The organism is Bacillus sp. AFS017336 (genome assembly GCF_002555445.1).
GTDB lineage: Bacteria > Bacillota > Bacilli > Bacillales > Bacillaceae_G > Gottfriedia.
The window spans coordinates 1-41,379 of sequence record NZ_NUCO01000154.1; the positions used below are offsets into that span (position 1 = coordinate 1).

Annotated in this window: 46 protein-coding genes, 1 pseudogene and 2 riboswitches; of the genes and pseudogenes, 12 read left to right on the forward strand and 35 right to left on the reverse strand. The window is 32.6% G+C overall.

The features are described 5' to 3' along the window. From CN601_RS25675 to CN601_RS25705, 7 genes and pseudogenes are all read right to left on the reverse strand, one after another. Positions 1-89 (reverse strand): annotated as a pseudogene (locus CN601_RS25675) (SpoVR family protein); the annotation flags it as partial. Positions 90-362: 273 nt separating this feature from the next. Further along, a complete protein-coding gene (glnA, locus tag CN601_RS25680; RefSeq protein ID WP_098121786.1) occupies positions 363-1,697 on the reverse strand; it encodes a type I glutamate--ammonia ligase in 1,335 nt (444 codons plus the stop codon). 115 nt (positions 1,698-1,812) lie between these two features. Then, positions 1,813-3,114 carry a glutamine synthetase family protein gene (locus CN601_RS25685; protein WP_098172775.1) on the reverse strand — a complete coding sequence of 434 codons (1,302 nt, stop codon included), beginning with the start codon at positions 3,112-3,114 and terminating at the stop codon, positions 1,813-1,815. A 57-nt stretch (positions 3,115-3,171) separates the two neighbouring features. After that, the gene (locus CN601_RS25690) at positions 3,172-3,573 is read right to left on the reverse strand and encodes a MerR family transcriptional regulator (RefSeq protein WP_098121784.1); all 402 of its coding nucleotides are present in this window, start codon (positions 3,571-3,573) and stop codon (positions 3,172-3,174) included. 986 nt (positions 3,574-4,559) lie between these two features. Further along, positions 4,560-5,609: an S-methyl-5-thioribose-1-phosphate isomerase gene (gene mtnA / locus CN601_RS25695; RefSeq protein WP_098172776.1), complete on the reverse strand. Its 1,050-nt coding sequence runs from the start codon at positions 5,607-5,609 to the stop codon at positions 4,560-4,562. A 3-nt stretch (positions 5,610-5,612) separates the two neighbouring features. Next, positions 5,613-6,782, reverse strand: a complete 1,170-nt coding sequence (mtnK, locus tag CN601_RS25700; protein WP_098121781.1) for an S-methyl-5-thioribose kinase — start codon at positions 6,780-6,782, stop codon at positions 5,613-5,615. Between the two features lie 80 nt (positions 6,783-6,862). Continuing rightward, positions 6,863-7,021, reverse strand: a riboswitch (SAM riboswitch). A 51-nt stretch (positions 7,022-7,072) separates the two neighbouring features. Next, entirely contained in the window at positions 7,073-7,867 is a 795-nt protein-coding gene (locus CN601_RS25705) for a carbon-nitrogen family hydrolase (RefSeq protein ID WP_098172800.1), read from the reverse strand. A gap of 143 nt (positions 7,868-8,010) precedes the next feature. On the opposite strand from CN601_RS25705, the gene CN601_RS25710 reads away from it, so the two are divergent. The 5 genes from CN601_RS25710 to CN601_RS25730 all read left to right on the forward strand — a co-directional run bounded on the left by CN601_RS25710 (position 8,011) and on the right by CN601_RS25730 (position 12,461). Continuing rightward, positions 8,011-9,198: a pyridoxal phosphate-dependent aminotransferase gene (locus CN601_RS25710; RefSeq protein ID WP_098172777.1), complete on the forward strand. Its 1,188-nt coding sequence runs from the start codon at positions 8,011-8,013 to the stop codon at positions 9,196-9,198. 57 nt (positions 9,199-9,255) lie between these two features. Beyond that, a riboswitch (SAM riboswitch) is annotated at positions 9,256-9,360 on the forward strand. Positions 9,361-9,424: 64 nt separating this feature from the next. Next, the gene (locus tag CN601_RS25715; RefSeq protein ID WP_098172778.1) at positions 9,425-10,645 is read left to right on the forward strand and encodes a 2,3-diketo-5-methylthiopentyl-1-phosphate enolase; all 1,221 of its coding nucleotides are present in this window, start codon (positions 9,425-9,427) and stop codon (positions 10,643-10,645) included. 7 nt (positions 10,646-10,652) lie between these two features. After that, positions 10,653-11,306 carry a 2-hydroxy-3-keto-5-methylthiopentenyl-1-phosphate phosphatase gene (locus CN601_RS25720; protein WP_098172779.1) on the forward strand — a complete coding sequence of 218 codons (654 nt, stop codon included), beginning with the start codon at positions 10,653-10,655 and terminating at the stop codon, positions 11,304-11,306. Continuing rightward, entirely contained in the window at positions 11,303-11,929 is a 627-nt protein-coding gene (locus tag CN601_RS25725; protein ID WP_098172780.1) for a methylthioribulose 1-phosphate dehydratase, read from the forward strand. Before CN601_RS25720 ends, CN601_RS25725 begins: the two co-directional genes overlap by 4 nt. 19 nt (positions 11,930-11,948) lie before the next feature. Continuing rightward, positions 11,949-12,461 (forward strand): cupin domain-containing protein, encoded by a 513-nt coding sequence (locus tag CN601_RS25730; protein ID WP_098172781.1) that lies wholly within the window; start codon positions 11,949-11,951, stop codon positions 12,459-12,461. A 49-nt stretch (positions 12,462-12,510) separates the two neighbouring features. Here the strand turns inward: CN601_RS25730 and CN601_RS25735 are convergent, their stop codons facing one another. Then, entirely contained in the window at positions 12,511-13,209 is a 699-nt protein-coding gene (locus CN601_RS25735; RefSeq protein ID WP_098172782.1) for a DUF421 domain-containing protein, read from the reverse strand. Positions 13,210-13,567: 358 nt separating this feature from the next. Here CN601_RS25735 and yjeM point away from each other — a divergent pair, with 358 nt between their 5' ends. Beyond that, positions 13,568-15,067, forward strand: coding sequence for a glutamate/gamma-aminobutyrate family transporter YjeM (yjeM, locus tag CN601_RS25740; protein WP_257131819.1), 1,500 nt, complete (start codon positions 13,568-13,570; stop codon positions 15,065-15,067). Positions 15,068-15,149: 82 nt separating this feature from the next. After that, the gene (locus CN601_RS27175) at positions 15,150-15,290 is read left to right on the forward strand and encodes a hypothetical protein (RefSeq protein ID WP_179865704.1); all 141 of its coding nucleotides are present in this window, start codon (positions 15,150-15,152) and stop codon (positions 15,288-15,290) included. A gap of 54 nt (positions 15,291-15,344) precedes the next feature. On the opposite strand, the gene CN601_RS25745 is transcribed toward CN601_RS27175, so the two are convergent. The 6 genes from CN601_RS25745 to CN601_RS25765 all read right to left on the reverse strand — a co-directional run bounded on the left by CN601_RS25745 (position 15,345) and on the right by CN601_RS25765 (position 19,291). Next, on the reverse strand, positions 15,345-15,524 hold the full coding sequence (locus CN601_RS25745; protein ID WP_098172783.1) for a hypothetical protein: 180 nt from the start codon (positions 15,522-15,524) through the stop codon (positions 15,345-15,347). A 304-nt stretch (positions 15,525-15,828) separates the two neighbouring features. After that, positions 15,829-16,341, reverse strand: coding sequence for a hypothetical protein (locus CN601_RS25750; protein ID WP_098121773.1), 513 nt, complete (start codon positions 16,339-16,341; stop codon positions 15,829-15,831). A 131-nt stretch (positions 16,342-16,472) separates the two neighbouring features. After that, the gene (locus CN601_RS25755; RefSeq protein ID WP_098121772.1) at positions 16,473-16,691 is read right to left on the reverse strand and encodes a hypothetical protein; all 219 of its coding nucleotides are present in this window, start codon (positions 16,689-16,691) and stop codon (positions 16,473-16,475) included. 485 nt (positions 16,692-17,176) lie between these two features. Continuing rightward, positions 17,177-17,353, reverse strand: a complete 177-nt coding sequence (locus tag CN601_RS27180) for a hypothetical protein (protein ID WP_179865705.1) — start codon at positions 17,351-17,353, stop codon at positions 17,177-17,179. A 107-nt stretch (positions 17,354-17,460) separates the two neighbouring features. Further along, on the reverse strand, positions 17,461-18,075 hold the full coding sequence (locus CN601_RS25760; protein WP_098172784.1) for a TetR/AcrR family transcriptional regulator: 615 nt from the start codon (positions 18,073-18,075) through the stop codon (positions 17,461-17,463). Beyond that, positions 18,029-19,291: an MFS transporter gene (locus tag CN601_RS25765; RefSeq protein ID WP_257131820.1), complete on the reverse strand. Its 1,263-nt coding sequence runs from the start codon at positions 19,289-19,291 to the stop codon at positions 18,029-18,031. Before CN601_RS25765 ends, CN601_RS25760 begins: the two co-directional genes overlap by 47 nt. 291 nt (positions 19,292-19,582) lie before the next feature. Here CN601_RS25765 and CN601_RS25770 point away from each other — a divergent pair, with 291 nt between their 5' ends. Continuing rightward, entirely contained in the window at positions 19,583-21,040 is a 1,458-nt protein-coding gene (locus tag CN601_RS25770; RefSeq protein WP_098172785.1) for a flavin monoamine oxidase family protein, read from the forward strand. Between the two features lie 467 nt (positions 21,041-21,507). Here CN601_RS25770 and CN601_RS25775 read toward each other — a convergent pair whose 3' ends face one another. The 5 genes from CN601_RS25775 to CN601_RS25795 all read right to left on the reverse strand — a co-directional run bounded on the left by CN601_RS25775 (position 21,508) and on the right by CN601_RS25795 (position 26,991). Next, entirely contained in the window at positions 21,508-22,782 is a 1,275-nt protein-coding gene (locus CN601_RS25775; RefSeq protein WP_257131821.1) for an ATP-binding protein, read from the reverse strand. Between the two features lie 512 nt (positions 22,783-23,294). Continuing rightward, positions 23,295-24,272, reverse strand: coding sequence for a VanW family protein (locus CN601_RS25780; RefSeq protein WP_098172786.1), 978 nt, complete (start codon positions 24,270-24,272; stop codon positions 23,295-23,297). A 114-nt stretch (positions 24,273-24,386) separates the two neighbouring features. Continuing rightward, positions 24,387-25,274, reverse strand: a complete 888-nt coding sequence (locus CN601_RS25785) for an aminoglycoside phosphotransferase family protein (protein ID WP_098172787.1) — start codon at positions 25,272-25,274, stop codon at positions 24,387-24,389. Between the two features lie 56 nt (positions 25,275-25,330). Beyond that, positions 25,331-25,780, reverse strand: coding sequence for a VOC family protein (locus CN601_RS25790; RefSeq protein ID WP_098172788.1), 450 nt, complete (start codon positions 25,778-25,780; stop codon positions 25,331-25,333). 26 nt (positions 25,781-25,806) lie between these two features. Continuing rightward, positions 25,807-26,991 (reverse strand): MalY/PatB family protein, encoded by a 1,185-nt coding sequence (locus tag CN601_RS25795; protein WP_098172789.1) that lies wholly within the window; start codon positions 26,989-26,991, stop codon positions 25,807-25,809. A gap of 398 nt (positions 26,992-27,389) precedes the next feature. Between CN601_RS25795 and CN601_RS25800 the strand changes: the two genes are divergently transcribed. Further along, positions 27,390-27,578 (forward strand): hypothetical protein, encoded by a 189-nt coding sequence (locus tag CN601_RS25800; protein WP_098172804.1) that lies wholly within the window; start codon positions 27,390-27,392, stop codon positions 27,576-27,578. 103 nt (positions 27,579-27,681) lie between these two features. On the opposite strand, the gene CN601_RS25805 is transcribed toward CN601_RS25800, so the two are convergent. After that, positions 27,682-28,308 (reverse strand): hypothetical protein, encoded by a 627-nt coding sequence (locus tag CN601_RS25805; protein WP_098172790.1) that lies wholly within the window; start codon positions 28,306-28,308, stop codon positions 27,682-27,684. 393 nt (positions 28,309-28,701) lie between these two features. Between CN601_RS25805 and CN601_RS25810 the strand changes: the two genes are divergently transcribed. Further along, positions 28,702-29,310, forward strand: coding sequence for an RraA family protein (locus tag CN601_RS25810; protein ID WP_098172791.1), 609 nt, complete (start codon positions 28,702-28,704; stop codon positions 29,308-29,310). A gap of 96 nt (positions 29,311-29,406) precedes the next feature. Here CN601_RS25810 and CN601_RS25815 read toward each other — a convergent pair whose 3' ends face one another. Further along, entirely contained in the window at positions 29,407-30,486 is a 1,080-nt protein-coding gene (locus CN601_RS25815; protein WP_098172792.1) for an NAD(P)H-dependent flavin oxidoreductase, read from the reverse strand. A 91-nt stretch (positions 30,487-30,577) separates the two neighbouring features. Beyond that, on the reverse strand, positions 30,578-31,525 hold the full coding sequence (locus CN601_RS25820) for a S8 family peptidase (RefSeq protein ID WP_098121762.1): 948 nt from the start codon (positions 31,523-31,525) through the stop codon (positions 30,578-30,580). Between the two features lie 288 nt (positions 31,526-31,813). Between CN601_RS25820 and CN601_RS27185 the strand changes: the two genes are divergently transcribed. Beyond that, complete coding sequence (locus CN601_RS27185) at positions 31,814-31,957, forward strand: hypothetical protein (protein ID WP_172445037.1); 144 nt, start codon at positions 31,814-31,816, stop codon at positions 31,955-31,957. Between the two features lie 142 nt (positions 31,958-32,099). On the opposite strand, the gene CN601_RS25825 is transcribed toward CN601_RS27185, so the two are convergent. The 10 genes from CN601_RS25825 to CN601_RS25865 form a co-directional block, all read right to left on the reverse strand. Then, positions 32,100-32,585 (reverse strand): cysteine hydrolase family protein, encoded by a 486-nt coding sequence (locus CN601_RS25825; RefSeq protein ID WP_098172793.1) that lies wholly within the window; start codon positions 32,583-32,585, stop codon positions 32,100-32,102. 244 nt (positions 32,586-32,829) lie between these two features. After that, positions 32,830-33,132: a hypothetical protein gene (locus CN601_RS25830; protein ID WP_098121760.1), complete on the reverse strand. Its 303-nt coding sequence runs from the start codon at positions 33,130-33,132 to the stop codon at positions 32,830-32,832. A gap of 57 nt (positions 33,133-33,189) precedes the next feature. Next, a complete protein-coding gene (locus CN601_RS25835; RefSeq protein ID WP_098172794.1) occupies positions 33,190-33,795 on the reverse strand; it encodes a hypothetical protein in 606 nt (201 codons plus the stop codon). Positions 33,796-34,048: 253 nt separating this feature from the next. Then, a complete protein-coding gene (locus CN601_RS25840; RefSeq protein WP_179865706.1) occupies positions 34,049-34,912 on the reverse strand; it encodes an alpha/beta fold hydrolase in 864 nt (287 codons plus the stop codon). Positions 34,913-35,025: 113 nt separating this feature from the next. Beyond that, entirely contained in the window at positions 35,026-35,280 is a 255-nt protein-coding gene (locus CN601_RS25845; RefSeq protein ID WP_098172796.1) for a hypothetical protein, read from the reverse strand. A 171-nt stretch (positions 35,281-35,451) separates the two neighbouring features. Further along, a complete protein-coding gene (locus CN601_RS25850; protein WP_069032402.1) occupies positions 35,452-35,652 on the reverse strand; it encodes a cold-shock protein in 201 nt (66 codons plus the stop codon). A gap of 98 nt (positions 35,653-35,750) precedes the next feature. Beyond that, the gene (locus CN601_RS25855; RefSeq protein ID WP_098121756.1) at positions 35,751-35,903 is read right to left on the reverse strand and encodes a DUF3934 family protein; all 153 of its coding nucleotides are present in this window, start codon (positions 35,901-35,903) and stop codon (positions 35,751-35,753) included. An 80-nt stretch (positions 35,904-35,983) separates the two neighbouring features. After that, on the reverse strand, positions 35,984-36,139 hold the full coding sequence (locus CN601_RS27190) for a hypothetical protein (protein ID WP_179865707.1): 156 nt from the start codon (positions 36,137-36,139) through the stop codon (positions 35,984-35,986). 142 nt (positions 36,140-36,281) lie between these two features. Next, a complete protein-coding gene (locus CN601_RS25860; RefSeq protein ID WP_098172797.1) occupies positions 36,282-36,761 on the reverse strand; it encodes a hypothetical protein in 480 nt (159 codons plus the stop codon). 104 nt (positions 36,762-36,865) lie between these two features. Next, complete coding sequence (locus CN601_RS25865; RefSeq protein ID WP_098121754.1) at positions 36,866-37,330, reverse strand: NUDIX hydrolase; 465 nt, start codon at positions 37,328-37,330, stop codon at positions 36,866-36,868. Positions 37,331-37,945: 615 nt separating this feature from the next. On the opposite strand from CN601_RS25865, the gene CN601_RS25870 reads away from it, so the two are divergent. Further along, positions 37,946-38,890 carry a BclA C-terminal domain-containing protein gene (locus CN601_RS25870; RefSeq protein ID WP_218923279.1) on the forward strand — a complete coding sequence of 315 codons (945 nt, stop codon included), beginning with the start codon at positions 37,946-37,948 and terminating at the stop codon, positions 38,888-38,890. Positions 38,891-39,415: 525 nt separating this feature from the next. Here CN601_RS25870 and CN601_RS25875 read toward each other — a convergent pair. The 3 genes from CN601_RS25875 to CN601_RS27195 all read right to left on the reverse strand — a co-directional run bounded on the left by CN601_RS25875 (position 39,416) and on the right by CN601_RS27195 (position 41,085). Beyond that, a complete protein-coding gene (locus CN601_RS25875) occupies positions 39,416-39,679 on the reverse strand; it encodes a hypothetical protein (RefSeq protein ID WP_098120691.1) in 264 nt (87 codons plus the stop codon). An 84-nt stretch (positions 39,680-39,763) separates the two neighbouring features. Further along, complete coding sequence (locus tag CN601_RS25880) at positions 39,764-40,828, reverse strand: DmpA family aminopeptidase (protein ID WP_098172799.1); 1,065 nt, start codon at positions 40,826-40,828, stop codon at positions 39,764-39,766. Between the two features lie 89 nt (positions 40,829-40,917). Continuing rightward, positions 40,918-41,085, reverse strand: a complete 168-nt coding sequence (locus tag CN601_RS27195) for a hypothetical protein (RefSeq protein WP_179865708.1) — start codon at positions 41,083-41,085, stop codon at positions 40,918-40,920. Positions 41,086-41,379: the final 294 nt, after the last annotated feature.

Sequence of the window (41,379 nt, forward strand, 5' to 3'; positions counted from 1 at the left end):
TATTCGATTGCTTCGTTTGAATCAAGGTTTAGTTCGCGCATGATGCGGATGTGCCAGTAACTTGCCCAGCCTTCATTCATAATCTTAGTTTAAAGACATAGCCAAAATTACGCCATTATTTCAGCATACCTTGTTACTTTCCATCTAATTCACGACTATAATTTTGATTACATTAAAGTACTTAAGCAATTTACTATACATTCACCTATCAATGAAGATTTTTCTATGAAGGCATTGTTCACTTTAATTTTTTAAAATTTTCCCGGGCATTTTTCGGGCATTTTTAAAAATTTATTTAATACAAGAAAACTGCTCATAAATAGAAAAACCCTCAACGCCTATAGCGTCAAGGGTTGATTTGATTAATACACTGACATGTATTGATCTCTCTCCCAAGGATGTACTTGGGTTCTAAAGATATCCCATTCGATTTCTTTTGCTTCAACAAAGTGTTCGAATAAGTGAGATCCTAAAGCACCTACGATAACTTCATCAGTTTTTAATAGCTCAAGAGCAGCTGCTAAAGTTGCTGGTAAGTCGATGATACCAACTTCTTCGCGCTCTTCTTTAGACATAACGTAGATGTTACGGTCTACTGGAGCTGGAGCTTCTAATTTGTTTTTGATTCCGTCTAAGCCTGCCGCTAATAATACTGATAATGCTAAGTATGGGTTTGCAGCTGGGTCAACTGAACGTACTTCTACACGTGTACTTAAACCACGAGATGCAGGAATACGAATTAGTGGACTACGGTTTCTTGCAGACCAAGCAACGTAACATGGAGCTTCGTAACCTGGTACTAAACGTTTGTACGAGTTTACAGTTGGGTTTGTTACAGCTGTAAAGTTTGGTGCGTGTTTTAAGATACCTGCGATAAAGTGACGAGCAGTTTCGCTTAAACCTAGTTCACCAGACTCTTCGTAAAATGCGTTTTTGCCATTTGTAAATAATGATAAGTTACAGTGCATACCAGATCCATTAACACCGAATAATGGTTTTGGCATGAACGTTGCGTGTAAACCGTGTTTACGTGCGATTGTTTTTACAACTAATTTAAATGTTTGAATGTCATCACAAGCTTTGATTGCGCCAGCATATTTGAAATCAATTTCATGTTGTCCTGGAGCTACTTCGTGGTGAGAAGCTTCGATTTCAAAGCCCATTTCTTCAAGTTCAAGAACGATATCACGACGGCAGTTTTCACCTAGGTCAGTTGGAGCTAAGTCGAAATAACCACCTTTATCGTTTAATTCAAGAGTTGGTTCGCCTTTTTCATCTAATTTAAATAAGAAGAATTCTGGCTCAGGTCCTAAGTTGAAATCCGTGAAGCCTAAAGCTTCCATTTCTTTTAACATACGTTTTAAGTTATTACGAGGATCTCCTTCAAATGGAGTACCGTCTGCATTGTAGATATCACAGATTAAACGAGCAACTTTTCCTTTTTCAGCAGTCCATGGGAATACTACCCAAGTGTCTAAATCAGGGAATAAGTACATATCTGATTCTTCGATACGAACGAATCCTTCGATTGATGAACCGTCAAACATCATTTTATTGTCTAAAGCTTTTTCAAGCTGACTTACTGGAATTTCAACGTTTTTGATAATTCCTAGTAAATCCGTAAATTGTAAACGTATGTACTTTACGTTTTGTTCTTTTGAAATACGGAAAATATCTTCTTTAGTAAACTTAGCCATTATAAAAGTTCCCCTTTCGTATGCAACAAACAAAATTAGTCTAACACACTTTAAAATAGAAAAGTAGAGAGTTTCTACTTCCACTTTTCTATTTTTTTATTTTAAATTTTAGTGATTAGCAGTTTAAATATGTTTCTTTTTCCCATTCTGATACACGCAGTCGATATGCATCCCATTCTTCTTTTTTGTTTTGAAGGAAGGAATAAAATACGTGTTTTCCTAATATTTGCTGTAAAAATTCACTGTTTTCTAATTCTGTAACTGCTTCAAGTAAGCTTCCAGGTAATGTTTCAATCCCTTCTGCTTTTCTTGTTACATCATCCATCTTATACAAGTTTTCACTGCGTTCAGATGGTGGAGTTAATTTTCTTTCAATTCCATCCAATCCTGCAGAAAGTAATACAGCTAAAGCTAAATATGGATTTGCAGATGGATCTGGATTTCGCACTTCGATTCGAGTACCTGCACCTCTTGCAGCTGGTATACGAATGGTACATGTTCGATTACTTTGTGACCAAGCTACATAGACTGGCGCTTCATAACCTGGAACTAAACGTTTATATGAATTAACAGTTGGATTTGTGACTGAAGCATTTGCTCGAGCGTGTGTTAATACACCTGCAATAAATTGTCGAGCTGTTTCAGATAATCCAATTGAATCATGTTGATCATAAAAGGCATTACCATTATCATTTCCTAGACTCATATGACAATGCATACCTGAGCCATTTTCACCGAAAATTGGTTTTGGCATAAATGTTGCAACTAAACCATGTTTTTCAGCAATTGTTTTAACTGTATATTTAAATAATTGAATATTATCAGCTGTTTGTAATCCTGGTGCGTATTTCCAATCGATCTCATGTTGACCGATTGCAACTTCGTGATGTAAAGCCTCAACTTCTAATCCTAATGCCTGAAGTGCTTTCGTAATTTCACGACGTATTGTAACTGTTTTATCTAGGGGAGCTACATCAAAATATCCACCGTTGTCATTTGGCACTAATTGATTTCCTTCTTTAGAAAATAAGAAGAATTCTGGTTCAGGGCCGACATTAAATGAAGTAAATCCTTTATCAGTTGCTTTTTCAATTGCTCGTTTCAGTACATTTCTTGGATCACCTTCAAACGGTGTCCCATCAGGGTAATGAACATCACAAATGAAAAGTCCAACTTTCTCTGTAACATCAACTTTCCAAGTATTCAAATCTGGAAAAAGCATCATGTCACTTGCTTCAATTTTCGTGAAGCCATTAATACTTGAGCCATCAAACATAGTTTCGTTTTTAAGTATTTTTTCAATTTGAGTAATCGGTAGTTCTAAATGTTTGAATACTCCTTCTATATCTGTAAAAAATAACTGTACAAACTCAAGACTATGCTTATCAACAGAATTTAAAATCGTTCCTTTATTCATTTATATTTCCCCCCATATAAATATAAAAGCTAGAAAAATCCGTTTTTAATCAATATCTTAATGAAAGAATCGAGACATATCTCCTTGGCGTAAAGAAGTTTTTCCTAATTTACCATTTTGATATAACTCTTGGCGAAGCATTTTTCGAAGCTGTTCATCTGATATTGATTTTTCAACTATAACTTGTTGCACGATAGTTTCTTTGGATTTTTCTGACGATTTTAAATGGAGTACTTCTTTAATTCCTGCTAAATTCAAGCCTTGTTCGATAAATGCTTTTATCTCTAATAATCGATCGACGTCGTTGAAAGAAAATAATCTACGATTACCTTCCGTGCGTGCCGGTCGAATTAAATCATGCTCTTCATAATATCGAATTTGTCTTGCAGATAATTCAGTTAACGAAATGACTATTCCAATTGGGAAAAGTGGCGTTGAGCGTCTTACTTGATCATTCATAGCAATGCTCCTTTCGTTCATCTATTAGTATTTTATTCCATGTCAGATAATCTGTCAATACGATGTTAGAAAATCTAACATGAAATTATTTGTTTTTTATTCTATGCAATATTTATTAAAATTCTACTATTTTTTCAAAAAAAAGAGGCCATCTTAGAGGTCTGCGTATCGACACATAGGCGGACTATTTTTAATACCAAAAAATTGTAGTTCTACATCTGTCTTACAGCTAAATGTGGGGTATTTTTGAAGTATTTTTCATTTAGATTTGAATGTATGATCCTCATTTATAGATTTTCAGTTGTTTTCTTCACTTTTTTAGTTCATTTAAGGAGAATTAGCGCAATTTATTAAATTTCAAATTTGTGTATCTACCTTTGAGCAATTATTCTTGTGAAATACCCTAACCGGTATAGGTATTATCCTATCTAATATGCGATTTCAGGGAATTTAATTGCAGTTTCACCAATTTTATTTGCTGTTTTGTTCATTTTAATTGCAGTTTCACTATTTTTATTTGCAGATTCTCTATTTTTATTTGCACTTCGACTTTTATTTGCGGTTCCTCATTACTTATTTGCACTTTTCACAGTTTTATTTGCACTCGACCTTTATTTGGGGTTCTTCATTACTTAGTTGCACTTTTCTCTGATATATTTGCAATTCGACCTTTATTTACGATTTCACATTAATTATTTACTCCTTGCACTGTTTTATTTGCACTTTCAACTCTAACTACGCTTATTTTAAATTTCCTATAAATATATAAATAAGGATGCCCTAAAAATGTTACACTTTTAAGGCATCCTTTTTCTATTAATATACAATTATGAGAATCGTTTAGTTAATGCAGAAATAGTACATCTAAATTCATAGGAATATACAAACTTCACATAAAAATATTCATCCGCTTTTACTAGTTTCTTCCTATATAAGTAATTTCGGAATAACTTTGTATTAAATCACTAGATAATGCTTTATTTATATTAAACTTCTTCCCAACCTTTGAATGTTTCTTTAAAATTGCTCGAAACAATTCCCTTTTCTGTAATAATTGCTGTTATTAGTTCATTAGGTGTTACATCAAATGCTGGGTTAAGAACATTAATTCCTTCAGGTGCAATTTGAACATTTCCGATATGTGTTACTTCTGTTCGGTCGCGTTGTTCGATGACAATTTCATTACCTGATTCGATTGATGTATCGATTGTTGATAATGGCGCAGCTACATAAAATGGAATTTGATAAAAGTTTGCTAATATCGCTAATTGTAATGTTCCAATTTTATTTGCAGTGTCACCATTTGCAGTAATACGATCAGCGCCAACAATGACTGCGTCCACTTTTTTATTTTGTAATAAGTAGCCGACCATATTATCAGTTAGTAATGTAACTGGGATACCGCTTTGGTTTAGCTCCCAAGATGTAAGTCTAGCACCTTGAAATACTGGTCTTGTTTCGGTTGCATACGCAGAAATTTCCCAGCCTTTTTCTTTTGCTAAGTGCAATGGCGCAAGTGCTGTACCATATCGACTTGTAGCAATACTACCTGCATTACAATGGGTCAAAACAGCCGCTCCATTATGCAATAATGTTAAAGCATTTTCACCAATTTCCTTGCAAGTCGCTTCATCTTCTACATGTAGTTTGATCGCTTCTTCCATAATGATTAACTTAGCTTCAGAAACTGTCTTTGCTTCTTTAATAGCTCTAATTAGTCTTTCAACCGCCCAAGCTAAATTTACTGCAGTAGGTCTTGCACTAATTAATTCGTCAGCTAATACTCTTGCTTGAGTATGAAACTCATCGATCTGTTCAGTCTGAATTTCTCGAACGCCTAAATATAGACCATAAGCTGCTGCTAAACCAATCGCTGGTGCTCCTCTTACTTGTAGCTTAACGATTGCTTCTCGTACATCAAGTAATGTAGTTGCATCAAAATAATATATTTCAGTTGGCAATTTAGTTTGGTCTAAAATTTTTAAACTCTCACCGTTCCATTGTAAAGATTCAGGTATTTGCTGTAATGTAGTCATCGATTATTTCTCCAATCCAATTAGTAAATTACCAATATTGCTAATATTAAATCTATTTTTAATACAAAATGCTCCGAATTTTAAGACTTTTTTCTTTACTTGAATTTTTTGATTTTCCTCAAGTGAGTCAATATCTTCAACATGAGCAAGACCGATACTTCTTCGGATTAATTCACATCCAATTACTCCAATTGCATCCACCCAATACCCCTCTAATTTTTCTTTAATTAGAGCCTGTTGGTTAAATGGTCTAACACTGTGTTCTTCCCATAATCGAATAAATGTTTCATTAAAAACTTTTTCAATGTTTAAAATGTGTTCAACAATTTCTTCTTTTTGCTCAGTTCGGCTGAAAAGTTGAAAAATTAAATTCGCTTGAATTTGACCTAAATCAAACCCAATTGGTCCTACAAACGCAAACTCTGGGTCAATAACTTTTGTTTCTGTTGCAGACACGAAAATGCTTCCTGTATGTAAATCTCCGTGTAATAACGCTTCTTTTTTTGATAAAAAGTCTAATTTTAACTTTGCTACCTCTATTTGCAGAGCTTCATCATTCCAAAGTTCTTGAATTACTTCTGTTAGCTCTTCTTCATAACTGTTTGTTTCACAGTTAAAGTATGGGTCAGTATAAACAAGATTTTCTGTTATATCACAAAGTTCTGGATTGTTAAATAGATACTCTAGCTCTTTTTTCTTAGCTGGAGTTGTTCCAAAATCAGAAGTGAAAAACAATGATTTTGCTAAAAATTCACCGATATGTTCTGCCAAAAACGGATAACTCTTTTTCTCAATTAAGCCTTTTCGTAAAATTTGCAAATGAGAAAGGTCTTCCATTACTGTTACAGCTTGCTCTTCATCATGTTCTAAAATTTCTGGTGAATGTAATGGAATTAAATCATTATATATTTTTGTTGCATTACTCTCGATTGTTGCTCTATTTAATGTCAGAGGCCAGCTTTCACCAACAACTTTTGCATAAGGTAGAGCTTGTTTTATGATTAAACCTTTTTCACTTCCTACTGGTGTAACTTTGAAAACTAAATTTAAATTTCCATCGCCGATCTCTACACTTTCACATAATTCATTTGTAAAATAACCTAATTTTTGTAAGTAAGTAACTGCAGTTGCCTCTGTTAAAGGTCTATATTCTTTTCTTTGAATGACAGTCATACAATTCATCCCCCTCGATTTTGACAAAATAAAAAGCCTCTTTTCCGAGACGAAAAGAGGCAATGTTAATTGGCTTTCGTCTCTTATCTACCAGAAAATTACTTTTCTGTTGGAATTAGCACCGTGCCTTACTGAGCAATTAAGCTCAGGCGTATTTATTACGCCCCATCTCACAATGGTATTACAGTCGGTTGCTGGGCATCATCGGGCCAAATCCCTCCGCCTACTCGAAATAAGAGTTCGCATATTTGATTTTATATTCGTATTTTAATTTAAAGAATTTTAGTTTGTCAATTACTTTTTTGTAATTTTTTATAGATTCCTTCTCTTCTATCTTCGAAGATTGGGATTGTACCGCGTATTTCATCGACTTTTTTAGGATCAATTTCGCCAAAAATGATTTCCTCATTCGGACTACCTTTTGAAATTACTTCTCCCCAAGGATCGATTATCATCGAGCCTCCTCCAAATGTATTCGCTAAATCCTTACCTACTCGATTACATGCTACGACATAGCATTGATTTTCAATTGCTCTTGCTTTTAATAAAGTTTCCCAATGATTCATTCGTTGAATTGGCCATTCTGCAACAAAAAATAAAACTTTTGCACCTTTCTGAGAATGAGCTCCGATCCATTCTGGGAAACGCAAATCATAACAAACAAAACCTGCGGCAGTTAAACCATTAATTTCAAAAAGTCCATCGGTCTCACCTGCTTGAAGATAGTGATGCTCGTTCATTAGCTGGAACAAATGAATTTTATCATACGTTTTAACGATTTCACCTGTTTTGCTTATAACAATTAAAGTATTGGTGACACCATTTTCTCGAGCAATTGGAAATGATCCACAAATTAGTGTTACATTATTTGATTTTGCTATTAACTGGAGTTCAGAAATGATTTCCTCTTGATCACCAATATGCAATCCAATTTCTTCCAAACAATAGCCTGTTGTCCATAACTCCGGTAATACGATTACCTCTACATTTTCTTTTACAGCCTCAATAATTTTAGATTTCATATTTTTAAAATTAGCTCTTGATTTGCCTAATATAACGTCAGATTGAATGCAAGCAATTTTCAACATAATTTATTCACCCTATTCTAAATTTTATAGACATTTTTAAATCGAGCATATATGATGGTGAAAGTTATTGCAACAGTCGTTCATGCAAATCATTCGATTACAAAACGATCTAATCTACTTAAATAAATTCTATTTTTGGAGTGATTAACTTGATTCATAATAAGCTATTAAACAATTTACCTAAACAATTTTTTGCTTCACTCGTTCAAAAAGTTAATGAGTCAATCAATAAAGGTCATGATGTGATAAATCTTGGTCAAGGAAATCCAGATCAACCAACACCAGACCATATTATAAAAGCATTGCAGCAATCTGTTGAAAATCCAACAACTCATCGTTATTCACCTTTTAGAGGGATGAGTACATTAAAAAAAGCTGTTGTAGATTTTTATAAACGCGAGTATGATGTTGACTTAGACCCAGAGGAAGAAGTAGCTATTTTATTTGGCGGAAAAGCTGGATTAGTAGAGTTACCACTTTGTTTATGTGACGAAGGAGATACGATTTTAGTTCCAGACCCAGGATACCCTGACTATTTATCTGGTATTTCTCTTTCTAAAACGGTACCTTATACGCTTCCGTTACTTGAGCAAAATCAATTTTTACCAGATTATAGCTTAATTCCTCAGGAAGTTTTAGATGCTAGTAAAATTTTATTTATTAATTATCCAAATAACCCTACTGGTGCAATCGCAACAGAAGAATTTTTTAAAGATACTGTGGAGTTAGCAAGAAATAATCATATTACAGTTTGCCATGATTTTGCATACGGTGCTTTTGGATTTGATGGCAAAAAACCATTAAGTTATCTTCAAACTCCTGGTGCAAAAGAGTGTGGTATTGAAATTTATACACTTTCTAAAACTTATAATATGGCTGGTTGGAGAATTGGGTTTGCAGTTGGTAATAAAGAGGTCATTTCAGCTATTAATCTATTACAGGACCATCTTTACGTTAGTATTTTCCCAGCTATTCAAGAGGCTGCCGCTGTTGCATTAACAGAATCTCAAGAAAGTGTGAAAAAATTGTTAGCACTTTATGAAGATCGCAGAAATGTCTTTATTAGCGGTTGTCATGAAATTGGTTGGGAAGTAACGGCCCCAGCAGGTTCCTTCTTTGCTTGGTTAAAAGTTCCTTCAGGATTTACTTCACAGGAATTTGCAGATTTATTACTTGAAAAGGCACATATTGCAGTTGCTCCTGGGAATGGTTTTGGCGAATTCGGTGAAGGTTATGTAAGAGTTGGTCTATTATCAGATACCGAAAGACTAAAGGAAGCGGTTACTAGATTAAAAGAAATCGAATTATTTTCAAAATTTAATGTTTGACATTTAGAATTGTTCATGAAATAATGCGATTATATCAAGAATTCAAAATTAAATATTAACTTATTCAGAGTAGGTGGAGGGACCGAGCCCGATGAAACCCGGCAACCGGCTAGTTAGCTAGCACGGTGCTAATTCTCGCAGCGTTTTGCTGACAGATAAGGTGTAGGTAAACCTCTCCTTAGCGAGAGGTTTTTTGTTTTTAATAAATACTTTCGGAGGTTATGAAATGAGTGGAATAATAGCAACTTACCAAGTTTACGATAAAAATCACAATTTAGAAAAAAAGGCAGAGTCAATCGCACTTGGTTTGACAGTTGGTTCTTGGACGACATTACCACAAAACGATCAAATTCAATTGCAAAAGCATAAAGGCAAGGTACTTTCTGTTCACGAAGTTGGGTGTGAAGAAAATGTCATTAACTTTTTAGGCTATAAACCGACAAAAGGAATTATTGAAATCTACTATCCTAGTTTAAATTTTTCAGCTGATATTCCAGCAATTTTAACAACTGTTTTCGGAAAACTTTCACTTGATGGCGAAATCAAACTAATTGATTTAAATTTTACGGATGATTTATTAAGACTGTTTCCAGGACCAAAATTTGGTATTAAAGGTATTCGAGAAAAATTGGACGTATATGATCGCCCTTTATTAATGAGCATTTTCAAATCAATCATTGGTAGAGATCTTCCATACATTTCGGAAGAATTAAAAAAACAAGCATTAGGTGGCGTCGATTTAATAAAAGATGACGAGATTCTTTTTGACACAATCACATCAATAACTGACCGTGTCACTCATGGGAAAAATATTTTGAATCAAGTCTACGAAAAAACGGGACACAAAACTTTATATGCGGTGAATTTAACTGGCCGTACATATGAGTTAAAAGAAAAAGCGTTACGTGCAGCTGAAGCTGGTGCTGATGTATTTTTATTAAATGTATTTTCTTATGGAATTGATGTACTTCAAGGTTTAGTTGAAGATCCTTCAATCAATGTTCCAATTATGGCTCACCCTGCTGTTTCAGGAGCTTTTACTGCATCGCCGATTTATGGTATTGATGCTGGCTTATTACTTGGTAAACTTTTACGTATTGCAGGTGCCGACTTTAGCTTATTCCCGTCACCATACGGTTCGGTTGCATTACAAAAAGAAACAGCATTAAAAATCGCTGAAAATTTAACAGAATCAAATGGATTAAAAGAAACATTCCCTGTTCCATCTGCGGGAATTCACCCAGCACTTGTACCTCAATTAATTCAAGATTTTGGAATTGAGCAAGTTATAAACGCTGGTGGTGGTATACACGGTCATCCAGATGGTCCGATTGGTGGAGGAAATGCATTTAGAGAAGCGATATCTGCTACTTTATCTGGTGTTGAATTAAAAGATTATGCACTTCCAAATACATCACTTGAGAAAGCATTACAACTTTGGGGGTAAATAAACAATGGCAATAAAGATTTTTTGTGATTTTGATGGAACTATTACAGAAGGAGACAATATCGTCAATTTAATTAAGCAATTTGCTCCTCCTTCAGTAAGCGAATTAACAAGCGAAGTATTAAATGGCAAAATATCGATTCGTGAAGGCGTCGAGAAAATGTTCGCTACAATCCCTTCAACGAAAAAACAAGCAATGACTGATTATGTAATCGATCGTACGGTCATTCGAGATGGTTTTAACGATTTTATTCAATTTGTAAACGAGCAACAAATTGAGTTAAAGGTTGTTAGTGGCGGCTTAGACTTTTTCGTTCATCCTATTTTAGCAGAGTACCTTCCACCTTCTGCTATTTTATGTAATCGTACTGACTTTACAGGTTCAACTGTAAAAATTCATTGGGATCATTCATGTGATGCATTGTGTTCGCATGACTGTGGAATGTGCAAGCCTTCTGTTAAGAGAAAATTTAGTGAATCAAATGATTTTATTATAGTCATTGGAGATTCAATTACTGACTTACAAATTGCAAAAGAAGCTAATTTGATTTTTGCAAGAGATTTCTTAAAGAATAAATGCGAGGAACTTTCCCTTCCGTATATTCCTTTTGAAAGCTTCTATGATATCCGAGCTTCACTAGAGAAGGAGGTTCTAGTATGAAAGACTTTTTCAAACATTATGATGAAATCCGCGAAGTAAAAAAAGTACTTGCTGACCGTGATTGGTTTTTAGGAACTAGTGGAAATTTATCAATTAAAGTAAATGACGAACCATTAAACTTCCTAGTTACAACTAGTGGTAAAGATAAAACAAAACATACGTATGACGATTTTTTACTTGTGAATGAATTCGATCAGTCTGTTTGGGATGATACAAAGAAACCTTCAGCTGAAGCAATTTTACATCGACTAATTTATCAAAATACGAATGCTAAATGTGTTCTTCATGTACACACTTTAGCAAATAACTTTATAACAAAAGATTTTCCATACCAAGATGAGTTATCTTTTTCAGGTATTGAAATTATAAAAGCATTAGGATTATGGGAAGAAGATGCAGAAATTACAATTCCAATTATTAAAAATCATGCACATATCCCTACCCTAGCAAATGAGTTTCTTCCACATATTAAAAACGATCATGGAGCAGTCCTAATTCATAATCACGGTATTACAGTGTGGGCAGAATCAGCATTTGAAGCGAAGAAGCATTTAGAAGCTTATGAGTTTCTATTCCAATACGCATTACAGGGTATACAAAAAAATTTATTTATTAAAAATTAATTAGTTGGAGGAATGAATTATGGCAACAATTTGGGTAGAAAAAAAAGATTATCATATTACAAGTGATGTAGAAGTAAAAGCCTATTTAGAGGAACAAGGGGTTATTTATGAAAATTGGAATATCGAGCAATTACATAGCTCATTAAAAGAAAAGTTTCTCTTATCAGATGATGAAAAAGCATCGATTCTTGAAACATTTAAAGCTGAAATCGATGATATTTCTTCAAGACGTGGCTATTTAGCAAATGATATTATTACGCTTTCAGAAGCAACACCAAATCTTGATGAGTTATTAAAAAACTTCAACCGTGAGCATCATCATACGGATGATGAAGTTCGTTTCATTGTTAGCGGCCATGGTTCTTTTATTATTGAAGGAACTGAAGGTTTCTTCCATGTTAAATTAAATCCCGGTGATCTAATTTCAGTACCACCAAATGTTCGTCACTATTTTACATTAGCAGATGACCGTAAAGTAGTAGCTGTTAGACTATTTGTGACGACTGAAGGATGGGTACCTATTTACGAATAATCGTATATAAAAATCAATTGACTCATATCCATTTTAGGATGTGAGTCAATTATTTTTCTACTTCATTTAATTGATCTTCCCGGTAATCAATATATAACGACCCATCTGTTTGTACTTCTACTAAAAATACATCTGAAATTGAGTGAATTCCTGCCCTTTCAAGCTGAGCATTTAACCATTTTTTATCTAAATTTAAATCTGATAGTGCATCTTCATTTACTTCCCCATCAGTAATCACAGCAGTTGAAGTTGGAAAAACCAATGTTTTTTTCCACGCTTTATTTTTTTTCGTTTTAACATCTTTTGTTTTCATAACCGATAGACTTCCATCAATTTCAAAAATTGCGTATTCTACATCTTTGAAAGAATAAATATTTTCACTTCGGAGCATCCCTTGAAATTGCTCAGTATCTAATTTAGCCTTTTTTAATGCGTTTTCCATTATTTTACCTTGTCTAATTAATATAATAGGTTCTCCAAGAATTAGTCGACGGGCAGATTTAGATTTTAAACTTATATACCCCATGATAATCGTCAGAACTGCCCAGCCAACTAAGCCAGTTATGCCATCCTCAATATCTAATGTTTTAGATGTCGTAAGTGATGCAGCAATATTTCCAATCGTAATAGCCGTAATAAATGTAAAAACATCTAATTGGCTAATTTCTTTCTTCCCCATTAATCTAGTTAAAATAAATAAAACAAAAAATGAGCACATAACTCTAAATAAAACTTCATTTAAGCTCATTTATTTCATCCTTTCTTTCAAACAAAGCAGTTTTAAGTACTTACTAATCAACTTAGCGTTTGAAAAATCGAAATAAACTATTCCTTAATATAGAAAAAATAATTTTTTCTAAACTTCGAGATACACCAATTGTATACAACTATTGAAAAGGAGTAGCTGTCATCTCCATTTTTCCAAATTATATCTTTACAAAAGTAAACAAATTTAGAATTGAAAGTTTTGTTTCTTCAATCTGATTCCATTTCTAATCACGCTAATCAATCAATTTATACTCTTCATTTTAGCGACTAATAATTTACCGATTATTGAAGAAAATATTTATATTCTTTCATAATCAATAAATTATTGAGGTGAGGTCTTGAGTAAAAAACTTTCGCTAGTCGGTTTAATATTAATGGTATTTACAACTGTATATGGCTTCGGTAATATACCAACTGCTTTTTATTTAATGGGATATAGTGCAATTCCATGGTATTTACTCTCAGCTATTACGTTTTTTATTCCATTTGCTTTTATGATGGCTGAGTTCGGAGCAGCTTACAAGCATTCTGAAGGTGGTATTTATACATGGATGGCTGATTCCGTTGGGCCAAAGTTTGCCTTTATTGGTACATTTATGTGGTTCTCATCCTATGTAACCTATATGGTAAGCGTTTCTTCAAAGGTTTGGATACCACTTTCAACGTTCATTTTTGGTAGAGACAAAACGCAATCACTTTCCTTATTTGGCCTTTCCTCTACACAATCAATCGGTTTATTAGCATTACTTTGGATGCTAGTTGTTACTTATTTTGCTTCAAAAGGAATTGAAAGTATTAGTAAAGTTACAACCATTGGTGGAATAACTGTATCCTCATTAAATATAGTTCTCTTAATCACAAGTATCATTATTTTTGTATTTAATGGAGGAAAATTTGCTCAACCTATTAAAACTTTTTCATCTGCATTCGCTCACTCGCCGAATCCAAATTATATATCCGGCCTTGCCATATTATCATTCGTAGTATTTGCCATTTTTGCGTACGGTGGCTTAGAAGCTATTGGAAGTTTAGTTGATCAAACAGAGAATGCCGAACGCAATTTTCCAAAAGGGATTACAATATCAGCAATTATTATTTCAGTTGGCTATTCATTAGGAATCTTTTTAGTTGGTATTTTTATAAACTGGTCGCATGATTTAAGCGCGAGCTCGACCAATCTAGGAAACATCACATATGTACTCATGTATAATTTAGGTTTAGAGCTTGGAAAAGCTTTTAATCTTTCGTCAGCTACATCAGATACTATAGGCACTTGGTTTGCAAGAATCACTGGTTTATCAATGTTCCTTGCCTACACTGGAGCATTTTTCACCTTAATATATGCACCATTAAAAACGATTATTAAAGGAACACCAAAATACTTATGGCCAACTAAATTTTCAGATACAAATGAAAAAGGTATACCAGTAAATGCCATGTGGATCCAATTTGCAATTGTTTCAATTATCATTATCCTTACTTCTTTTGGCGGCCAAGGCGCATCTTCATTTTTTAACAAATTGACTCTAATGACTAATGTTTCGATGACTTTACCTTATATATTTTTAGGAATTGCCTATCCAATGTTTAAAAAGAATGATCGAATCGACAAACCATTTCAAATATTAAAGTCAAATTCTACTGCTTTATTTGCTAGTATACTCGTCATATTAGTAGTTGGATTTGCTAACTTTTTTACAATCATCCAACCAGCTATTGAAGGTGATTTTAAATCGACAATATGGATGATAGCAGGTCCAATCTTCTTTTCAATATTGGCATTATTAATCCTTAGTCGCTCTAGGAAACAACACCAAAAAGAGAAGAAAATCGCTTAACAATTCTTTCCCACAATTTGTTAACATCACTTTTGAAAGTAAGTTAGAATTGTGGCACATACTAATTTTGGAGGTGATAATTATGGGTCACAATCAAAATCCACATGTAAAAAAGAAAAACAAAGATAAAGGGCAACCAACACCAGCTGCAATCAATTCTGAAGGCTATTTTGCCCCAAGCAAGTCAAATACTGAAGCTCTTAATGAAACTAAAAATCAATAAAAAAATGACCGTCAAATTATTTGGCGGTCTCTTTTATCAGAATGAGACAATACCTCATTCATATATAAGGAACTGTTCTCTTTCTTTTTCAGTTAAATCTTTAGGTTTAATTCCTTTTTCGTTACAGTAATCATACATTGCTTTAACTCGAACTATCGCTGCTTTCTTGACGTTCGGATTTACATAAACTCCATCTGGGAACACTTTTTCAAACTCATTTATTTCTTTTACCATTGCTTCACTCACCTTTTTTAAAGGGTATATCTAACCATAATGGATTTAAAGTCATAATAAAGTATTATCCCGGACGGACATATTCCGATATTCCAATATTATCAATTCACTTTCTTAGCTCTTTGCAAAATTATAGCATGGTACAAGAAACTTTTGGTAATCAAGTAGTGTCAATACTGTTAACTCTTGTGCACATTGAATACATTGGAATTATAATATTAACGAGCATTTGATCAAATAGAATGATAATTTAATTCGTATATTAAGTGCGCTAATTCCTTATAGAATTAATATTTTCTTTTAGTTATTTACTCATCGAATCTGCAGTTTTTACTAAATCTCTAATAGTAAATTGTTTACCTGTTTCCTCTGAAAAAAGAAGTGAAATTGAATGGTATAGCCCATCTTTCTTCCAACGAATCGTTTTTGTATTATCATCATCATCAACAATTAAAACTTTTGTACCATCTTTTAACTTTGTTGTTTTTAATGGTTGCTGATTTTTGGGGAAGGTGTACTTTTTATTATGATAAGTGATGACAAACATTGTGATCTCTTCTTCTTCATTTGAGTAATTAAAAGAAGTAGCATTAATAGCTCCATTTGCTTTATTTTTTAGCATATCCATTGTGACATCATTTGCTCTAAATGGTAACCTTTCTGGTACTACTAGTTCTTTTTGTACATCTTTAGGTAATTGATCTACCACATTTTTCACAGTTTTAGGATATTCTTTTTTTAATGATTCAACTGCATTATTACCATGCGAACAAGCTGTTATGAAAAGAATTGAGAATAAAAGAATTATTTTTTTCAATTCACTAAAAGCCTCCCTACTTTTCCAAATCTATCGTTTAATTTTTCTATTTAATATCTCTAAATATCGTCATTTTAACCTAAAAAAAGAAAAACTGCCTTTATTGTATAAGACAGTCTTTAATCTTATTCTTATAGTTCAACAATAACAATTTTCCCTTGTTGTACATATAATAATATTTCTGCATTTTCCGTTTCATTTCGGTATGTATAACATGTAAGATCTTCAATTCCACCGTGTGAAACATCGTGAACTGTATTTATTAGTTTGTATTTATTACCTCTAAATTCTATTTTTCTTTCGATAGATGGCTGTTCTTCTAAAATTTGTTCCTTCGTTCGAAAATTCATGTAATCACTCCTTTGTTCATCAATAGTATTGCCATAATCTTAGTTTTCAATTTTATGTGCCGTCCTCCTAACTTTTGTTTTCCCATAATATGTAAATTCAATTATTTTATCTATTTACCTTCCATTTCACATAATGAAAACTTCTTTATTTAGAAATCTTTTACTACATGATAAAAATTTAAGTGTCATAAATTAGTAGTAGTGATAAAAGAGAATAAACGGCTACTTGAGAACGTCCTAAAAGTCAGCGCAACTAACGAATAGGCAGCCCTTATTTATTTACGAGAAATATCGTTTATTTAAGTGGGGGTATCTTAGTGCTGTTTTTTAATTAGAGTTGATTTTTTTTATAGATAAATAGTAGATTTCTTCACTTTTTTAGGCGTTTCAGAAAGAATTAGAGCAATTTTTTTAAATTTCTAGCTTTGTACATCTACTTTTGAACAATAATCAGGCTAAGTACCCTAACCGGTATGGGTATTTTCCTATCTAACAGGGAATTTAATTGCAGTTTCGTTGATTTTATTTGCAGTTTCTATATTTTTATTTGCAGTTTTACTGATTTTATTTGCAGTTTCTGATTTCTTATTTGCACATTGAACAGTTTTATTTGCACTTCGGCCTTTATTTGCAGTCTCTAATTTCTTATTTGCACATTGCACAGTTTTATTTGCACTCCGACTTTTATTTCAACCACTTTTCTTCAGAATATTTTCCATAAATAGAAAATGAGGGTGTCCATATAGCCTATTGGACACCCACTTTTTTATTAGACTTCTAGAGCCATTTTTAAAAATTCTACAAACAAGATTGATTGTTCTCTCATCATCAATTCCTCATTCGAAATGATTGCATAATCTAACGCTAGTCCATCAATAAAAGAAACAATCATTCTTGCTACTATTTCACTATCATACTTAGTGCTAAATTCTTTATTTTTTTGACCTTCTTTAATGACATCAGAATAGATTTTTATCCCAAAATGATAGCGCTCTTTTCCATATTTTCTTCTTCTGCTATCATTTCGACCAGTAATAAAAAACTCTAAAGTACTTGGTGCCAAAGGATCCATTTTATCATTTGGCACCCTGCTTTCACCAAATAGTCTTAGTAAAAGTAACTCCCAATATGAATCAACTTTTTGATCTAACTTCTTACGTGTTTCATCATACACCCTCGAAAGTGAATCAGCTAGGATGGCTTCAAACAAATCTTCTTTATTAGCAAAATATTGATATAATCCACCTCGACTTACGTTTGATGCATCCATTACATGTTTCATCGTAGTTCTTTCATAACCATTTTCAATAAATACTTGTTTAGCAGCTTCTAATATTTTAGTTCGACGTTGCTGTTGGTGCTCCTTGCTGACTTTCGGAGACATCTTTCTTCCCCCGCTCTAATCTGTTTTTTGTTAAAAGTCCGATTAGTGAAACAAACACTAAAAGCGACGCAGTTATTATAAATGTTGGAATAACACCTAAAACCGTTGATAACCACCCTCCTAATAACGGGCCGATAATTGTTGCAGTAGTTGTTACACTACCAATTACACCAAATACTCTTCCTGTTAACGCAACAGGTGTTTCGACTTGAACTGATGCCTGGAATGGTACAAAAACTAAGCAAGCTGCAAAGCCTGCAAACAGACCTAATAATGGTGCCCAAACAATTGAATAATCGACATTATAATGTGTGAATACCGCCATCATACCAAAACCAAGTCCGATTCCACAAACTCCAATTAACATTAAAGGATAGGCACGATAATTCGTTTTCTTCACTAAAATTAAACTAGAAAAAAACATTCCAACCCCAGATCCAGTTACTAAATAGCCGAATAAACCTGGAGACGTATTTTTAAGTTCCCTAATTAAAACGATAATTTGTGAATCTGATAATTGCAAGATTAATAGACTAAAACCTAAAAACAACATACCTACTAAAATTTGTGTATTTGATTTAATAAATGTAACGCCTTCCATAAATTCAGCTTTAAAAGTAGATTTGCCCTTTTCTTTTTCTTCTTTAATCTGCTCAACAGCTTTTGGCAGGAAGAAAATTAAGATTGCCGAGATAATAAAAGAAACTGAATTAATATAAAAAACTGGCGTAGTCCCAGCTGCTGAAACTAGTATCCCACTTACAATCGGTCCAAAAATTTTCGTTGCCGAGTCAATCATCGTTGTAATAGACATCGCACTTTTTATTTCTTCATTCGGAACTAATTCTTTTAACTTACCATTTTTTGCAGGATTAAAAATTGCAGAAAATAGGCCAATTGTAAACAAACAAATATAAACCATCCACAAAGTATTTGCTAATGCAAGGATAACAAACAATCCCGCCCGAACAAGATCAGAGATAACCATTAAATATTTTCGCCCAAACCGATCTGCTATCGTCCCTGCTACCGGTCCTAATAAAGCCATTGGGACAGCAAGACATAAAATAATAAATGATACTTCAATCGGCGTTGCATTCCACTTTATCCCAACAAGAGTAACAATTGCTACAATACTTAACCAATCTCCTGTACTAGAAATTGCTTGAGCCGTCATTAATGTCAAGAAACCTTTATTATTCATGATCCCCTTCATCAAACTTACCCCCTTAAAACGACATTGGTGTCTTTTTATTTAATTATAGCGACACTGATGCCGTTTTTCAATCAGTTTTTTCTGATAATTTCCAACTATTTATTAATTCTTCGTTTAACTTTATTCAAAAATGGGATTAAAAGTATATTTTTTTAACTTACTTGTAAACTTCTCTTAATATGAGTTGTTTAGGGCAATTTATATATTGTTAAAGCCTCAATTATTCTAAATATGATTAATTGAGAATAAAATTTCAATAGATAAAAAATAAAATAGAAAGAGTTGGTTCTTATGAGTCTAATCCATAAACTTTCAAAGGACCAGATGATTTCCATAATCCGTAATGGATTGCCTAAAACAAATAATCCACGAAAAATTACGATTGTAGGAGCAGGTTTGGCAGGTTTAGTAGCTGCTTCATTATTAAAGGAATCAGGTCATCAAGTGATCATATTAGAAGCAAATAATCGTGTAGGTGGGAGAGTTTTTACGGAAAGAAAAGCTTTTACCAATAACCAATACATGGATTATGGTGCTATGCGTATACCTGAAACCCATTATCTTGTTTTTGAATATATTAATAAATTTAAATTATCTGTTAATAAGTTTATTAATAGTACACAAAATGATTTAATTTATATTAATGGAGTAAAAACTTCAAAAAAGGAATACGAACAAAATCCTGATATTTTAGGCTATCCAGTCAATCCTTCAGAAAAGGGATTGAGTTATGATCAGCTTTTAGATTTAGTTATTAAACCTATTTTAAATCATATTAATCAGAATCCTGATGTTCATTGGGAAGATGTTATCAAGCATTTTGACCATTATTCGATGGATCAGTTTTTAAAATATAATCCTAACGGTGTTAAATTGTCTCAAAATGCTGTTGAATCAATTAAAGCCCTTCTTGGAACAAGAGGTTTTCCCGAATTAGCATTTACAGGTATATTAAGAGAATTCATGATTTTATTTTCTAACCCAAATTTATATGAAATTACTGGAGGAAACGATAAACTTCCAAATGCATTTTTATCTCAACTAAAAAAAGAACTATTTTATGGGCAAAAAATGACAAAAATAACTCAAGATAAGGAGCAAATAACAATTCATACATTACACACACAAAGTAATGAATCATTTCAAACCACTTCAGATTTCGCGATTATTACGGTTCCATTCTCTGTTCTTAATTTTGTAGAAGTCATTCCTCAGAATTCCTTTTCGTATAATAAATGGCTAGCGATCCGAACCACACACTATTTAGCATCCACAAAAATAGGCTTACAATTCAATTCGAGATTTTGGGAAAAAGAAGGATTATATGGGGGAAGATCAATTACTGATTTACCAATACGATTTACTTATTATCCTAGTAATAATTTGGGGAGTGATGGTCCTGGAACAGTATTAGCTAGTTATACATGGGAAGATGACGCTTTGTATTGGGATAGTCTGTCTGAAAATGAAAGAATTCAACAAGCATTAAAAGATCTATCTTATTTATTTGGTCAGCAAGTATATACAGAGTTTGTTTCAGGCTTCACTCATAGCTGGACCCAGGATCCGTATGCAGCTGGTGCAGTTTCAATGTTAAAGCCTGATCAACAAAAGGAGATTGGAGATTATATTGCAACTCCAGAAGGAAGAGTACATTTTTCAGGAGAACATACATCATCAATACCTGGATGGATGCAAGGTGCTATAGAATCCGGAATCCGTGTTGCGTATGAAGTAAATTCACTTTAGAAATTTATTTAACTTAAATCTGATCAAGTTGAACGCAAAGTTGCTTAGGCAACTTTTTTTATTGTATGTAATCGTATAATTCCATTAAAACAAACAGCAAAATCACATATATCTAGTATAATCACACTGTACAATTTAAACAGTATTGAATAATATGTTTAATGATTACATTTGTTCTGAGAATATTAAACCTAAAGAGAAGGTGAGACAATATTGACAACAATCTTAAATCTATTAAAACCAATTCAATTTATCAAGTGGTTTTAGAGAAAAAAGACAGAAAAAGCTATAAGAGACTATATAAAAACTATTGAAGAATAAATAAAAAAAATTACTGAAAATTTGTCGGATTAATGTCATCCTGCTCAAGTAGTCAATTTCGTAAAAAAAAATAGAAGCACAATTCGGCTTCTATCTTTAATTTAATTTATTTTCATATCCAATGTACACCCAAATACTGAATCCAATTATTCAAAAGAAAACCCAACAGATTGAGCCTTTTCCCAATTTTGTTTTTTCTGTTTACGTAAACTTGATCTCATTTCATCGCAAAGACGAATAATATCAACCTTTTGTTCACAATCCCACTCGATAATGATTGAAATATATAACTCATTCAATTGGGCATATGAAAAATCACTTGTTGAATCAATTAATAACTGCATTTCATCATCATTTAAAATCCGAGATAGTTTTTTCTTCTGTAAATAACTAGAGCGCATTTCTTTTGTTGGTTGCTTAATTTCATAAGCTCGATCAAATCTACCAGAGCGATTCATTAATGCTGGATCGATTCTTTCAGGATAATTAGTTGTCCCAATTAAAAATAAACCTTCTTTTGAAGTTGCACCATCAATCGTATTTAGAAATACTGAACGTACTGATGCAGGCATACTATCAATATCCTCTATTACCAATACCATTGGCGTTAATTTTAATACTGAACTAAAGACTTCCTTAATCGTGTAGCTTGAAGTATATTCTGTTATTTGCCAATATGCAACTGGTGCGTTAATACTACTTGCGATTGATTTTACTAAAGTCGTTTTTCCATTACCCGGATCTCCAAATAATAAAAATCCTCGTTTATAAGGGATTTCATAAGTTTTAAAGAACTCTCGCCCTTCATTAAAAAAATGATCAATTGATCGATAAATTTCTCTTTTTAACGGCTCTTCTAAAAACACATCTTCCCTACTAACCATTTTAGTGATATTTTCAATTGAAGTTTCTACTCCGTCATCTGTATCTGTATATACCGTTACATAATTTTTAATATAATCTCGTTTTCTTTTTAACACATATTGAAAAAAGGATGAAAGACACGCATCATTTTTAGCAAAAATTAAGTCTCTATTATACTGATTATCAGCTTCAAAAATCATCGCTTTCGATAAAGCTACCCCATAATTAGGATAATAATATAGCCCATTTTCAACTCGAGGTTTAATAATGAGTTCCATTACTTTTTCAGTGTGATTCGAAGAAATTGTTTTTGTTTCAAGCTCTTTATAAATATGGCTGATTAATTGAACTTCAATCGATTCCTCTTTAAGATCCTCTTCAAGAATTTCCCAAATTTCATTTGTTGTTTCTTCATCAGAATACATTTGGAATTCTACATCAAATCGTTCAAAAAGCTTATGTTGGATTGTTGAGATGATCTTCCCGTAATCGTAATAAAAAGGTAAAGTATTTCGTTCCATATCTTTCGAATCAAATAAGACAGTTCTTTTTGTCATGCAATTCTCCTTTGTTTTCCAATCTTTCTTATCATTCTAAATCCTTCGTTTCTATATGTCTAGGGTTGAACGTATTAGATTTCACATAATTTTGAATTAAATATAATGGCATGCTTTTACCTAAATACGAACAAATTTTGAACTTTATTCATAAAGTTGTGAACTTTGCTCATAAAGTAAGTATTTTCGTGCATAAAGTACTGATTTTTGTTCATAAAATACGGAATTTCGTGCATAACGGGTTTGAGGCGTATTCTGTGGGTTGAAGTTTATTTCTTAAATTACGAACACTAAGTGAACAATATTGATAAAGTTGTGAACTCCGTTGATATAATACTAGTTTTCGTTGATATATTGCTTATTCTCGTTGATATATTGCCTTATTAGATATAAATCGTATATTAGATAGTTTAAAAATCGACTAATTATACCCACCGATTCACGAAAAACATTAAAAACCCACAAGGTAAATTAATTTACCTTGTGGGTCACCATATAATTGCTCAATAATTTTAATCCCCAACCAAATTATGCGGTGGTATAATTTTTCCTTTTCTAGAAGGATTGGAATGATGTCGGTCTTCTTCTGTATTTATTTCCTCAGGTAGACGTTTTGGTGCAATCGGAACATTTTTCATTTCATAATTAATCACATCAGAAGAATGTAGTGTAACAATCATGCTGCCACCATATCTTTTTGCTCGAATTAAGATTGGCTGATTATATTTATTTTGGAAACGGAAGTCCGGCCCGTACCAGCTAACTGTCGCATCACGGCCTGCTGGCACATACGGAACTCGCCTACTATGGGAATATCGTTCAATAATTTTTAAACCAGCGCGATCGACGGCATTAAAAAGCGTTGAAGACACTTGGCATATTCCTCCTCCAACGCCCTCAGACAATTCGCCTCTTACGATAATTGGAGCTCGTTTATATCCCTTTGCGCCACTTCTTTCTCCTACAACCTTATTGAAGGAAAAAACTTCATTCGGGAAAACCACATAATTATCTATTGCTTTTGCAGCAAGTGAAATATTGTGTACACGGCTTGTATTATTAGCATTAAAATATGTTACATATTGACCGATTTGTTGAATTTTAATGTGCGCTAATAACTCGCTATCAACTTTCGGATAAATATCTAATTCTGGTACTTCAATTTGTGATGGACCTTTTCCATAAAAATATGTAGTAAATTTATCTTTAAACTCTTTTCGATAAAGTCTGTAACCGACTTGACCAGGCACAATTCTACCTGCATCATTAATGGATGCATTGATCGGTTTACGGTAAATTTGTTGATCAAGTTTTTCAATAAATTCATTAAACTTTTTATCATTTATCATTGGTGTCCCTGGTAGTGCTATTGTAAAATCCGTCCGATTTACAACTGCAATTGGATGACCCTGTTGAATAACAGTTAAGCTGTCAGGAAGTTCAACAGATTGTGTTAATATGAAAAAACTAGCTAATAATTTTTGCAACATAGTTGGATTACCTCCCAACTTTAGTATGAACAAGATTTAATACTTTCATGTTTTTTCCTTTATAACGTTTATCAAAAAAAAAATCGAGCTGCAATATTCGCAGCTCAATTCAATTTAATACTTATTAGAAATGTATTCTTTAACTATGATATTAATCGTATTAAATGCTTCATCTTCAATTGATCTATTAGATCCCTTATTTGCATCATAAGTAATTAAAGCCTTCCATAATGCCCAACCTCTTGCTCGATTCCAAGTGTTTTCATCAAACTTTAAAACTTCTCTGAAGTTTTTTCTACTAGGCGCATCAAAAAATGTCCACGCCATTGCAGCATCGCAAGAAGGGTCCCCTACGCCTAGAATTCCAAAGTCAATTACAGCACATAATTTACCATTATTTACAAGTAAATTCCCAGGAGCAATATCACCATGTACCCATACTGGTTCTCGGTCCCATTTGGAGTTAAGAGCTGTTTGCCAAATTTCTGTTACTAAACCTTCGTTAAAAATCTCTTTTGTTTGATCGATTGTCTCTCTTGTTTCTTTGTCGTAAACTGCTAGATTTCCACCTCTGTAGAAATTATGCTCTCCTGCTTTTGGTCCGTGACTTGCGTCAATTAACTGTAGTTCATTTAAAAATTGCCCTAGATCAGTTGCGAAATTATTTAAATCACTTATATTATTTTTATTCAATGTTTCCCCAGCAATCCATTCATTTATAGTCCAAGGCCATGGATAGTATTTACTTGGTTCTCCTTTAGCTAGTGGTTTAGAGATCGGTAAACTTAGTTTACTAGCCAATTTTGGCAACCAAGTATGTTCCTTTTCAACTTGAGGGACATAGCCTTTTGCACTTGGTAATCTAACACTCATTCGATCTCCTAAATGGAAGGTTCTGTTATCATGTCCGCTTAATTCAACAGGTTTTATTTCTAAATTAGACCACTGTGGAAATTGTTCTTTGATTAAGTGTTTAACTAAATCAACATTAATATTTTCCATTTTTTCTCCTCAGTGTTAATGCTCATTTTATAAAACATTAACAATTAATCTATTTTTTATTGTTGAGTAATTAAAATGAAAGTTACGCCAAATTGATCTGTTACTGTTCCAAATGCCGGGCTAAATGGAACCACCTCTAGTGGTGCAATGATCTGTCCACCTTGTCGTAATGAATTAAAAATACGTCTAGTTTTTTCTACGTTATCTACTGAAAGGTTAATGGTAACTTCTACTTTTTTATTTTGAGCAGGTTGTGCAAATTCCACTTCTTCACTACTTACGCCTGGATTTGTCTGAGTAGGTGCGTCAAATAAGATCAGTTCACTTTCACCAATTTTTAGTATTGCGTTAGAAATACGACTCTTTAAGGCTTCAGAACAAGGGAATGGCATTTCTCCATAAGTTTGTATAGAAAGAATTTTTGCCTCAAGTTCCCTTTCATAAAAATGAACTGCTTCTTTAGCATTACCACTCATTACAATACATGGTGTAATTTTCATAGTCATTAAAACCACCTCCTTGTTAATTTTGATTAAACGTTTAATTTATAAGCTTTGACTGCTTTCTCTAAAAGTGCCATCGCTTCTTCTAATGTTTTTTTAGTGCAGGCATAATTTAATCGCATAAAGCCATCACCATTTAGTCCAAAACCACGGCCTTCATTTAAACCTAATTTCGCATCGTTTATTATGAATTCGTTTAAATGGTCGCCTTTTAGGCCTAGACCTCTAAAATCAAGCCATCCTAAATAGGTCGCTTCTGTAACTCTCATTTTCACTTCTGGAATATTCGTTTTTAAGTAATGATGTATGTACTCTGCATTCCCTTTTAAATAGACCAGTAGCTCATCTAACCATTCTTCTCCTTCGTTATAGGCTGCAATTACTGCATCAATACCAAATATATTTAAATTTTCCAAACTCGCACGTGCAATAGCATGTGTAAATTCAATTGATAGATCTGGATTAGGAATAATAGCAAGTGAAGAAAATAAGCCCGCAATATTAAATGTTTTACTTGGAGACATAAACGTTATACTCATGTTTGCCGCGTCTTCACTTAAAGAATAAAAGGGTGTATGACTACCTTTTTCATAAACTAAATCAGCATGAATTTCATCTGCTATGACAATGATTTTATTCTTTTTACATATTTCTAATAGTCCTGATAATTCTTCTTTCGTCCACACTCTTCCAACAGGGTTTGCTGGGCTACATAAAATTATCATTTTAGTTTTAGTTGTAATTTTATTTTGTAGATCTTCTAAATCCATATAGTAATAGCCATCTTCTTCGATTAAACAATTTTCAATGATGTTTCTACCATTATTTTTGATCGTACTGAAAAACGGAAAATAAACTGGTGGTTGAATGATGATTTCATCTCCAGGCTTCGTAAATGCATCAATTGCTAAATTTAACGCTGGAACCACACCAGGTACAGTCGTTAACCATTCGCGTTTAATTGAAGTATTATAGCGTTTGTTTGCCCATTTCATAGCTGAAGCAAAAAAATCTTCAGGAATATGGCCATACCCGTAAATAGGATGTTGGGCTCTTTTGGTGATTGCTTCTACAATTCCAGGAGCACAAGCAAAATCCATATCAGCAACCCATAAAGGTAATACTTCTGTATTACCAAATACTTTTTCAACTGAATCCCACTTCGTACTATTCGTTTTTCTTCGATTATGTTCTTCATTAAAGTTAAATGTCATATTAATCCCCTACCGTTCTTCATTCAATCAGTGATTACAATAATTAAGTTTTTAGTTAACTAATAGTATTTCTGCAAACGAAATTTATATCCTAATTATACTATTTCACAAAAAAATTCAAATCTATATTCTACAATTTTTTAATTTAATACTCATAATGCTGATCTATTTAAAATTGTTAGAACGTGAAAATACACAAGAAACTTTAAGATTCGATGAATTGGTCATTGTAATTAGAACTAGAATTGAGTCAAATTAGGAGTTTACTGCTGTGCGTCGTTTTATTTTAATGAATGAAGAATTTTTTACAATTAGTAAGGAGATAACAATTATAGTATTTGTTTAAATAATACATGCTTGCAAATATGTACCAAAACGTAATGAATGGGGGTTATGTAATGAAAAAAGAGGATGAATATACTGATGATATGAATCAGTTGTTGGAAATTATAAATGCAAAAGGTGACACTGGTGAATTGCTTGAAATTGTTGACAAATATAAACAAGCAGAAAATCCGGAGTGCAATCACGATCTCTTTTATCAAGAGCTTAGAGTGATCGCTGAGGATAGTGCAAAAGAAGATTAAAAATCTATCTAGAATATGCTAATAAGAGTAGTGGAACTTTTTTGCTCCACTACTATTTATCTATTACTAATACTATACTGAATTATTATGTATTAGAGACATTTTATAAACTATATTTCTCAGTCGGAATTTTACCTTTTAAAATATCGTATTCGGCCTTCATCTCACCAAACTTCTGAGCATTTCCGTTATCCGGTGCATAATCTGGATGCCACATTTTTGTATATTCTCTCATTTGCTTCTTCCAAACTTCAGCATGTTCATTAGGATCGAAGTACTTAAAATTATGTTTTTTATTTTTTTTGATTGAAGTAGAGTAATTCCTTAAATACTCTTCCCATACTCTAGCCCAATCAACTATTTTCTTTTTGTATTCTTTTGCTTTCTCAGCATTTTTTCTTTTTTCTTCCCTTTTCCAGTCTTCCATTCTTTGACTAAAATCTTTTACGCCTTCTTTTGAGTTTCTCCATCTTTGTTCTGCATCTCTTATTTCCTGATCTGTTATACTATCCGAATCTACATTATTGTTAAGAAATTCATTATGATTTTCAAATTCATTTTGATTTTCAAATTCATTTTGATTTATTTGAAATTCGTACATTTCTTCAATCATTTTTTCCAATAGTTCTGCACTGCTTTTCCCTGTAAGTTGGGATAGCTTTTCTAATTTTTCTGTAGATTCTATTTTAACTTTGTGAGTTATATAGACGTATTTAGCTTTTCCTCTCAAGCACCTCAACTCCTTAATTAAATGTTACTATACAAGGATGTATCTATATATTAAAAAATGAAGTCAATCATGTTACATTACATGCACTGTATGTACATATAATTGAGCTATGTTTGGTCTAAAAAGTATCATATATAAAATATTAATAATAATGGGTTTGTTGTTTTTTACGTTTGACAGTTTTCATTCAAATTGAGACAAACATCCCAAACGTCTGTATTAAAAATTCAATAATTTTTATTATCAACTTATTTTATTCTATATTAATCCATTGCAACCTTTTTTAAATCGATAATTATTTTTTATCAAGCTCAATAATTTTTTTAAAATTCTCACTTAATTAAGTTTTTTGTACAATAATATAAGAACTAATCGACTTGAGGAGTGATTTTTATGATTAATCAATTTAAAAATATCCCAACAACTTGCATTTCAGATGTGATGGATGGATTAAATAATATGGATCCTTCCATTAAGCCTTTAAAAGAAGAATATAATTTTGTAGGAAAAGCACTGACAGTTAAAATTCCTGTTGGTGATAATTTAGCAGTGTTAAAAGCAATTCGAGAAGCGACTCCTGGAGATGTGATTGTCATTGACGCTAAAGGAGATCAGTATCGAGCAATCGCAGGAGACTTTGTTGTAGGAATGGCAAAAACAATGGGGGTTAGTGCGATTGTTGTTGATGGGGTAATTCGCGATATAAGCGGTACGAAGAAATTAAATTTCCCAGTATTTTGTAAAGGCACCACTGTAGCTTCAAGTGGGAAACATGGAATTGGAGAAATTAATGTTCCGATTTCTTGTGGAGGTGCATCAGTAAACCCAGGAGATATTATTGTAGGTGATGCTGATGGAGTTATTGTAATCCCTCAATCTGATTCAAAAACAATTTTGGAAAAGTCACTACATAAATTGAAAAAGGATGAACTTAGAGAAGAGCAAGTTTCTGGTAATATTGATGCGATTAAGACTTATATTGATCAAATGTTATTGAAGTAGTCGAAAAATGTTTACTTTAATAGATTAATAAGGTTCTTTAATTAGCTTTACGAGAACTAAAATAAGAACCTTATTTAATCGCATTTTCATTAGATGTTAAAATTCTATTTTTATTTTTTTGACATCATCTATTATTTTAGTAATCAATTCTTTTACAGTTACATGATTAGCTAATCTCGGACTTTGTCCTGACCAAAGAGACATATACCCTTTATTACTTTGTATGGCAGCTGCTTTTCGAATTGATTGTGTTATCGTATTTTGTATAGGAAACTGAGGAAATGTGTTTTCGTGTTGTCTCATTTCCATAACAAATTTATTTTCGACTCCTCTTGCCCATTTCCCTGAAAATGCTCGTGTCAAAACTAACTGCTCTTCAGTTGCATTTAAAATTGCATTTTTATGTACTTCATGTGCCCCACTTTCCATACAAGTTAAAAATGCAGTACCCATTTGAACCGCTTTTGCCCCTAAGCACATGGACGCAGTTAATCCTCTTCCATCCATAATACCGCCTGCAGCAATTACTGGAATATTCACGTGATCTACAACTTGTGGAATTAGTGACATTAACCCAATTAAACTTTCTTGATCGTCACTTATAAAATTACCTCTATGTCCACCTGCCTCACTACCTTGAACAACAACTAGATCCATTCCTGCTTTTTCGATTTCAATCGCTTCTTTTACCGTTGTAGCTGTTCCGATCAAAATAATATTATGAAAATTTAATTCTTTAATTAATTCAATAGACGGTAAACCAAAAGTAAAAGAACAAATAGGTACCTTCTCTTCAATAATTACTTTAATTTGTTCATGAAATGTTTCTGTAAGTCTATTAAAATTTGGTACTTGTACCCGCTCATCTTGTTTTAAATTTAGTTCTTCATTTATTGGTAATAACAAATTATTACTTGCTTCTATTTCATTTTCATCAATTTTGAAATCATTTGGAACAAACAAATTTATTCCAAATTGTTTAGTGGTTAATTTTTTTATTTCTCTAATTTGTTCACGTATTTGCGGAGGCGTCATATATCCGGCCCCGATTGTACCTAAACCACCGCAATTTGATACTTCGGCAACAAGATTCGAAGTTGTAATTCCGCCAGCCATTGGTGCTTGAATAATTGGATATTCGATATTTAAAAGTTCTGTTACTTGGTTTTTGAACATCAATTTCACCCCATTTATTAGTTATTTTCAATCTAACAAAAAAAGTCCCGAATAGTCTACTAACACTACCCGGGACTTACCTATTAATATATTACATTCCAGATTTAGCAGGAACATTTACGCCTAGATTTAAAAGTCCATGACCTTCCTCTAGTGTACTGTATCCGAGTGGGACAGTGTGACTAATTAGAAGCTCAAATAGTTCTGATTCTGTGATTTTCTTGTTCGTCTCAGTTTCGTATAGTTGAATTAATAAAGCAAGCGCTCCTGAAACATGCGGTGTTGCCATCGAAGTACCTGAAAGTACGGCAAATTGATTTGTTGGATAGGTCGATAGAATCTTTTCTCCTGGTGCAACCAAATCAATTTCATCATTTGTATTACTAAATTGTGATAACCGTTTTTGAAGATTTACAGAACCTACTTCTATTACTTCATCATATGCACCAGGATAGCTGTATTCATCAGTCGATCCATCTCCGTCACCTTCATTTCCAGCTGCACATACAACGGCAATATTCTGTTCAACCGCTCTTTGAATCGCCGCATGTAACGAAGTATCATCCCCTGGTCCACCTAATGACATTGAAATCACTCGCACTGTTTCTCCATTAGAACCTTTCCAATTTGTTGCATAATCAATGGCTTGTACAATTGATTCAATACTTCCCTCACCAGCACCAGTCAGTACTTTAAGAGCTAGAATCTTTGCTTTTGGAGCAACGCCGACTACTCCTTCTCCATTTTCAGAAGCAGCAATCGTTCCACATACATGTGTCCCATGTCCATTATTATCTAAGAATACGTTTGGATCTCCACCGTAGTCTTCAGTAAAATTATATCCACCAATAATTCGATCTTGTAAATCAGGATGGTCGGTTTGACAGCCTGTATCAATAACTGCAACGACCACATCTTCCCCTTGACACCCTTTTTCCCAAATAGACTTAGCTTCGATTAACTGAACTCCAGGTGGTACTTCCTTCGTATAATCCTTAACTTCTTCCAACTTAAAAGGAATTAATCTAAATTTTGACATGCCTACCAGCTCCTTTTTGGGATTTATACATAAAGGATAAATCTTTGAGGTATATTTAGTATTCTACATCTATCCATAATTTCCCTTTTAATTAATTCGAATTTTTATAATTTTCATTTAACACCATTGGCTGTATTTTTAACAGTTTCTACTCCCTACAATTAATAGAGTTCGTTGCGTTCACATCATAAAAACTTTTCCATCATTTTACATCAGATTAATCTTAGCTTAAAAAAAGAGTTTTATAATCTATAAGTGTTAAGGTATTTTCAACCTAGGGGGAATAAGATGCTTACTAATTTATTAACTGAAATCAAATTTTGGTGGTTTGGAGAGTTGAGAGAAGAAGCAGAAGAACTAGAACGAATTGAATCTAAACATACAAGAGTTCGATTTGACTCTGATATTTATGAATTAATTCGCATACACTAAAAAATTTAAGATTGCTATAGAAAGATAAATATAAAAAAAATCACCACAAGTTTAAATTAACTTGTGGTTTTTTGTTTGCTCCTAAAGTTGAGGACCTTTTTCTTTATAAACATACTTTGAAATTCTACTTGAATACAAAAGCTTATACAATAAATGGCAATACATTATAAGAAATTATATTACGATCACGATATGTTTGAGTTATTACATCACTTTTTGTGCTTAATATCCCATTTTGTAATATAACCGCTTTAAATCCCCTCTCAATAGCTCCATTATATGTAAAAAGTACACAATGCTCTGCTGCAAAGCCAGCCACAATCACTAACTTAACATCATTTTCTTTTAAAATCGATTCCAATTCTGTATTCCGAAATGCATTTGACTGTTCCTTCCTAATACAAATATCTTGTTGATCTACATTTATTTCAGGAATAAAAGCAAGCGATTCAGAATTAATCTCATCGGCACCTTCAACATCCTGAACATGTATGACTAAATGTTTTTTTGACCGAATCGACTCAGCAACATAGTTAATATACTCACAAGCACCTTCGACATTCAACTGCTCTTTTTTATCCTCTAAAAATACCTTTTGCATATCAATAATTAACAAAGCAATTTTCATTTTTTCTCCTCCAAAGTCCATTTATTCTTTAAAATAAATATTCTATATGTTTTAAATTAGTCCTACATTTATTTAATAGATTCTAATAAATTTGAATGATGATTTTTGAACAAAAGAAAAAGACCATAAAAAATGTGGTCTTACTTTAGACTGGTATATATGCGTTTATTGAACTAATACACTTTATTTTCTAAATTAAATTTGAAAAATTGTTCTCTTTGTTGAGTAAGTTTAATGATCACCTCTACTTATAAATAAAAATAATACAAGCAAAGACACATATACTCGGAATAATACTAATCCATTTTGGAATATTTACATTAATTCCTTCCAAAGTTTTTCTCAATAAGGTATCTGCGAATGCATAAAGATTGATCGCCACAAACACCGCTAATAAAGTAACCATAAAAGGATAATGACTTAGAAGAAATCTAGCTCCAACAAAAATTAAAGGCAAAAATATAATCTCTAATAATAATTCGATTAAATCATATTTTCTATTGTTAAATTTGAAAACCCATTTAACATATCTTTTTAAGTTCCCCATAATCACAATACCTCTAATGATATATTTTTGATATAAAATTTTTCAAACTTACTAATGTTATCTTTTAATCTGATGGGCTGTAAATTTTTTAGCCACTATATAAGAGTTACCCATTATTAGAAGTCTATAATCTGTTTTATAGTCCATTGGAGTTCTATAATCTCGTGGCAATACAGATGTTTTATAACCGTATTTATTTAATACATTTCTATATAATTCTAATATTTTTATTGGACCAAAAGCAAAATGTCCAAATCCACCATCTAAAAGTTTATCAATTCTATAACATTTATTTAAGTATTCATCGAACGCTACGAAACCATTAGTATTGTCCAAATGGGTTTTATAAAGTTCTCCAATGACTTCTGCAGTCAAATTTGATTTTCCGTTAAAGGAAATGCTAATCCATTTTTTGTTATATTCCCATAACAATTCATGTTCATTAACTATCTCCCATTCTTCAAACACATCATATTCAAACCTATGAGTTCCGAAGTCATCACAAACAATCTGCCATTCCTCTTCAATTTCCTCTTCTAACCCGAATGTTAAGTAAATAGTTACTGTTATTTTGTCTAAGTATTTTTTAAAACCCACAAGGTGTATGTCCACATTAGTCTTGTCAGATAATCTTGTAATTGCTTCCTCTAAGTCTTCTAGCAATATAGCTCACCTCATTTTTTATCTATTGCTTTCAAGATAAATTCAGCAAAAAGGAGCATATTTCCTCCTTGAATTACTGCTCGTACACACCTGATTTATTCAAGTAAGCAATTTCCTAGAACCTAAATAATGAAGACGACCAATTGTGAACAACTCACTGTATTATTTCCAAATGCTCGATCATATCTTTCCTTTTTTTGCTAAACTTTAAAAGGCTCCCCAAGGTACCCCTAAACACTCGGCACTACCTAAATTACTGTGGTTTATTGTAGCAAGCGCTTAAGACTCTTGCCCATTCTTTAGGCTTATCCATAAATGATACGTGCGAGCCTGGGAGTGTGATCAATGTACTACCAATTTCATTAGATAGTTTTTGTGCCACCTCAGCAAACCAAACATTTTTATTCACAGACCAGTCGCCCGCTGCAAAGATTAATTTTTCTTTATGTTCACGCAAGATATCCATATTTGGTATGTAATTTGTTACTGGAATTAATTCCTGTTTGATAAAAATATCATCAGCAATTCTTTCAGGGATACGTACCTCTCCTGTAAGTTTTGGCTCTTTCCTCAAGTATGCTTTCAACCTGATATCTGATAGCAAAGGTGCGATCGTTTTACGTCCCATAACACCCATTCCAAACTTTGTAGCTGCCTTATTTGAGTCTTTGCATAAAGCTAGTTGATAGCAGTCATCAAAGAATTTCAACCATCTCTCTTGATCATTCGCAAAGTTTGCTAACGGTGGTTCATGAATTACCGCTAATCGAACTACCTCGGGAAAATTCTGAACTAGCTCCAGTGCAATTACTCCCCCACTACTATTCCCAAAAACAAAGGCAGATTCTTCGCCAACTGCTCCGATGACAGCAAGCACATCACGACTTTGTTGTGCAACTGAAAAATTTTCCATATTATTTGCTGTACTTCTTGCATTTGCTCTACGGTCAAAAGTGATCACTTTAAACTGATTTGACATTTCATCAGCTAATGGCAGAAAAGTATCTCCATCTCCGCCACCACCAGAAATTAATATTAGCGGAACACCATTCCCCGTTACTTTGTAAAATAACTCATCACCCTCCGTGACAATCTTGCCACAAGTCCTTTTTTTCATTTTGCAACACCCTTTTATGTAACTTCTCATTTTCATACCAATATCTTTTAACTATGTTAATCATAAAAAATTGAGCCACTGCTGTGACTCATTTTTTATTTACTAACAAAGAATTATTTAGTTAAAACTGACTTTTTACTTAAGCGACTTTGCAGATAAAAAGCGATCGTAGCAGAAATCAGTGTAACAATTATAGTTGGAGTTGAAGAACTTTTTACAAAGATCACTTCATTATGTAATTGCTCAACATTGTTCCATAAATTAGAAAAATCAGGTTGATAAAAAACAGTTTGCAACATTCCTGAAAAAACATTTATAACACCAAATAATAAAATAAAACTTAAAACAAACAACAGATACTTTTTCATTTAATTTTCTCCTTTAGTTATTTAATAAACAAGTTCCAACGATTGCTGATTAAACTTTCATTAAAAAACTATTACTAAAAAAGATACCTAAAGTTATTCTAAATAAGTTTATATTTATTAAGAAAAAAAAGTCAGATTCTATATCATAGAGTCCGACTTCTTTTAGTTAAATTATGCTTTTTTTACATTAGTTGCTTGTGGTCCGCGTTGACCTTGTTCTACTTCAAATGTAACTGCTTGTCCTTCATCTAATGATTTAAATCCATCAGTTTGAATTGCTGAGAAATGAACGAATACATCATCACCATTTTCACGCTCGATAAATCCAAAACCTTTTTCTGCATTAAACCATTTTACTTTACCATGTTCCATTAATGTTTCCTCCTTGTGTGAGTTACACACATTTTAATATTCCAATTTTAACAATAAACTTAAAAATAATCAAATTCACCTAAAAAATATTATATTATTTATTTACTTTCATTTGTTTTCGTCTTATTTTTGGTACCCTTACTTACATACGGTTTCGCACTTTTTGCTTTTTTTGCACTAGCTTGCCACCTATTCCAACCCTTCTTATCTGTACCTCTACCTGTTCCGCCTTTACCTTTAGCTTTACTCAAATAAACACCTCATTAATATACGACATTAAACTACATATTGACGACTAACGTTCAGTTAGTTCTATAATAAGATTTAATCATTAAAAAATAATATTTTTTAATAAAAGAACTCCGTAAACAATAGTACTACCAATTATAACTAATAACCCTATCATAAAAAAGCCATATATAAAACCCTTTCCCATTAAAAATATATCCAAACACATATTTTTAAAGATTTTAAGTAACTTTTTCATAATAATTCTCCTAATGGTAAATGTTTAATTTTATTTTCCCATCCATATCCAACTGATTATGCAACAAAACATCCATATACATAGATAAATGCTCTTAAGTAAACAGAAAAGCACTCCAAGATTATTTGAAGTGCTTTTCTATTTACTGTGTATAAATATTAGCAAATGCAGTTTCTTTATCGTTATTTTTCAAAGTGATTGTAAAATTTCCATCGAATTGTTTAGTTGATTTAAGCTCAAATAATGACTGTATGTTCATACCTTTATCTACTGTTGATCGATATGAGATTGCTAATTTTTGACCGTTCATTTTGAATTTAATATTGGAATAGTTTGTACCTACTCCATTAAACAAAATATATATTTCTTTTTTACTTTTATAATCATATAAATAGACACCATTATCATTTTGCATATTAATTTTTTGTTTTAAATCCGATTCATTAATCTTTTCAATATCTAATTCTTCTAAAGTAAAACCTTTTTGTATTTCATTTGAAGAGATGACTGCTTTATTTACTGTCGCTTTTTTTGTTGAAATATTTTCAGTATTACATGCTGCTAGTGTAATAGTTGTTAAAATGAATAAACTAGAGTTAAGCATTTTTCTTTTAAACGTCATTTTTACCTCCACAGACTTATGTAATTAATATAAATTTATATGATTAACCAATTAATGAGTATAATATCCTTTTGATCGAATGTTTTAATAGTCAAAATCATTCATTAGCTAATTATTGGGCTTTTATTTCCATTTACCCAATCAAGAATAAATGGTTTTTGACGCGGATTTAAGTTACTCGGTAATTCCATTTTGCTAAAGAATTTATGTTCCTTGCTTTCAATCCCTTTTTGTATTAACTCACCAGTAAATTTTGTTGTCTTAAAAATTACTTGGACACTGTAAGCCTTATCTTTATTAGGATATTCAACAAAACAGCTTTCTCCAGAATAAATACCAAATAACTCTATTTCATTAACTGTTAAACCTGTTTCCTCAAATGTTTCCCTCATTGCAGCATCTTCAAATGTTTCTCCAATTTCCATTACTCCACCAGGAATACACCAATTATCTTCATCGGTACGGTGCTGTAATAATATAGCATTGTCTTCTTCAATAATGACCCCGCAACCAACTGTAAATAGTATTTCATTTCCAATTAACTTTCTCATTTCTTTTATGTAGTTCATATTAAATCTTTCTCCTATCAACTTTGTCATTTAGTACATTTAAATAATATAAAGTAGTTATTTTTATAGTTATATTGTCAGATACGTAGAATAAGAGCTACCAAAAAACTAAATAATTTTAATTAACCTTTAACTTTAATTCAATTTACTTAGTAAATCTCCTTCTTTTCATCTTTAACCAATTGTTTTTTACCTCAAAAGAAACTGCAATTAAGTAAGTTAAATAAAGCTTTAATAGATTTAAACTATTTATTTAGACTTCAGTGTTGGTCATCCTCAACCTTACTAAAAATCGATTCATTTTTTAGGGAACAAATCTATTTGAAATAAAAATAAGAATATTAATAAACTAGTTAAATGTATGAACAAAACATGTCAAGTAAGCATAGTAATATAGGGCTAGTTATAAATAGGACAAGCTAGCTATCAATTGAGGAAAATTGTCTATATAAATATAGAAAAGGTGATTTATTGGGCAAAGAAGATCGAAAAAAAAATGATGGTTGTAATTGTAACAAATCTAAACAATGTAATTGTCAATGCAATCATTGTAAACAACGTGATTGTCATAGCGAATGTGGTTGCTACAGCCATGGTAATTGTCAATGTTGTTATATTCCAGGGCCTCCGGGACCTAGAGGGCCAAGAGGTAAACAAGGCGAAGAAGGGGAAAGAGGTAAAAGAGGTGCTACCGGTGTTACAGGATCAAGTGGAACTACAGGTGCTGCTGGTCTAACTGGGGCTACTGGTGATCCAGGTGTTACTGGCGCTACTGGGGTTACTGGTGCTACTGGCTCTACTGGTCCTACTGGTCCTACTGGTCCTACTGGTCCTACTGGTCCTACTGGTAATACTGGTAATACTGGTGCTACTGGTGCTACTGGGGTTACTGGCGCTACTGGGGTTACTGGTGCTACTGGTGCTACTGGTGCTACTGGTGCTACTGGTGCTACTGGTGCTACTGGTGCTACTGGTGCTACTGGTAATACTGGTAATACTGGTCCTACTGGTAATACTGGTAATACTGGTCCTACTGGGGTTACTGGGGTTACTGGGGTTACTGGNNGTCCTACGGGTGTTACTGGTAATACTGGCGTTACTGGCGCTACTGGTCAAAGAGGCGCTACAGGTTCTACTGGTCCTACTGGCCCTACAGGTCCAAAAGGCCCTTATGCCTTTGCTTTGAATAGTGCAGGAGTTCTTCCTGTAGCAGTTGGAGGTACAGTTGTTCCTCTACCAACTGCCCAAACTTTGAGTACTGGATTCACAATTAATGGAACATTTGATACGATTACAGTTGCAAATGCTGGTGTATATTATCTTGCTTATACAGTAAATACTACTGCAGCCTTAGCATTGACTACACGAATTTTAATAAATGGTGTTCCAGAGCTTTCAACTATTGTTGCCCCTTTATTAAGTCTATCTATATTTCATCATTATGGAATATTGCCGTTAAATGCAGGAGATACTATTTCACTTGAAATTTTCGGTTTGACAGGTATTGTCACACTACTAACAGGGCATGGAGCTTCAATTACTGTTTTTCAATTAGATTAAAAAGTAGTCTTCTAAATTGTACTATCCTATGAATTTGGCACTTTATAAAAGGATACGCAATTTAAACTACCTTAGTCCAATTCTATTGGCTAAGGTTTTTTTATTTTTCTTTTAATAAATTTTTTTAATGCAAACAATACCTTTTTTAATGTATATAGCTTGGTTTTATCACGCGATGGTTGTAATCCAAATGGAATCCGGTGTTATACTAAGCGGATATATCTTTAAATGAACGTGCGCAGACTAAATATCAACGGGATTTGGCCATTTATCAACGGCAGTATGCTATATATCAACGGCAGTATGCTATATATCAACGAGATCTAGGATTATATCAACGAAGTTCACGACTTTATCAATATTGTTCACTTAATGTTCGCGTTAGCAACAAGTCAAACACTAAAATAATACTCAGTACATTCTCTCCCTATATCCTTAAAAAAAAAAGATAACCCGCTAGGAAACAAATCCTGTTAGTGGGTTACCATATTTATTTGAAAGTTAACCTGAACTCTACTAATCACTTTATTTACTATTTAATTTTTTTATTTCTACTTTATTAAAATTAATAGGTAGTTTTTCCACACTATATTTTACTTGTTCACTATTCGGTAGAGGTAGCTTTAAAATATTTATATTTTTATTAATACTTACCTCATTTTTTGCTACATTCTTAGGTGCTACATTTTGCATTGCGTTAGTCTTTTTTAAACCCGTTAGTTCAAAAAATATTATATTAACACATAAACAAGTCAAAAAAGTACATATAACAATCACTATTTTTTTCATTTTCTGCCTCCTAACTTAATGCTTGTCCATCCATAAGTTTAAGAGTAGTTTATGAATTTAATTACTAGATTAGAACCTAGTAATCTATATTAGGTCAACATTATATTTTTTAATTAAATCTTTAAAAGCTGGTCTTTCATTGCCATCTCTTCCTATAATATGCGTTGCAGTTATTAGTGAGTTTAAAACAGCTTCTTCAGTTGCTTCTCCAACTGCCCTAAAAGCTAGATCAATGTCCTCTTCGTGTATAGTCGGTACAAAAAGACAATTTGAAGTTTTTTCATGAGGGATTTTAGTTGCTGTTGAAAAGCCGATCACTACTTCACCACTTCCTGTAGTGATGATTGAACCAGTTCTTGATAATCCAGTAACCGTTCTTTTTATGATTCGATTAAGCTGTCTTTCAGATACAGGCAGGTCAGTTGCTACAATCATAATTATTGAACCTTTATCTTGCTCTTCTTGTTCATTTAAGATATGGCCTTTTAACTCTTTTCCAACTGGCTTTCCGTTAACTTTTAAATCACTTAAAATCCCAAAGTTTGTTAACACTAAAACTCCCATTGTATATGTCCCATGATCCATTTTCATAAGACGGGAAGCTGTACCAATTCCTCCTTTTAATGAATAACAAAGCATTCCTGTTCCTGCTCCGACAGTGCCTTCTTTTACTAGATTGTCAGCATTATGTATAGCTTGATGAACATGTTCTCTTGTAATATATCTAGTTCGAATATCGTTTAAATGCATGTCATTACATTCGCAGATCACTGGGTTAACGGTTCCTGTTGTGCGCCCTATTTCCGAATTTTGTTCTAACATATACTCTATTAAAGCGTCTGCAGCTGTGCCAATACTTAGTGTATTTGTTAAAATAATTGGCGTTTCAATTGTTCCTATCTCATTGACCTGAATTGTCCCCATTGATTTACCAAACCCATTAATTACATGACTAGACGCAATTAATTTTTCCTTAAAAAGATTCCCCTGATGAGGTAAAATTGCAGTTACTCCCGTCTGAATATCTTGATCGCTTATTGTTACTTGACCAACTGTAACTCCTTCAACATCGGATATTGAATTTAATTGTCCAGCTTCCAAATTCCCAATAATTACACCATAATCTCTAATTCTTTTTTGAATCGACATAACAGTCCTCCCGAAATTAAAAATCTTTGGTAAAATTTATTATTTTATCACTAAAACACAAAAAGCCCTTATTAGAGCTTTTTAAATGATTATGATTTACCTTCCATAGAGCGATCTATAGACTTCTGTTGATTGTAATTCTCTTTGTATACTTTTTGAGGAATATACGTTAGTGAAATTAAAGCTCCACTAATCATTAGTAAAATCATCAATGACGTAACTAATAATACAATCTTTTTGGAAAATAATTTCATCATTCGTTGTTTTCTCCTTTTATGATTAATCTTAAGGTTTATTTTAACAGATAAATTCGAAAATTATCTATTTTAAAATGTGTATAAATTTACTAAAAAACTTTTTCAGCTTTTCTGTAAATTATTACCATCTTCCAAAAAAGAACTGTTTAATTTCCCTAACATACGATATATTAACCTGATTTTCTTGGTGGCAGTGGCAAACAGGTACTTTCACTTTTATCTTATAGATAAAGGTGTTTTTTTCAATCTAACGAAAAAAACACATAGAAATTTCTGAAGTGCACCCCAAATGTT

Bases quoted from the DNA above. Each gene is read 5' to 3' on its own strand.
- CN601_RS25825 (WP_098172793.1), bottom strand. From the start codon at position 32,585: ATGAAAATTGCTTTGTTAATTATTGATATGCAAAAGGTATTTTTAGAG.
- CN601_RS25690 (WP_098121784.1), bottom strand. From the start codon at position 3,573: ATGAATGATCAAGTAAGACGCTCAACGCCACTTTTCCCAATTGGAATA.
- CN601_RS25860 (WP_098172797.1), bottom strand. From the start codon at position 36,761: ATGACGTTTAAAAGAAAAATGCTTAACTCTAGTTTATTCATTTTAACA.
- CN601_RS25865 (WP_098121754.1), bottom strand. From the start codon at position 37,330: ATGAACTACATAAAAGAAATGAGAAAGTTAATTGGAAATGAAATACTA.
- CN601_RS25755 (WP_098121772.1), bottom strand. From the start codon at position 16,691: ATGAATTTTCGAACGAAGGAACAAATTTTAGAAGAACAGCCATCTATC.
- CN601_RS25770 (WP_098172785.1), top strand. From the start codon at position 19,583: ATGAGTCTAATCCATAAACTTTCAAAGGACCAGATGATTTCCATAATC.
- CN601_RS25875 (WP_098120691.1), bottom strand. From the start codon at position 39,679: ATGAAAAAAATAGTGATTGTTATATGTACTTTTTTGACTTGTTTATGT.
- CN601_RS25720 (WP_098172779.1), top strand. From the start codon at position 10,653: ATGGCAATAAAGATTTTTTGTGATTTTGATGGAACTATTACAGAAGGA.
- CN601_RS25785 (WP_098172787.1), bottom strand. From the start codon at position 25,274: ATGGAAAATATTAATGTTGATTTAGTTAAACACTTAATCAAAGAACAA.
- CN601_RS25830 (WP_098121760.1), bottom strand. From the start codon at position 33,132: ATGGGGAACTTAAAAAGATATGTTAAATGGGTTTTCAAATTTAACAAT.
- CN601_RS27175 (WP_179865704.1), top strand. From the start codon at position 15,150: ATGGGTCACAATCAAAATCCACATGTAAAAAAGAAAAACAAAGATAAA.
- CN601_RS27190 (WP_179865707.1), bottom strand. From the start codon at position 36,139: ATGAAAAAGTTACTTAAAATCTTTAAAAATATGTGTTTGGATATATTT.
- CN601_RS25715 (WP_098172778.1), top strand. From the start codon at position 9,425: ATGAGTGGAATAATAGCAACTTACCAAGTTTACGATAAAAATCACAAT.
- mtnA (WP_098172776.1), bottom strand. From the start codon at position 5,609: ATGACTACATTACAGCAAATACCTGAATCTTTACAATGGAACGGTGAG.
- CN601_RS25850 (WP_069032402.1), bottom strand. From the start codon at position 35,652: ATGGAACATGGTAAAGTAAAATGGTTTAATGCAGAAAAAGGTTTTGGA.
- CN601_RS25790 (WP_098172788.1), bottom strand. From the start codon at position 25,780: ATGACTATGAAAATTACACCATGTATTGTAATGAGTGGTAATGCTAAA.
- CN601_RS25845 (WP_098172796.1), bottom strand. From the start codon at position 35,280: ATGAAAAAGTATCTGTTGTTTGTTTTAAGTTTTATTTTATTATTTGGT.
- CN601_RS25880 (WP_098172799.1), bottom strand. From the start codon at position 40,828: ATGTCGATTCAAAAAAGAATTAGAGATTATGGTGTAATTATTGGGAAT.
- CN601_RS25795 (WP_098172789.1), bottom strand. From the start codon at position 26,991: ATGACATTTAACTTTAATGAAGAACATAATCGAAGAAAAACGAATAGT.
- CN601_RS25815 (WP_098172792.1), bottom strand. From the start codon at position 30,486: ATGTTCAAAAACCAAGTAACAGAACTTTTAAATATCGAATATCCAATT.
- CN601_RS25685 (WP_098172775.1), bottom strand. From the start codon at position 3,114: ATGAATAAAGGAACGATTTTAAATTCTGTTGATAAGCATAGTCTTGAG.
- CN601_RS27195 (WP_179865708.1), bottom strand. From the start codon at position 41,085: ATGATGAAATTATTTTCCAAAAAGATTGTATTATTAGTTACGTCATTG.
- CN601_RS25730 (WP_098172781.1), top strand. From the start codon at position 11,949: ATGGCAACAATTTGGGTAGAAAAAAAAGATTATCATATTACAAGTGAT.
- CN601_RS25745 (WP_098172783.1), bottom strand. From the start codon at position 15,524: ATGGTAAAAGAAATAAATGAGTTTGAAAAAGTGTTCCCAGATGGAGTT.
- CN601_RS25725 (WP_098172780.1), top strand. From the start codon at position 11,303: ATGAAAGACTTTTTCAAACATTATGATGAAATCCGCGAAGTAAAAAAA.
- CN601_RS25775 (WP_257131821.1), bottom strand. From the start codon at position 22,782: ATGACAAAAAGAACTGTCTTATTTGATTCGAAAGATATGGAACGAAAT.
- CN601_RS25765 (WP_257131820.1), bottom strand. From the start codon at position 19,291: ATGAAGGGGATCATGAATAATAAAGGTTTCTTGACATTAATGACGGCT.
- CN601_RS25800 (WP_098172804.1), top strand. From the start codon at position 27,390: ATGAAAAAAGAGGATGAATATACTGATGATATGAATCAGTTGTTGGAA.
- glnA (WP_098121786.1), bottom strand. From the start codon at position 1,697: ATGGCTAAGTTTACTAAAGAAGATATTTTCCGTATTTCAAAAGAACAA.
- CN601_RS25760 (WP_098172784.1), bottom strand. From the start codon at position 18,075: ATGTCTCCGAAAGTCAGCAAGGAGCACCAACAGCAACGTCGAACTAAA.
- CN601_RS25810 (WP_098172791.1), top strand. From the start codon at position 28,702: ATGATTAATCAATTTAAAAATATCCCAACAACTTGCATTTCAGATGTG.
- CN601_RS27185 (WP_172445037.1), top strand. From the start codon at position 31,814: ATGCTTACTAATTTATTAACTGAAATCAAATTTTGGTGGTTTGGAGAG.
- CN601_RS25820 (WP_098121762.1), bottom strand. From the start codon at position 31,525: ATGTCAAAATTTAGATTAATTCCTTTTAAGTTGGAAGAAGTTAAGGAT.
- mtnK (WP_098121781.1), bottom strand. From the start codon at position 6,782: ATGACTGTCATTCAAAGAAAAGAATATAGACCTTTAACAGAGGCAACT.
- CN601_RS25840 (WP_179865706.1), bottom strand. From the start codon at position 34,912: ATGAAAAAAAGGACTTGTGGCAAGATTGTCACGGAGGGTGATGAGTTA.
- CN601_RS25780 (WP_098172786.1), bottom strand. From the start codon at position 24,272: ATGTTGCAAAAATTATTAGCTAGTTTTTTCATATTAACACAATCTGTT.
- CN601_RS25735 (WP_098172782.1), bottom strand. From the start codon at position 13,209: ATGAGCTTAAATGAAGTTTTATTTAGAGTTATGTGCTCATTTTTTGTT.